Raw genomic sequence first — 57671 nt, 5'->3', positions numbered from 1 at the left:
ATCCGGAGAAAAACCGCTATGCCTACATGCTGGAAGGGTTTAGCAAGAACTGGTTATTTACGGATGGCAACCAGCGTAAGGCTACCTTCACCAACCTGGACCCCGGCGATTATGTATTCAGGGTAAAAGCCTCCAACAACGATGGCATCTGGAACGAAGCCGGTACCTCCTTGCACATACATATCCTCCCTCCTTTCTGGAAAACCTGGCCAGCCTTTCTGTTATATGGCTTACTGATATTAGGTGCGTTATTGCTGGCACGCAGGATCATCCTGGAAAGGGAGCGTTTAAAGTTCCGCATTGAGCAGCAACGCAGGGAAGCCGAAAGGATGCACGAGCTGGACACGCTGAAGATACGTTTCTTCACCAATGTGAGTCACGAGTTCCGTACGCCGCTGAGTCTTATTATTACGCCGCTGGAAAAGCTGATCGGCGCGGGGGAAAACCCCTTAAAAGGGCAGCTGGAGCTAATGCACCGCAATGCCCGGCGCCTGCTGAACCTCGTCAACCAGTTGCTCGACTTCAGGAAAATGGAGGTGGAAGAGATCAAACTCCATGCAGCCGCAGGAGATATAGCCGCCTATGTGAAAGAACTGACCTATTCCTTTTCTGATCTTTCTGAGAAGAAACATATACAACTGAACTTCAGCAGCAACGTGAAATCGTTGAAAATGCTGTATGATGCCGATAAAATCGAAAAAATTCTGTTCAATCTGCTGTCGAACGCCTTTAAATTTACACCTGAAGATGGTCGTATCGATATAGACCTACATTATGATGCAGACCTGGCACAGCTGGAGATTGCTGTAAAAGATAATGGTATTGGTATTCCGCTGGAGAAGCAGGCCCATATCTTTGAAAGGTTCTTCCAGCATGATGTTCCCGGCACCGTAATGAACCAGGGCAGCGGTATCGGTTTGAGTATTACCCGGGAATTCGTGAAGCTTCATGGCGGCAGCATCAGTGTAGACAGTGCGCCGGAAATGGGTAGCTGCTTCCTGGTGTCGTTGCCGGTGCATACCACCGAAGCCCCGGTAACGGGTCAGCTGAGCAGCAGGGTGAGGACATCCGCCAGCAGTGCTGCCCCTGTGCCGGTGGTCAATAAAGACCTGCCAACTATTCTGCTGGTAGAAGATAATGAAGACTTCCGCTTTTACCTGAAAGATAACCTTAGCCAGTATTTTAATATAGAAGAAGCAGAGAATGGCCATGCCGGCTGGAAAAAGCTACAACAGCTGCAACCTGATCTTATCGTGAGCGACATCGCCATGCCTGTCATGGACGGGCTGGAGTTATGCCGTAAGGTGCGGAAAAATGATAAGACCAGTCACCTTCCAATGATTATGCTCACGGCCAGGTCGGAAGAGACGCAGCAGCTGGAGGCGCTGGAAATGGGCGCTACCGATTATATCACCAAGCCATTCAACTTTGAGATGCTGTTGTCCAGGATACGTAATACGATTGCCAGGACGGAATCGCTGCGGGAAACCTTCAAACAGCATTTTGAGGCCAATCCGAGCGAAATAGTAATTTCTTCTGCCGATGAGCTGTTTATACAGCAAGCCATAGATATAGTAGAAAAAAATATATCAAATCCAGACTTCTCGGTAGAGGAATTAAGTCGTGCGCTATATATGAGCCGGGTATCTGCCTATAAAAAGATCCTGGGTATCACCGGTAAATCACCGATAGAATTTATCCGGAGTATCCGGTTGAAGCGGGCGGCCCAGTTACTTGAAAAGAGTCAGCTGACCGTTGCCGAGGTAGCCTATGAAGTAGGATTTAATAACCCGAAATACTTCACCAAGTACTTTAAGATGGAGTTTAACGAGCTACCATCTGTTTACAGCAAGAAAAAAGCCGACATTCCTGAAAACTAGCCATGGTAGCGGAAACATTAACAATCCGCTACCTGAAATTCCTGGCTAAAGACCTTTTTCAGTTAACATTTTGACCCGTAATCCTGAACAGAACCGTACCCTCAGTCTGACATGGTGCCGTTATTTTTGTTTTCATCGTTATGAACGTTGCCAACGCAAAAATTCCACTATTATGATAAAGAGGGCGATTCCGATCGTATTACTTACATGGTTATCTTCCTGGGGGTATGCCCAGCAGGTAGATAAATTAGCCGACGGACTGATTGTCAGACCAGCACATACTGTTGCCAATGGAGCCAGGCAGATCAGGTTACAGGTTGTCAACGATAAAGTCATTCACGTTACCGCTACTCCCGGCGATGCCTTTAGTACCACGCCCAGCATTATGGCCGTACCAGGGGCGGAAAGCAATACACCCTGGGAATATGCCGAAGACCAGCTTAGCTATATCATAAAGACCAGGTCCCTGGAAGTACAGGTAAATAAAACCACCGGCAGAATTATCTATAAACATGCTGGCGGCCCCATTATGCTGACAGACGACATGGATGGCGGGCGCAAATTTGAAGCAATTACCATAGATGGTAAAAAATTATATAAAATACAGCAGATCTTCCAGAACGATACCCGTAGTGGTATTTATGGATTAGGGCAGCACCAGACGGGGCTGATGAACTACAACGGCGAAGATGTAGACCTGACCCAGTACAACTCCATTGCCGTAGTTCCGTTCCTGGTATCTACCGATAAGTATGGTATCCTCTGGGATAACTATTCCATCACTAAGTTCGGTGATCCGCGTACCCGTCAGCAGCTGGGAAGCCTGCACCTGACCGGTACCGATGGCAAAGCAGGCGGATTAACAGCCACCTATGCCGATAAAGCCACCGGTAAAGTATACCTGAAAAGATCCGATGACCATATAGATTATGAATTCCTGGAAGACCTGCCAAGACTTCCGGAGAAATTTCCGATGGAAAAAGGCAAAGTGACCTGGGAAGGTAAGATGAGTGGCGATGAAACAGGTGATTACAAATTTTTCATACAGGCATCCGGTTACCTGACCATTACCATCAACGGTAAAACCGTGCTGAATAAGTGGAGAGAAAGCTGGAACCCGGGACCTTCGCAGTTTAAGATTCCTTTACAGAAAGGCATAGCCGTTCCCGTTAAGATAGAATGGATACCCGAAACCGTGCAGTCATTCCTTTCCATGAAGCTGCTCACCCCTACTCCGGCAGCCTATGCACAAAAGACCGTATTAAGTTCCGAAGCCGCCGAGCAGCTGGACTACTATTTCGTAGGCGGCAATAACATGGACGAGGTTATCAGCGGTTACAGGCAAATCACCGGTAAAGCCACCATGCTGCCACAGTGGGCGATGGGTTTCTGGCAGAGCCGTGAGCGCTACAAAACGCAGGACGAAATTGAGCAGACAGTAGCCACCTTCCGTGAGAAAAAGATTCCTTTAGATAACATCGTGCTCGACTGGAGTTACTGGAAACAGGATGAATGGGGCAGCCAGGAGTTTGACCCTGCACGCTTCCCGGACCCTAAAGGCATGATATCCCGCCTGCATGATAAGTACCATACCCATTTCATGATCAGCGTATGGCCTAAATTTTATGAAGGCATTGCCAATTATAAACGCATGGACGAAAAAGGCTGGCTGTACAAACAGAACATCCTCAACAAACAACGCGACTGGATTGGCCAGGGCTATGTATCTACCTTTTATGACGCCTTCAATCCGGATGCACGCAAAATGTTCTGGGGCTTCATGAACGAGCACCTGTTCAGCAAAGGCGTAGATGCGTGGTGGTTAGATGCTACCGAGCCGGATATCCTGAGCAATACCACCATCGAGAACCGTAAGGCGCTCATGAACCCAACCGCTATCGGTCCATCTACCCAATATTTTAATACCTACTCCGTAGAAAACGCCCGTGGCGTATACGAAGGACAGCGTGCTGCCAATCCAGACCAGCGCGTATTCATCCTCACCCGCTCCATGTACGCCGGCAGTCAGCGTTATGCAGCAGCCTCCTGGAGTGGCGACATTGCCGCAACCTTCGAAGAGCTGCGTCGCCAGATTCCTGCGGGACTGAATTCCAGCATGTCTGGTTTACCATGGTGGACAACCGACATCGGTGGTTTCTTTGTAGAAGATAAATATGACCATCCTAATCCGGTAGGACCTGCACTGGATGAGTGGAGAGAGCTGAACACCAGGTGGTTCCAGTATGGCGCATTCTGCCCGCTGTTCAGGGCCCATGGCCAGTATCCTTACCGGGAGATGTTTAACATCGCACCAGATAGCAGCGAAGCATTTAAGTCGATGTTATACTACGATGAGTTGCGTTACCGACTGTTACCATATATCTATACCCTTGCGGGAGAGACTTACCATAACGACTATACGGTAATGCGTGGTTTGCCAATGGATTTCGGTTTCGATACCAGTGTACGTAAGATCGGCGACCAGTTTATGTTTGGTCCTGCCCTGCTGGTAAACCCCATCACAACATACAAAGCAAGAAGCAGGGAATTATATCTGCCAAAATCTACCGGCTGGTATGATTTCTATACCGGGAAATATGAAGCCGGCGGCCGTAAGATCACTGCAGCAGCGCCATTATCGAGGATGCCCCTGTACGTGAGAGAAGGCAGTATTATTCCGATGGGTCCTGTGATGCAATATACCGCGGAGCGTAAGCCAGATACCTTAAACATCTATGTATATACCGGAAAAGACGCCTCTTTTAGTTTATATGAAGATGAGAATACCAATTACCAGTATGAGAAAGGAGCGTTTAGCAAGATTGGATTCAAATGGAACGAGGCCAGTAAGGAATTACAGATAGCAGCCAGGGAAGGGAGTTTCCCGGGAATGCTGGAAACAAGATATTTCAGGGTCTTTTACGTGAGTAAAGATAAGCCGGTATCACCGGATCAGTACAACACAGGAAGTGAACTGATAACATATAATGGAATAGCAAAAACGATCAGGGCCTTCTGACCCGGATCAAACTTTTCAGCTTCCTGTAAAAGTTCAGTATTTAAAATTATAACCAGGACACATTACCCAGCCTTATAAAACACGTTAAACATGAAAATCTGGTACAATCAAGGCAGTACACTGTTCAGACAGTATTTGCTAGGTACGATGGCCGTGTGCGGATTCACCCTTACTGCACCGACACCGGTACACGCTACCACACTCAACAAAGCTCCTTATAACCTTCGTCAGGCAGTAAGCGGACAAGTGGTGGATGCTAAAGACGGCACTCCCCTCCCCGGTGTCAACGTAGTGATAAAAGGCACTACCAAAGGCGCTACTACCAAAGAGGACGGAACATTTACACTGGATGCACAGCCGGGAGATGTTCTTGTTATTTCGCTGGTAGGTTATACCAAACAGGAAATAAAAATACAGCGTTTAGCCGGCAACGTTATTAAACTTGCCTCCGCTGCTACCGGCCTCAATGAGCTGATAGTAGTAGGTTATGGCGCTCAGAAGAAAAAAGTGGTTACCGGTGCTACTGTCCATCTGGGCAACGGCGACCTGATTCAGAACCACAGCGTAAGTGTGGAATCATCGTTACAGGGCCAGGCGCCGGGCGTGCAGGTAACTTCCAATTCCGGTCAGCCGGGCGATGACCTGAAGATCCAGATCCGTGGTATAGGAACGAATGGCGATAGCCGCCCGTTATATATCGTAGATGGATTTCCGGCAGATGATATCGCTTACCTGAACCCTTCGGATATCGCTTCGCTCGACATCCTGAAAGATGCCGCCAGCACCGCGATCTACGGTACACGTGCGGCCAATGGCGTTGTACTCATCACTACCCGTAAAGGTAAGGAAGGACGCACCAGCGTAACACTGGACGCCTCCTATGGCGTACAGAACCCGGCCCGTAAGATGTCGCTGCTGAATGCACAGCAGTATGGCGTTATCATGAACGAGGCCAGCATCAACTCCGGCAAGGCGCCGATATTCAGCACGGACGCACTCAGCAAACTGGGTACCGGTACCGACTGGCAGGACGCAGCCACCCTGAAAAACGCACCGATTCAGAATTACAGCATTGGCCTGAGCGGCGGTAATGCCAAGTCCGTGTATTCAACCGCGTTATCCTATATGGGACAACAAGGTATCATGGGCCTGCCAGGCAGATCTTTCTTCGAACGCACCTCCTTCCGCATTAATTCAGAGCATAAAGTCTGGGACGACAGGATCAAAGCCGGTGAGAACCTGAACTATGCACATATCCGCCAGTCCGGCATCGGTACTGGTAATATCTATAACAACTCCATCAGAGGTTTACTCAACGCCAGCCCTGTTATGCCGCTGAGAGATACTGCCGGCAACTACGGCGTATCGCCGATGGCTGCTGATGAAGTGAACCCGATCGGATTAATTGATTATACGCAGAACAGCAAAAGCATTACAGACCGTTTGATCGGTGATGTTTATGTAGATGCAACCATTATCAAAGGACTCGTATTCCGTTCTGATTTCGGTATCGATCTCTCCTATGTATATAACAACAGCTTTGTACCTGTATACAGTCTGGCTACCAACAACAGCAACACGCACAGTACTGCCAGTCAGGGTATGTACCGCAACCTCAAATGGAACTGGGATAATACCCTGGCTTACCAGCGTCAGTTTGGCAAATCCAACCTGAACGTAATGGCCGGTATGACTGCCTTATCTTTTGATGGTTACAATGTGGGCGGCTCTGCCAGCGACCTTATCATCAGCGACCTGGCTCATGCCCTGCTGAGCAATGGTACCAATGATTCGCTCCGTAAGGTGTTTGGTATGCAAGCCGGTAACAGACTGGCTTCTTACTTCGGTCGAGTGCTGTACAACTTCGATGAGAAGTATATGCTGACCGCCACCATCCGCCGTGACGGTTCTACCAGATTTGGCGCCAACAACAGGTATGGTGTATTCCCTGGCTTCTCACTGGGCTGGGTAGCTACCAACGAATCCTTCATGAAATCTGCCGATAAGTGGCTGAACTTCCTGAAAATCCGTGGTGGCTGGGGTCAGAACGGTAACGACCGTATCCGCGATTACGCATACCTGGCTACCGTTTCCAATCTCTACAAATCTTACTATTTCAATAATGCAAAAGCCGTGGGGGCCTCTCCCGATATTATCGCCAATCCTGACCTGAAATGGGAAAGATCAGAGCAGACCGATATCGGATTTGACGCGACCGTATTCAAGGACTTCAACGTTACCTTTGACTGGTACAGGAAACTTACCCGCGACTGGCTCGTTACCGCTCCAATTCCACAGCTGGCAGGTACCGGCGCACCAACCATCAACGGGGGCAGTGTACTTAACAGAGGTGTGGAACTGGCCATCAACTATTCTCACTCTTTCGGTGAACTGCGTATAGGCGTAGGCGGAAATATCACCTTCAACCACAACGAAGTACTCAGCATTCCTAACCAGGAAGGCGTATTGCATCCTTCCTATAATGGCGTGCTGTCTTCCAACATGGACGAATACTACAGAGCACAGAATGGTATGCCAATGGGCTATTTCTATGGGCTGAAAACAGCTGGCATCTTCCAGAACCAGGCTGAAATTGATGCCTATACCGATAAAAACGGTAATAAGATCCAGCCTAACGCACAACCTGGCGACGTTAAATTCGTAGACCTGAACCACGACGGCGTTATTGACGCTAACGATAAAACCAAAGTGGGCAGTCCGCTACCAACCAATACCTATGGTATTTCGCTGAATGCCAGCTACAAAGGTTTTGACCTCTCCGTATTGCTGAGTGGTGTTGGTGGTAACCAGATCGTGGATGGTACCAGATCATACGACCGTTTCTACAATAATTATTCTACAGATATTTTCAGCCGCTGGCATGGTGAAGGTACGAGCAACAGTACCCCTCGTGTAACCCTGGGTGATGAACCTAACGGTAACTATACGAAGTTCTCTGACCTGTATATACGCAATGGTGCGTTTATGCGTATCAAGAGCGTAAACCTGGGCTACGATTTCAAACATAGTCTGCTTAAACACAGCTCCCTCCAACAGTTCCGCCTGTATGTTTCCGGCATGAACCTGTTCACTTTCACACATTACCACGGATTGGATCCGGAAGTAGGTTATGGTATCGATACCTGGTCATCTGGTACAGATCTGGGTTATTACCCTCAGCCAAGGACCGTGTTGGTAGGACTTAATGTTAAATTCTAATCGCAGCAATTATGAAAAAACTACTCTTCTTATTTATAGCAGGCAGTATGTTAGCCTCCTGCGGCAAAAAGTTTCTGGAAACAAGTCCGCTGGACAGAAAGACCATAGACGCATTTTATAAAACACCGGCAGATGCCTATCAGGGGTTGGTTTCAGCATACAGTATGTTGGACCAGGACGGATACGGCAATATCCTGCTGACCTCCGAAATTGCCTCTGACGATGCATTTGGTGGTGGTGGTAATGCTGACCAGGGTTTGAACCAATGGGATAAGTTCATCAACATGAACGACATTAATGCAGCCGCCTGGAGCAAGTATTATACAGGTATTTACCGTTGTAATATTTTATTACAGAATATCAACGGGGTAGATTTCAAAGCCGATTCTACCACTAAGCACAGGTATATCGCGGAGGCGAAGTTCCTTCGTGCTTACTACTATTTCGACCTGGTGAGAATGTTTGGCAATGTGCCACTGATTACGGTGCCACTGGAGCCGGGCAACTACTTCATTCCGCAGTCCACTCCAGACAGCGTGTATGCGCAGATAGCCACCGATCTGAAAGATGCCGCCAGCAATATGCCTGCTACCGCATTCGGATCTATTCCAAGTGGGGAGTATGGCCGCGCTACCAAATGGGCAGCGGAATCTTTACTGGGCCGTGTATTCCTCTACTACACCGGTTACTATGGCAAACAGAGTATAGGCAGTGTAGTTAGTAAGACAGATGCTACTGCTGCCATTGAAGACGTGATCCAGAACAGTGGTTATTCGCTGGTACCTAAATTCAACAACCTTTTCCGTGCTTCCTCCGATGCCAATGGCTTTGCCGGCCAGAACAACCAGGAAGGGGTGTTCGTGATACAGTATACCTACCTGGGTTTGGGTGATGCCAACCAGAACAATGGTAACAGGGTACAGGTGATGATCGGTATCAGGAGCCAGGTGCTGGGTCCTTACTATAAAGGCTGGGGCGCTGCTACCGTAAACCCTGCATTATACAGGGCTTTCCAGAATGGCGATACCCGCAGAACATCTTCCATCATCTCTATTGATGACGAAGGATATAGTGCAGATTATACCCTGGGTGATCAGGCCCAGTATACAGGATATTTCATCAAGAAATATACGCCGATCAACGACAAGAAGCCGGAAGACCTGGGAGGTAATTTCCAGTGGGATAACTACGATAACTATCCTGTTATCCGATTTGCAGATGTGCTGCTGATGGGTGCAGAGCTGAACCTCACCACCAACCCCGGAAAGGCACAGGGTTACCTGGACCAGGTAAGGGACCGTGCATTCCAGGACCAGGCACACCGTGTAACCCTGAATAATGTGCAGCAGATTATGGATGAGCGCAGGTTTGAGCTGGCACTGGAAGGACATCGTTACTGGGATTTGCTCCGTCAGGGCGTTAGCGTTGCTAAATCAGCGATCGACAACACCGGCGCCACAGCGGCTTTCAACGTAACATTCCGTCCGGAAACCAAAGGACTGTTTTCTATTCCTGAAACACAGATCAATCTTTCCAACGGTACACTGAAACAGAATACCGGCTGGTAATTGCTGATCCAAAAACTTACAACAATGAAACGTATTCATATATATAGTTTAATACTGCTCGCAGCAACGGTGTATGCCTGCAAGCCATATGAAAAGGATATTAAACCTGAGAGTAACGCCAGTATCAAGCTTGACTTCACCGTTACGCAGACACCGGGCTATGATAACCAGGTTACCCTGAAAAGTGATACCAAGGGCGCCATTCCTTACTGGGATTATGTATTTGGTGGCACCAATCAGAAAGATGCCGTGGTGGTGATGCCATTTGCCGGCGACTGGTATATCAAGTTCTTTGCCTATGGAGCAGCCACCCCTAAGTATGATTCCGTGAAGGTAACGGTATCACAAAATGACCCATATTACTTTTCCAGCAAATACTGGAACCTGCTGACCAACGGTGCAGCCGGCAAAACCTGGGTTTGGGCGATGGATGCACCGGATAACAGCTACTATGGCGTGGGCCCGGGCGACTCCCCTACACCTACCTGGTGGGTACCCAGTGTGTCAGAGTTTACCGGTTATGGTGTGGTGAATGATGAGATGACCTTTGACCTCGACAAGGGGCTGAACTATCGCTTATTACATGCCGGCGCTACGACCAAGGCTAACTTTGCCCTGGATACGCTTAACATGACTTTAAAAATCAGTGGTGCTGATATCTCCCAGGGAGAAAAAGTTACCTATAACATATTAAAGCTGACAAGTGACGAACTGTCTTTAGTACAGCAGGGAGATGGCTGGCGTAAGTTCTGGCACTTCAAGCGTAAAGGATTTATATTTTAAAATTCCGCTTATGGCCCCCGTCTCTAGTCTGTAGAGACGGGCTTTTATCAAAAGATATTACAGTATACAATATGCTGTTTTGGTTGTTACCTGTTGCCGGTGCTTTTCAGCACCGGCTATTTTTTTTAGGTGAGATATTTACTATCTTTCCTTAATAACCTCGTTACGCACATGGAAATTAGCGTTCTGACAGCCCCAGGGCTGGGTAGTTCCGGTCCGGAACATTGGCAGACTATCTGGGAACAGATCATTCCCGGTACTAAACGCATAGAACAAAATTCCTGGGATGCACCGGTATGTGCGGCCTGGGTGGCACATATAGAGCGGGAAGTGGCTGCTGCGGGCCCCAAGGTGGTGATTGCCGCGCATAGCCTTGCCTGTCTGGCCGTAGCGCACTGGGCACAGCAAACAAAGCGGACCATTGCCGGCGCTTTGCTGGTAGCTCCGCCTGATGCCAACCGGCCTGATTTTCCGCCAGCAGCTACCGGCTTCAAACCGATTCCTTCTTCCCGACTTCCTTTTAAAAGCATCGTGGTAGCCAGTACCAACGATGAATATTGCAGCATAGACCGGGCAACCTATTTCGCTGCCACCTGGGGCAGCAGGTTTGTAAACCTGGGTGCCAAAGGCCATATCAATGCCGCATCCGGATTGGGAGAATGGCTGGAAGGCCAGCGGCTGCTGAAGGAGCTGGTGATGAACTGGGCTACCCTCTGACAGGGTATATTATTTCAATAGTGCCAGCACAGCCGGATCGTTATAGTCGTCGATGAAGGCAATAATATTATCATAGGCTTCAAACTCATCACGTGTGTGCATGGTAGTGAGTACTACCGCCTGCATGCCTGCATTGGCAGCAGCTTCTACGCCTTTGGGTGCATCTTCGAACACGATACATTGGGCAGGAGCCACTTCTACTTCGGCAGCAGCCTTGAGAAATACTTCCGGGTCAGGTTTGCTGGAGGTAACGTCTTCCGCACTGATCACTGCTTTGAAATAGTGGCGGATATTCAGGTTATCCAGCACATAGCCGATATTAAACTGGTTGGCCGCCGTGCCTATGGCCATCGGGATGTTCAGCGCCGCAGCCTTTTCCAGGAAGGCAGGTAATCCGGCTATCAGCTGGAGGTGCGGGCGGAAAGCCTCCTGGTATAACTCTTCCTTTTCCTGGGCAATGGAAGCCATTTGTTCAGCGGTAAAATGGTCTTTTCCGAAGATACGCTCCAGTAGTTCTTCATTCTTGCCGTACATATGTCCCCTCACCTGCTCACGGTCCAGGTTTGCCCCGAGTTTGTTAAGCATATTATACCATCCTTCCAGGTGATATTCCATGTCGTTGATCATGGTGCCGTTCATGTCGAAAATAAAAGCCATGTTTCTGGTTCTTTTGATGAAGTTCTACGATAAAAAAATGTATATTAGGACTGATTTTAGTGTTAACTAAATGCATACAAGCAATTGTATGGTCCATTTGGCCGTGTCTGCTGCAACAGGCGCGGTTTTTTTTTGCAAAGTACGGAGTTTCACGCAAAGGTGCTGCTTCGTAGCAGCTGATAAGCAACCATTAAGCGCTTCCATATTTACAGGTGCAGTGAAAAAAATGTTATATTTGGTTCTGACCTCTTTGAAAACCCGATAAAATAATCATCGCGATGGATATAAACCAGCGTAATAATATTCATATCATAGGAAAACCGGATGCTGCAGCTACCTTGATTTTTGGCCATGGTTTCGGTCTGGACCAGACAACCTTCCGACAGGTAATTCCTGCATTCGAAAATAATTACAAAATTGTATTATATGACAATGTGGGTGGTGGAAAGTCGGACATAGCTGCGTTTAGCTTTAACCGTTATGCTACCACAGAAGGTTATGTGAAAGATCTGGCAGATATCGTTCATGGGTTAGATCTGAAGAACGTCACTTATATCGGGCATTCTGTAAGTGGAATGATAGGCCTGATGACGAGTTTACAGTATCAGGGAATTTTTGATAAGCTCATCATGATTGGTAGCAGCCCGCGCTATGAAAATGATCCGGTAAATGGTTATGTCGGAGGATTTGACAAAACAGCGCTCAGCGATCTATATGAATCGATGGAAACGAATTATTACGCCTGGACGAGTGGTTTCTCCATGGCAGTAATGAATCAGCCGGAGCGCCCGGACCTGGCGCAGGATTTTGCACGTTCTTTGCAGCAGATCCGCGCAGATATAGCCGTTAGCGTAGCCCGTTCTATTTTTCAGATGGATATTCGCAGGCTATTGCCGCAGGTAAAAATACCAGTGCTGATATTAGAGACGGCAGAAGATATTGCCGTCCCTTCGGTTGTAAGTCAGTATATGGAGGCCAATATTCCCGGAAGTAAACGTTACAAAGTAAATACCACTGGCCATTTCCCTCATATCAGCGCGCCTGGGGAAGTTATCGCCGGCATCAAAACATTTCTATAATTTTTTCATCGATTTAACACATTAGCGTGACAAGTTGGGAAAGTAAAGCGCTTAGTTTTATTAATCAGACAAGCCGCTGGGATAAAGACAAACACATAGCTTCCTTTCTTGCCTTCAGTATAGATTTATTGAAAACCTTGCTGCAGGCCAATATTATATTGCAGATAGCATTTGAAGATGAGGCTACCGCTAAAATAAAAAATGCCACACCGTCTTACCTGGAAGATATGGTGCTGAACCCTGAGCCTATAAAAAAACTCATCTATAGCAATGGTTTCAAAACTATTTACTGGCAGACGATGCCGCCGGATAACCAGAACGTTTTGCGGGAGGTACTCCAGGCCTTTTCTTCTGCTGCGCTGATACCATTATATACAGAACCTGCCAGCAGCCTCATACTCCTGGGATGGAGCGAGCCCAAAACGTTTAATAACTCTTTCCAGGAATGTATGGAAACGATACGCCTGCGCCTGAAGGAAATTATTACGTATACACAGCAGCATGTGCATTATCAGCGTGTGGCAGCCAGGTTTTCGGCTATTATGCATACCATTCCGCATGCCCTGATCTTCATCAATAACGATGGCTATTCCGGGTGGGTCAATCATGCAGCGGCAGAAATGCTGAACCTTTCCGGGCCCGGAGAACAGCTGCCCGCCATCCTATCAGATGCCATGATGCAGCTGCGCAATAAAACCAGTAACGCCTCTGAAATCTATCAGGAAGCCATGCGCCTGTTCAGTAGTCCTAATAAAGCTATTACCGACTGGGAATGGATTTTTCCTGCACCAGAAGAAAAAACCTATCTGGTGCAGTGTCTGCCGGTATCTACCCAGCAAGTAAGCGGCAGACTATGGATTTTTGAAGAGAAGAAATTATAAGGTATACATCACAGTTTATACCAGAGGAAATAGAATTTACTACCTTTTCCCGGATCGGATTCTACCCATACTTTCCCACCCTGTTCTTCTACCAGCATTTTAAAAATATTCAACCCGATACCGCTGCCACTGGCCTTTTCACTATCACCTCTTTCAAACAGTTTAAATATACGGTCTGTATCCCGTCTGGCTATTCCCGGGCCATTATCCTGTACATAAAACTCGTAGTAATCATCTTTATCCTGTCCGCCAATATGAATCTCGGTTTCTTCTTTGTCGTTATACTTGATGGCATTGGCGACCAGGTTCTGAAATACCTGCTGTAATTTTAATTTATTGGTAAAAACGACCGGCAGTTCATTATCAATATGAATGTGTACATTTTTCGGCAGGAACAACATTTTTATCAGCTGGTTGAGTAGCTGTTCAACCTTCACCTCTTCCTTAGGCTGGTCGTCATCATTTTTCAGCGTATAATCGAGTACGCTGGTGATCATTTGGGTGAGATGATTGGTGGCTGTCAGCACGATCTGCATATATTCGTTGAGGTCCGGTTCCTGTGTGATACGGGGATCTTCGCTGATGATGTTCAGTAGCCCGATAGCGCCGTTCAGCGGTGATTTCAGGTCGTGGGCTACTACAAACATAAATCGCTCCAGCTGTTTATTAACTTTCTCTTTATCAGCCAGTGCTTTTTTGAGTTCGTTCTGATAAAAATATAGTTTTTCAAAAACATTCACTTTGGCACGGGTGAGGTCGATATCCAGTGGCTTGGAGAGGTAGTCTACTGCGCCTTCTTTAAAGCCTTTGAGCACATACTGTTCTTCCTTGTTGATCGCTGTAACAAAAATGATGGAGATATCTTTTGTTTTAGGATTGGATTTGAGCAGGCGTGCTACTTCATATCCGTCCATGTCTCCCATTTGCACATCCAGCATAATCAGGCCGATATCGCTGTGTTTAAGGGCCATTTTCAGCGCTTCATTTCCTGAGTTCGCCTTCAGGAAGGTACGATTAGGGGCCTGTAGCATCTCTTCCAGTGATAACAAATTTTCAGGTCTGTCATCAACCAGCAGGATCGTAATGGTATTGGATGCATCGGTCATCGTCATATTATTTACTTGGTACGGTGTATTTTAGGATATATGATATTATTTCATCTTCATGCAGCACCTTTATAGCTGCAGATAAGTCGATGGCAGCCTGCGGCATGACCCCGAATTCTGCTTCGGCCGGGTCCTGAACGATACCGGTACCGCCAGCCCTGACGATACTCAGCAGTCCTGCGGCGCCATCATTGTTGGCACCACTCAGCAGTATACCCAATGCGCGGGAACCATATTTATCGGCAATACTGAAAAAACTTTCATCGATGGAGGGCCTGCTGAAATTAACAGGTTCCGAATAATCCAGCGAAAAGGTATTGTCTGCTTCTATCAGCAAATGATAATTCTGCGGCGCCAGGTAGATCTGATTTTGCTGTACCGGTTCTTTATCTTCCGGCTCAATGATCGTCTTATCTCCTGCCAGCAATCTGCCTAATTCACTATTAACATTCTTCAGCCGGTGAATGATCAGCACTACAGGCACTTCCGGCACGGCAGGCAACTGCCTGATGATACGTCCTATGACAGGTAAGCTGCCGGCAGAGCCGCCGATGGCAATGATATCGATTCCGGTTGCTGTTTGCAATTGTTTATAATTTACGTCTGAAAATTTTATTTACAGCGTCTATTACCTCAAAATTTTTTCTTTGTTTACTAAAAAGTAATGATTCCTTAATGCCTAAAGCCAGGTAGCCTCTGGGGGCCAGACTATCATAAAACAGCGATACCACCCGCTCCTGGAGCACTTTATTAAAATAGATAAATACATTCCTGCAGCATATCAGTTGAAATTCGTTGAAGGCATGGTCTGTGACCAGGTTATGCTGAAAGAAAATAATATTTTTCCGCAGGCCGGGATTGATGATGGCGCTGTCGTATCTCGCGGTATAATAGTCCGAGAAATCGTGGCGGCCGCCGGCCTGAATATAGTTATGCGTATAGTCTTTCATCCATCGGCTCGGCACTATGCCGGCATTGGCTCTTTCCAGGTTGGCAGCGTTCATGTCTGTTGCGTAGAGGCGGCTACGTTCCAGCAGGCCTGCTTCCTGGAGCAGGATGGCCATGGAAAACACTTCTTCGCCGGTGGCACAGCCTGCATGCCATATTTTTATAATCGGATAGGTTGCCAGTCTTGGTAAAACATCTTCTCTCAATTTCCGATAAAACGCGGGATCACGGAACATCTCCGTAACATTGACCGTTATAAATTCTATCATCTTCCTGAAAAATTCCTGGTCGATCATCAGCATCAATTTCAGTTCATCTAAACTATTTAAGCGCATATGGCCGATAAAACGAATAAAGCGCCGCTTCAGTGAGGCGGTCGCATAATTCTGGAAGTCGTAGCCATACTGTTGCTGAATGATAAGGATCAATTCACTTAGATCTTTATTGCTAATATCATCTATCATAACGGCATAAAAATACTAAGACAACCATACCCGGATCAATGATAACAGTTTGTTTCCATCTACAGGTTTGGTAATATAATCAGAAGCGCCCGCATCAATGGAGTGTTGTCTGTCTTCCGCCATAGCTTTGGCTGTCAGTGCTATGATTGGTAATTGCGTAAAACGTTTATCTGTACGGATTTTTTTCATGGCTTCATACCCGTTCATTCCCGGCATCATGATATCCATCAGTACAAGGTCTGTCAGTGGATGCTGTTCCAGGAGGGCCAGTGCCTCTTCGCCGTCGGCGGCGGTGAGTACATTGGCGCCTTGTTCTTCCAGCAGGGCACTGATAGAAAATACATTACGCATGTCATCATCTGCCAAAAGTATGGTTTTACCGCTGATAATATTCTCTGTATCCCTTATTATCTGTACGGTTTCCAGTTTCTTCGGGTCTATTTTCTGCAGCTTATAGAAGAAAAGTTCCAACTCGTCGAGCAGGCGATCTGTTGCCAGGGCGGAGCTCCGGACGATGGCCGTGGTATATTTTTTCAGCTGCCCTTCTTCGGTGGTGCTGATGTCTTTGTCGAGATAGGCGATGATGGGCGTATCTGTCACATGTGTTTTTTCGTATAACCGTTGAAGATCGCCCAATGATTCCGGTATTTCTGCGCCCAGCTCAAAGATAACGGCATCATATTTCTTTTCCTCCAGGAAGTTGATGGCTTCACTGATGCCGGTTACCTGATCATATTGGGTAGGGAGTTTTCGTGCGGTACTTTTATTCCTGATGTCGCTATCATCGCGGAAGCTGCCGTAAGCTACGAGCAGCACCTGTTTCAGCCTGGCATTCAGTTGTGTGCCGATGTCCAGGAAGAGGTTGTCCAGGTCTACCGGCTGCAAAGGTTTCTGCGTGTATCCATTAACGTTATCCGCGGTATTCGAAGAAATTTCGTTGGCAGAAACCACATGTACGAGAATATCTTTCAGGTCGTCGGAGCTGCGTAATATTTTCAGAATGCTTTCTCCGTCGATTACGGGGAGGTTCATATCCAGTACAATGGCTACCGGCTTGTATTGGCGGGCCATGGTAAGTCCTTCCTGGCCATTGTGCGCGATAATGGTTTTAAAAGATTTGCTATGGGCCACATCGCTGAGCATGGAAGCAAACCAGGGATCGTCTTCCACGATGAGGATGAGTTTATCGGAAGCATTGATATTATCGCGGTCGTCCTGTGTAACGCTCACAGGGATGACTGCTTCGGGCACCGGCTGGCGCACCGTCTTCTGCGGGGTGGATATATTTATTTCCACCGGGAAAACGATGGTGAAGGTACTACCGGCCGGACTGCTGCTATCCAGGCGGATTTCGCCCTGCAGCAATTGCATTAGTTCCCTGCTGATGGAGAGGCCCAGGCCTGTGCCACCAAACTTCCTGCTGGTAGAGCCATCTGCCTGCTGGAAAGCCTCAAATATAAGCTGCTGCTTATCTTCAGGAATCCCCATACCTGTATCGGTAACGGATACATGTACTTTACCGTCGGCCATGTACCAGGCAATGGTAATGGTCCCTTTCTCCGGCGTAAATTTAAATGCATTCGACAACAGGTTTCTCAGCACCTGTTCCAGGCGTTGTTTGTCTGTGGTAATATATGATGGTACATCAGGGGCAATCTTCCTGATAAACCGGATATTTTTCTGCTGGGCTACAATTACAAAAAGGTCTTCAATATCCTGTTGTATGTTTTCTACCTGTTCTTCTTCCAGGTGAAGGTCGATCTTACCGGCTTCTATTTTGGAAAGGTCCAGGATATCATTGATGAGGGTGAGCAGGTCGGTACCTGATTTGTGGATGATACCGGCGTATTCTATCTGTCGTGGTGTAAGATTTTTATCTCTGTCTTCTTCCAGTATTTTAGCGAGGATAAGCACGCTGTTGAGTGGTGTACGTAGTTCGTGCGACATATTGGCCAGGAAGTCGGACTTATAACGGCTGCTGGCTTCCAGTTCGGCAGCTTTGGCGGCGAGTGCCTGGCGGGCAGCTTCCAGTGCGTGATTTTTCACGGTCATTTCCGCGTTGACCTGCCGGAGTTCTTCTTCCTGTACGCGTAATTCTTCTTCGGAGGTTTGGAGTACTTCCGACTGGCGACTCAGTTCTTCGTTCGACTGGCGGAGTTCTTCCTGCTGGTTGAGCAGCACTTCCCTTTGTTCCTGTACCTGTTGCAGGAGTTCCATCACTTTTTCGCGGCTGTAGGCAGCATTTAAGGCAACGGCAATATCTTTTGACTGTGTTTCCAGTAATTCTACCTGAACGGGGCTCACTTCATGGAAGGCCGCCAGTTCTATCACACCTATGATTTCACTGTCGAGCCACAGTGGAATAAGCACCAGTTGTCTGGGGGAGGCGGTACCGGAGGCTGCCGTCACTTTCCAGAAATCGGGCGGAAGATCTGTAATTACACGTATGGTTTTGGATTTCAATGTTTGTCCGAGGATACCTTCGCCTGGGGCCAGTATATCCGGCACATTGGCGGGCATCCCAACTTTGGCGGTTAAACGCAGTTTCTGCTGGCTTTCGTAGTAGACATAAAATGCGCCGGCCACGAATCGGCCATAACTGACCAGTTCTGTCAGACTTTTCTCGCCCAGTGTCTGCACGTTCAGGATTCCCTGCAGGCTGCTGTTGAGCTGGTCCATGCCTACCAGTTTCCAGTTGCGTTGGTTGGCCTGGTTATTCAGTTCCACTACTTCATCGAGGTTGGCGTTGAGATATTCCTGAATTTTGAGGCGTCTTTTAAACTCGCGGTAGGTAACGGCGATCAAAACAAAGCCTACGAGCAGAATGAAGCCGTTATTCCATAGTAAGCCGAAGAATGCATTGTTGACAGACCTTTCATTTTCTGTTTCCCTTTGCATCAGCATCCTGTTTTCTTCTGATCGTATCACCACGAAGGTGTTGCGGATCTGGTCCATCAGGCCTGCTTCCTTTGTTGTAATTTCAGTATTCTCTTCGAATGTTTGTTTATAGATGTGATGGTCGAGTTCGTTCCAGAAGCTGAGAATGGCATTGATATTATTCTCCAGCGTATCCATATTGCGGTTTTCTCCCAGGTCATCGGCGAGAACGGCTCTCAGGGTGAGTAATGCCGGCGCCATTTTTGGCAGGTTGATCTCATAGGCCTGGAGGAATTTTTTTTCGAAGGTAGCGCGATAGCCGCGGCGGGACGCTTCCATGTCCAACAGCAGGCGATTAACGCGTTCCAGCTGGTTCAGCCCTTTATAAGTGCGCTGTACCCAGACGGATTCCGCACGTTGTCTTTCGAATGTCCGCCAGGTAAGGAATCCTCCCAGCAGCACCAGTAAAACAACCAATGCAAATCCTACATACAATCTATTCACTAAAGAAATCTTCATGCTATCTAATGAGAATACAAATATGAAAATAATAAAGTTGGGACTTAGCTCATCGGAGAATAAAAAATTTTATAATTTTGCTAAAAATATCAAAACTTACTCATATTCAATCTTTTTAACAATTCAAATGCATAGTTAGAAAGACTAATATTTTCAAGGGAAACCAAATCCATCCGATAATTTTCTCAGTATATATTATATATACGTAATAAGTTTTAACCGCCGATCTTTTGGAAAATCGATCTCGATTTGACTTATCCTGGAAAGCCCGTGAACGTTTGAAAGAATTTATGAACTATTGTCGTTTACAACCGTTAATAACGAGTTGTTAACGCGGTTAAAAAAAGCGCCACAAAAATGAGTAAGAAGATTCTCTTAGTCGAAGATGATGAAGTTATGCCAAAAATCATTGCCCGCATTTTACCGGAACCGGATTTCGTGGTAGATGTAGCGGTAAATGGAAAAGAAGCCATGGAAAAATTAGAAGGCAGTAACTACAATTACGACCTGATCATCACTGATATTATGATGCCATATGCCAACGGGTTCGAGATTTTAAGTAAAGTAAAGAGTCATAATCCGGGCAATCCGATTCCGGTAATTATCGTATCCAACGCGGGCAATGAAGATATGATCATGGAAGGGTTTAAACTGGGTGTGGATGATTTTCTGAAGAAGCCCATCATTCCTGCAGAGCTGATCCTTCGCGTGAAACGCTTATTAATGAAGAAGTAAACCTCCTTATATTTTGACAACGACTATATCCGACTGCTGGCAGGAGATACGTTATGTATACAGTAACGCCCCCCTGGCCATACAGGTTGCCATGATATTTATTGCGATAGCGGTTTTTTCCACCGTTATGGCATATCTGACTATCCTGAGAAGCAGGTATAAAGCCTATATGAAGCGGAAGCGGCTCAATAAGCTGCTTCCCCGCATTGATGAGTTGCTGATCGATGAGGTGATGACGAATCCGGACATCCCGCATGATGTTGACCCTGCAAAAGTACAGCTGAACCTGGCACCTTTTGAAGCGTTACCGCTGCATAAGCGTTGGGCAAGGGAAACCCTCACCGCCCGTATTATCCATTTCCGCCAGAACGTAAAAGGAAATATGGGTGTGCTGCTCCGAAACCTGTATACACAGCTGGACCTCGACAAAGACGCCTACCGCAAACTGAAATCCCGCAAATGGAACAGGAAAGTGGCTGCCCTGGTGGAGTTTACCAGTATGGACCTTTCTATTTCCGATGTAACGATCCTGCCGCTGGCCAATAGCCGTAACCGTGAGTTGCGCGCCGCCGCCCGACAGGCTTATATTAAGATCAGTAAGAACGAGCCGTTCAAATTCTTCGATTCTGTAACGGACCCGCTCCTCCCCTGGGACCAGGTGGAGCTTTTCCGTATTATCACGACCACAGAAGATATTGCCATTCCCAATTTCGCCAGATGGATCACCTACTCTTCCAATAAGAGTGTGGTGTCTTTCTGTATGAAACTGGTGGTGCATTATAACCAGTTGCCTGCTGTGCCCGCTATTATTAAACTGCTGGACAACAGGGACCACTATACGAGAGCAGATGCAATCGAATGTCTGGGCCGTCTTAAAGTAGAAGAAGTAGAAGATAAGCTGGTGCAGCTGTACACGAGCCAGCCATTGTTCTGTCAGATAGAAATACTGCGGGCTTTGGGACGCATCAGCAGTGGAAAGCATATTGATTTTCTGCGGAATGAATTTCTACATGCTACCGATTTCGACCTGAAAAAAGCTGCGGCGCGTGCCATTGTAAAAAATGAATGGATTGCCCGTGAAGTACTGGATGAACTGCTGGCTACAACTACCGGACAGAACCTCCTGATATTAAAGCATTGTATGAACCCGTTAATTAAGTATTGATGGATAGTATTACAGAAACGCTCAGGAAGATTTATGAATCCTCAATTTTCGTATATGGGCTGACGTTATTGCTTGTATATGCCATGCTGGCTATATTGTCCATCATTGCTATCAGGCGGTATTTGTCGCGCACCAAACAGCCACAGCTGGACACCCTCGCCTCTTCTCCGCTGGCGCCGGGCATCACCATCCTCGCGCCCGCTTACAATGAAGGCCTGACCATCATTGCCAACGTTCGCTCCCTCCTTACCCTGAACTATCCCAAGTTTGAAATAGTGCTGATCAACGATGGCAGTACAGACAACAGTATGGAGCAACTGATCCGTGAATTTGAGATGGTAGCAGTGGATTTCGCCTACAACGAAAAAATCAGGACACAACCGGTAAAAAATATCTATAAATCTAAAAATCTGGCTTACTCCAACCTGATCGTCATTGATAAAGTAAATGGCAAGAGTAAGGCAGATGCCTCCAACGCAGGTATTAACGTAGCATCTTTCGATTATTTTGTTTGTACAGATGTTGATTGTGTACTGCACAAAGATACTTTGCTGGAACTGATCAAACCTGTGATGCAGGAAGAAGGCCGCCGCGTCATTGCGGTAGGCGCTACCCTCCGCATCGCCAACAGCAGCGAGTTCGACGAAGGCGTACTCACGCGTATGCGCCCGCCCCGACAGCTGCTGCCACGCTTCCAGGAAGTGGAATATATCCGCTCTTTTGTACTGGGAAAAATGGGATGGAGCGCACTGAACTGCGTACCAAACGTATCCGGCGGATTAGGATTATTTGATAAGGAAGTGGCGATACGCAGCGGCGGATATGATCACCGCTCCTTCGGAGAAGATATGGAACTGCTGTTTCGCATGTGCCGGTATTGTGATGATAACAAAATGAAATATTCTGTCCGCTATATTCCAAGAACACTCTGCTGGACAGAAGGCCCTTCCACACTCAAAATCTTCGGCAGGCAGCGCACCCGCTGGGCAAGGGGACTGGCACAGCTCATGCTGGCGCATTCCAGTATGTTCCTCAATCCCCGCTATGGCAGGATGGGGTTTGTTGTGATACCTTATAACTTCTTCTTTGAACTGCTGGCGCCCATCGTGGAGCTCAGCGGTATCATTGCATACATCTATCTTGCCGTCACCGGACAGGTCAACTGGCCATACGCCATTCTGCTGCTCCTTTTCGTGTATACGTACGCGGTAATGATCAGCACCCTGTCCATACTCTGGGACCAGCTCAGTTTTCATTACTATAAAACAATGAAAGAAGTATTGTCTTTGCTGATCGTTCCTTTTCTCGAATTCCTGTTATATCACCCGCTGATCGTTTTCTTTTCCATCAGGGGATATTTCTATTTCCTTACAGGAAAAAGAAGTACATGGGGAGCTATGCAGCGACAGGGTTTCCAGAAGGCAAAGACAAACTAATATCCAAACATTTAACACATGGTCGGTACTATATTTCAGAATTGTGTTTTTATCTACGGCATCGTTATGCTGCTCACGTATGCCCTCCTGGCCATACTGAGTAACTATGGTGTACGCAGGTTCAAAAAACGGCAGCCGTTTACCGACTATTCCCTGTTGCTGGATTCTCCACTAACGCCCGGGATATCGGTGATTGCGCCCGCCTTTAATGAAGGCGTGACCATCATCTCCAATGTGCGCTCCCTCCTGACGCTGAACTATACAAAGTTTGAAGTTATTATTGTAAACGATGGAAGCACAGATGATACATTAGAAAAACTTATTAATGAGTTTGAACTGGTAGAAGTAGATTTCGCCTATAACGAACGCATTATCACCAGGCCGGTACGAAGGATGTTTAAATCTACCAATATCGCCTACGACAAACTGCTGGTGATCGATAAGGTGAATGGTAAGTCCAAGGCAGATGCCTCCAATGCCGGCATCAACGCTGCCGCGTTCGACTATTTCCTCTGTACGGACGTAGACTGTATCCTGGACAGGGATACATTGCTGCGCATGGTACATCCCTTCATGAATGAGGAACATAAGAAGATCAAAGAAATCGGAGAACCTTGTCCGGAATGTGGTTATGTACACGTAGAAGAAGATAGTATGCGTGTGATAGCCACCGGCGCCACGCTTCGCCTGGTAAACTCCTGCGAAGTAGACGAAGGCGTGATGGTGCGTGTAAAGCCGCCACGGAAATATCTTCCCAGATTCCAGGAAATGGAATATATCCGTGCCTATGTATTGGGTAAGATGGGATGGAGCGCTATCAACAGCGTACCGAATGTTTCCGGCGGATTAGGTTTGTTTGACAAGGAAATCGCCATCAAAGCCGGCGGGTACGACCATCAGTCATTCGCAGAAGATATGGATATCGTTACGCGTATGGCCAGTTATATGGTAGATAACAAACTCAAATATGCCATCCGTTATATTCCTACCAGCCAGTGCTGGACAGAAGGACCGGCAACCATGAAGGTATTCAGCCGCCAGCGCACCCGCTGGGGCCGCGGACTCGCGGAGATCATGACCATTCACCGGCACATCATTTTAAACCCCCGCTATAAGAAACTCGGACTGATTGTATTACCCTACAACCTGCTCTTCGAATTTCTCGCACCTATTATCGAATTTGCGGGTATTATTTTTTACATCTACCTGATATTTACACACCAGGTAAACTGGCCCTACGCCAAAATATTGTTACTATTTGTATACCTGTTCTCCATCACCATCACCACATTGGCGATGTGCTGGGACCAGCTCACCTATCCACATTACAAAACCTGGAAAGAGGTAATCGGCCTTACTTTCATGGCCTTCCTCGAACCAATATTATATCACCCGCTGATCGTATTTTTTGCTTTGAGAGGTTACTGGTTCTTCCTGATCGGGAAGAAAACTTCCTGGGGAAATATGCAGCGTCAGGGCTTTGCTCCGAAGAAGCCGAATTAAATTATATGATTTTGAGGATAAAGATGAACAAGTATATAACACTTATTTTGCTGCTATGCTTCACATTTGAGGCACAGGCGCAGTTTCTTAAAAAGAAAAAAAATCAGGCGGAAGCATTTTATGATCAGGCCGTTCAGGAAACAAAACAGCAGCATTATGAAAAGGCCATCGACCTTTCCCTAAAAGCGCTGAAAGAACAGCCCGACTTTATTGACCAGGAACTCCTGCTGGCCAAACTGTACATGCTCACACACAAGTATGACCTGGCCAGAAAATATACCAAAAGCGTGCTGGAGAAAGATCCGAAGTATAGAGATGCCTACTACATAGGCATTAATATAGAGATGACCACCGGGAATTATACAGAGGCAGAATGTTATGCAGATGAAGCCCTGGTGGTGTTTCCGGGCAGTAAAGACTTCATGGTGAAGAAGCTGGAGATATTGGGCATACAGAAAAAATTATATCGTGGTGATCAGTGGGCAGAAAATATACTGGAACATTATCCGGACGACTCTACTGTAAAAAGAGCTTATGTAGATCATTACCTGATGGCTGGCCTATATCATCAGCAGCAGGGAAATTTCAACATGGCACGACAGAGCTTTGATAAAGTACTGGCCGTAGACCCGCAGAACAAGGAAGCCCGTGAAGCCGGACTGGGTACGGAATTACGAGGTGGTAACCTGCCACACGCCCTGGATGTAGTCAATAATTTACTCACCGGCCAGCCCGATAATTATGATCTGTTGATGAAGAAGCTCGGCATTTTGCAGGAAATGCATGCTTATGCAGATGCCCTGAGCGTATTACAACAGATTTACAGAAGATATCCCAATGATGCAAAGGCACATAGCCTGGAAACCGCGCTGCGCATGGAAGCTGCAGCATATTATACTAACACCGATCCCTACTCGCTATACCTCTCTGTACTGGAAAAAAATCCTGGTAACAGAGAAGCACTGGACAAAGTAATCGGCTACAGCATGGCCAGAGGTGCCTATATGGAAGCACTTGCATGGATCAACAAAGGATTGCGTAGCAATCCTAACGATCAGCGTTTATTGAACTTAAAGATGGACGTTCTTGAAGGGGACCACCGCTACGGCGCCGCAGCTGCTATCGCTGAAGTGCTGTACCAGCGCGCGCCTAACAACGACCTCCGCGACAGGCTCGTGAACCTGGAAACGCAATCCGGCCGCCAGTACATGGCAGAAGAACAATACGATCTGGCACTGGCTAATTTCCAGACAGGGCTTAAAGTGAGTCCACGCGACACTACCCTGCTCGGACTCGTGATTAATACCTACGCATCATTAAAGGATAACAAAGCCGCGCTGAAAGCCACAGACAACGCATTATCCTTCTACCCCGACAATGAAAAATTCCTGCTGCGTAAAGCGGGCCTGCTTGAAACAGCCGGGGATTTTGATGGCGCCGCTGCCATACTGAATAACCTCAGCAGCCGCCATCCGGGTAATGAGAATTATAAGGGCAGTCTGGCTGAACTCAGGCTGGCAGCAGCCCGTAACCTGATGCGTGCAGAAGAATATGATCTTGCCAAACAACAGATATACAGCGTACTGGAAGTACAGCCCGACAACAGGGATGCGCTGGATTATATGATCAACCTGCAAAGTGCCACCCAGCAGCTGGACAGTGCCCTGCTTTACAGCGATAAAGCACTCAGCTACTACCCTAACGATAAGGATTTACTGCTGAAGAAAGCAAGTGTATTACAGGATGCAGGCCGCTACAATGAAGCAGCTGCTATCACCAGCGACCTGATGGCACGTTATCCTTATACCGCTAAATTCAAAACAGCCTATGTGAGCAGCCTGATGTCCGCTGGTACTGCCTATCAGCGCAACCAGCAGCCAGACAGTGCACTGACGGCCTTTGGAAAAGTATTGGAAATAAATCCCAAAGACTCACTGGCATTACTGTACAGCATTAACCAGCTGAACGGAGAAAAACGATATGACAGCGCGATGGTATACGTTAACCAGGCATTGAAGTATTATCCTGACAATGAAAACTTCCTGCTGAAACGTGTAAATACACTCGAAAATAAAAAGGATTATGCTGCCGCATCGCTGGCTGCAGATACGCTGGCAAAGCGTTTCCCGACTACGACCAATAAAGATTACTACGACCTGCTGGCGGTAAAGACCATGAAAAACCAGTTTGGGCTTTACTATCTCAACAGTACCTATGACTATACCGATAACCGGTATAATATCGCGACCGTTGAATACAGAAGGTTCATCAAAAAGGGCTCTTATGCTTTCCGGCTGGATTATGCCGGCAGGCAGAATGGTAACGGATTACAGGGAGAAGCAGAAATGTACTATGTGCATAATCCTAAGCTCTACAGTTATGGATTGATTACCTACTCCAACAAGGTAGTTTTCCCACAGATAAGGGCTGCCTACTCTATATTCAAGACCTTCAAACACGACATAGAGCTGGAGCTCGGTGCGAGATACCTGAATTTGGATAGTCTGACCAGCGTTTCCGGCGTGGTTTCTGTGGCAAAACCATTCGGGGATTTCTGGGTAAACCTTCGTGCCTACGTGATTAGTGAATCGCCAAAAACGACGACCTCATTCAATCTGACCACCAGGTATTACACAACACCGGCGCATACCGATTTCATATCGTTAATTGCAGGACTGGGAACTTCCCCGGATGACCGCAGCCGACTGATCAACTACGAACAGTTGTCGGGTCTGCTGACACATAGTGTGGCAGCTGGTTACCAGAAAGTATTTAAATACCGTACAACGCTGGGACTGTATGGTACATGGATCAATTCAAAATTAGCGGCTAATCAATATGGAAACCAGTATGACATCTATGTGGTGCTCATGCGCAAATTTTAGTAACCAATAATGATTCGAACAATGAGCAATATCCTTTTAACCATGTTACTGATCTGGAATAGTAGCTGTGGCACGGCCAACGGGGATATTAGTGTGGTCAGCAACGGACATAGTGAATACAGCATCGTAACACCGGCAGCCCCTTCCAAAGCTGAAAGCAAGGCAGCCACCGTGTTACAGGATTATATACAAAAGATCAGCGGCGTTAAACTGCCGGTAGTTAAAGAGAATAATTTTTCTGGCAGCACCGCCATTTTCGTAGGAAATACAGACCATACCAGTGGCCCGGAGAAGGTTTATGGAGATGGCTATTATATCGGTACCACCGGAAAAGCGGTGTATGTACGTGGTGGAAGCGGTAAAGGCGTTTTGTATGGCGCCTATCACCTGTTGGATACGTATATGCATTGCCGTAAGACATCCGGCGAAGCAGCCTTTGTTCCCACCGCAAAAACCATTACGCTGCCCGATGGCCTGAAGGATTTACAGGAGCCTGTATTTGTGTACCGGGAAAGCTACTATCCGATGAGTACAGACCCGGAATACCTGGACTGGCATGGATTGCAGCGCTTCGAAGATTTGTGGGGTTTATGGGGACATTCCTTCTTTAAGATCCTTCCACCCGACCAACACTTCGCGGCACATCCTGAATATTATTCCTTAGTAAATGGAAAACGTCAGGCATTGCAGTTATGCCTGAGTAATGAACAGGTATACAACCTTACCGTGGCCTATTTCAGAAAAGCAATAGCCACACACCCTGATGCCGTTTACTGGTCTATCTCTCCGGAAGATGGCCCAGGTTATTGTACCTGCGATCAGTGTAGGAAAGCCGATGAAGAAGAAGGCAGTCATGCCGGTGCGTTGATACGTTTCGTCAACCGTGTCGCTGCAGCGTTTCCCGAGCAGCAGTTTACTACGCTGGCCTATGGCTACAGCGCCAAGGCGCCTGCAAAGACCAGGCCCGCACATAATGTATTCATCTTCCTGAGTACCATAGATGCTTACCGACAGCAGCCATTGCAGACAATCGCCTCTGCGGCCGATTTCAGAAAGAATCTGACATCCTGGTCGCAGATGACCAATAATCTGTTTATCTGGGATTATACCACACAGTTCACCAATTACCTCTGCCCTTTCCCGGATTATGCGAACCTGCAGCCTAATATGGCGTATTTTAAGGCTAATCATGTAAAAGGGGTGTTTTCACAAGGCAGTGGTGAAACTTACGGCGATATGGCCGAATACAACAGTTACGTACAGGCGGCACTGTTATGGAACCAGGATGCAGATATCAAGGCGGTTACAGCCGATTTCATGCAAAGCCACTATAAAGCGGCAGCGCCTTATATCCAGCAATATGTGCAGGCACTCACCAATGCCGTGCAGCAGACGCATGCCGTACTGGATATTTACGGCAGCCCGGTTTACAGCGCAAAAGATTACTTATCGCCGGCAAAGATAGACCAGTACAGTAGTTTGCTGGACAAGGCCGAAGCGGCCGTGGAGCAGGACCCTGTGGCATTAAAGCATGTATATAAGGCGAGGTTATCACTGGAATATGCAGTATTGCAGCAATCCCGGACATATGGAACAGAGAAATATGGATACCTCATGCCATCCGGAAATACTTATGTTGTAAATCCGCGGTGGCCGCAGCGTGTGCAGCAGTTTGTGACCAACAGCAAAGCCGCAGGTGTCACTGAATTAGCTGAGGGCGGTTTGTCTCCCGATGCTTATCAGCAGGAATGGGCTAAGTTGCTGGCGCAGCAGTTTATAGGTGGCCTGGCATTCAGGGCGCCCGTGACGCTGGTAAATCCATATACGCCGGAATACAGTCCCATGAAGGAGAAAACCCTGACAGACGGTTTATTTGGCACGACAGACTTCAGCTATAACTGGCTATTTACCTATGGTAAAGACATGGTTGCAACGATAGACCTGGGTAGCAGCAAGCCGGTGAAGTCGGTCAGTATGAATTTCCTGGAAGATGCGCGGCATTACATTTTTGTGCCGGTGAGTATAAAGGTGGAGACTTCCGATGATGGCAGCAATTACAAAGTCTTTGGCACCAAACAGATTCCTGTGCCCGGTGAGGACTTTACAGCCAGTATTTCGCACTATCTCTTCACAGGTGCGGTTAACTCCCGTTATATCCGGGTTACGGCCGTTTGTGCGCCTCATTTGCCGGAATGGCGGGCTGTCAGTAGCAAACAGGCTAGCCTGTGTTGTGATGAGATTGTGGTACAATAAGTAAATTTATAAAGATAAAACGCTGACTGACAAGTTCTTACAGAGAACAACTGTCAGTCAGCGTTTTTTTATTTTCAAAAAACATTGAAAGATATTTGGAAATAATAAACACTGTTCAGTATATTTGCACTGTAAATATTTTCAATGGGCATAACAGAACGCAAAGAGAGAGAGAAAGCAGAGATGCGGCGGCGTATCGTGGATGCGGCAATAGAAATGTTTGTGGCTGAAGGATATGAAAAAGTATCGATCAGAAATATTGCCGACAAAATAGAATACAGTCCCGCGACTATCTATCTGTACTACAAAGATAAGGATGAACTTCTTTACGACGTACAGAGTGAGGCATTTCATAAACTGGCCGCCTGGTTTAAGGAGCGGATTATTGATGAAAATCCGCTGGTACGGCTGGAGCAGCTAATGCTTGCTTATGTTTCCTTTGCGCAGGCACATCCGGAATTGTATGACCTGATGTTCATCATTAAAGCACCGATGAATTCGGTAGAAGATGAAGAATGGGATAATGGACTGGAAGCTTTCAGCTATCTCACCGGTACTGCAAAAGCCTGTGTAGACCAAAAGCTGATCCGCTTTGATGACCCTATGGTAGCAGGATTGAGCGTCTGGGCCTTTGCCCATGGCTTTGTGAGTCTGAATTTACGCTGCCGCATCAAAATATCCGAGCTTCCGGATGATGTTTTAGAGCAGCTGATCGTCAATGCTGCAAAGATTTACATCTCGCAAATCACCGCTTAAAATATAGTAAAAAGCCTTCGGGCTTTTTTTAACAAGTTGTATTAAACACCGTTCAGTATATCAACATTGATTACAAGTATAGCCATTGGCTATTTTTTTAAATCCATTAATAAACACTGTTTATTATGTCAACATCAATAACAAAAGGAGCATTGTTAATATTAGCATTGGCACTAGGTTTCAGCGCCAAAGCGCAGCAGCAGGCTTTGGACAATTACATCCAGCAGGCTTTTAGCTCCAACAAAGGCCTGAAAGATCAAAATATTCAGTTAGACCAGGCACTTTATGCGTTGAAAGAAGCCAAAAGTCTGTTTGGCCCGGACGTTACCTTTCTGGGCAGCTATGTAAAATCAGGCGGCGGCCGTACCATTGACTTCCCTGTGGGTGATATGCTGAACCCTGCTTACAGCACCTTAAACCAGCTTACCGGCACCCATAATTTCCCTACCCTGGAGAACATGAAATTCCAGCTGACCCCCGACAACTTCTTAGATGCCAAAGTGCGGACAAGTATGCCATTGATCAATGCGGAAATTTATTACAACCAGCAGATAAAAAAAGAGCAACTGAGCAGGCAGCAGGCAGCTGTCAATGTATACAAAAGACAGCTGGTACAGGATGTAAAAACTGCCTATTACCGCTACTATCAGGCAGTACAGGCAGTAGCCATTTACCGCAGTGCCGATGGCCTGATCAGCGAAAACATCCGCATCAACGAAAGCATGGTCAGAAACGGTGTTAGAAATAATACAGCGCTGTACCGCTCCAAAACAGAGAAAGAAAAAAACGAGGCCTCCATTAATCAGGCGGAGAACAACAGGGACAACGCCAGGGCGTATTTCAACTTTCTACTCAACAGACCACTGACAGACAGCATTGTGTTAGACAGCAGCACCATTGAAATTCCTGCTGCCATGGCAGGCGGTGATGATGTGAGCCAGCGGGAAGAACTGCAGGAGTACAAACACGCCATCGGCGCTTATCAGTACAACAATAAATTGCAACGCTCCTACCTCATTCCCAAGCTGAATACCTTCCTCGACCTGGGTTCCCAGGGATTACCCAACAAATTCGACAACACTACCCGTTATTATTTCTTCGGTGTAAACATGGAATGGAACCTTTTCAGTTTTCACAAAAACAAGTATAAAATCAAACAATCAGAAACAGCGCTGAATGCTGTCAGCATGGCCGCTTCGCAAACGGAAGACCAGCTGAAGCTACAGCTCTTTCAGGCAAAGAACGATTATATCAGCGCAGTTAAAAATTATAATACCGCCAGGGCACAGCTCGACTTCGCGGAGCGCTATTACCGAGATCAGCTGAAGGTTTACAAGGAAGGGCAGCTGCTTTACCTCGAGCTCGTGGATGCACAGAACCAACTTACACAGGCAAGGCTGCAAACAAGTGTAACACAGGCAAACGTGCAAAGCACCATTGCTGCTGTAGAACGTGCGCAGGCCAGCTATCCGCTGGAAAATAAATAATCGCTTATATCATCTTTATACAACCACTCCCGACTCATAAAACAAGACTCATGAAACAATATGCTTTGCTCATAGTATTATCCGCTGCACTGGTTTCCTGTGGCAGTAAACCTGAGGCTGCAAAAACAGACAATTCAGGCATCATTCCTGTAAAAACAATGGCCATAGCGGCTCACAGCGGTGCACAGGTAGTACATGCATCCGGGCAATTCACTACAGATGATGAAGTATACCTCTCCTTCAAAACCGGTGGTATCATCAGCAGTATCCTTGTGAAGGAAGGAGACCCTGTTCATAAAGGGCAGCTGCTGGCCACGCTTAACCTGACAGAAATCAATGCACAGGTGCAACAGGCCACCCTGGCCTATGAGAAGGCTGCCAGAGATTTCCAGCGTACGCAGAACCTCTTCAACGACAGCGTAGCAACACTGGAACAATTACAAAACAGCAAAACAGCGCGTGAGCTGGCAAAGCAACAATTGTCATCCGCACAATTTAATCTCGCCTATTCTGCCATACATGCCACTCAGGATGGTTATGTTTTACATAAACTCGCCAATACCGGCCAGCAGATCGCGCCTGGCACCCCTGTTTTGCAGACCAATGGCGCCAAAAGCGCACACTGGATTTTACGTGTAGGCGTAAGTGACAGAGAATGGGCTGGCATTAAAACCGGCGATGGCGCAGAGATAGAAACACAATCTGAAAGCGTAGGCAAACTAACAGGAAAGGTTACACGCAAATCAGAAGGTATTGACCCTGCCAGCGGCACCTTTATCATTGATGTGCAGGTTACAGGCAACAAGCCCGCAGCCCTTGCTGCCGGCATGTTTGGCCGCTGTCATATTTCCACCACTGCTGCCGATACCTCCGGTACCTGGCGTATCCCCTACTCCGCTTTATTGGACGGTAACGGCAGCAGCGGATATGTTTTTGTTACAGAAGATGGTAAGACCGCACATCGTGTGCCCGTTACCGTAGCCGGTATGGAGAAAGACCAGGTCCTTATCAGTGGCGGCGTTAACGGCCAGCTGATCATATCCGGCAGTGCTTACCTGAAAGATCAATCTCCTATCCGTATCATCCAATAACTACTGCTCCCATGAAGATTTCAAAATATGCTGTAAAAAATTACCAGTTTACCCTGGTGATATTCATCATGATTATCGTACTGGGCGTCAGTACTATCATGAACATGCCCCGGTCTGAAGACCCGGAGATGAAAGCGCCGCAATACACGGTGGTAGTGGTTTACCCGGGTACCAGTCCTAAAGACATGGAAGACCTCGTGGTAGACCCATTGGAAAAAGAGATTTATAGTCTGGCAGATATAAAACGCCTCCGCACTACCATCAGTGACGGCGTAGCGGTGATGCGGGTGGAATATAAATACAGCTCTAATGTAGAAGAGAAATACCAGGAGCTGGTACGTGAAGTTAATAACAAGCGAAAAGACTTACCCGCAGACATTTTCAGCATGGAAGTACGCAAGTCGGAGCCCAGTGATGTTAATGTTTTGCAGACGGCGCTGATATCTGAAAATGCCTCCCGCGACCAGCTCAGGTTTTATGCAGAAAAATTACAGGAGAGCCTGGAAAAAGTGCCGCAGCTGAAGAATGTAAAAATGCATGGCCTGCCAGACCAGCAGGTACGTGTAGAGTTACAGCTGGATAAAATGGCGCAGTTACATATTCCTGTCAATGCCGTAATGGGCGCCATGCAGAGTGAGATGGCCAATATCCCAGGTGGTAGCATAGACGCAGGCGATAAAAGCTTCAACATCAAAACCAGCGGCAATTACCAGGATATCGCGGAGATAGGTAATACCATTATATCATCTGCCAACAATAAAAATATATTCCTGAAAGATATTGCCAAAGTATACTACGGATTTGATGATGAGAAATATTTTGTGCGCCTGAACGGACACCGTAGCGTAGTCGTTTCTGCTGCACAGAAAGCTGGTGAGAATATCAGCAAAACACAGGAATCTTACCTACCTGTAATCAATTCCTTTAAGAAAACATTACCGGCAAACATAGACCTGGTATTGTATTTCAACCAGGCGGAAGCGGTTAACTCCCGACTGGCAGGACTCGGAAAAGACTTCCTTATAGCGATTTTACTGGTAGCCATTACCTTGCTGCCATTGGGTCAGCGTCCGGCCATTATTGTGATGATCTCTATCCCGTTGTCGTTATCTATTGGTATCGTTTTATTACAGTTGTTTGGTTACAACCTGAACCAGTTGAGTATAGTAGGATTGGTAGTAGCATTGGGTTTATTGGTAGATGACAGCATTGTAGTAATTGAGAATATAGAGCGGTGGATGCTTGAGGGACACAGCCGGATGGAAGCCACGCTCAAAGCCACTTCACAGATAGGGCTCGCAGTAGTGGGATGCACGGCTGCACTGATCATTGCTTTCATGCCGATCGTGTTTATGCCGGAAGGTGCCGGTGATTTCATACGTGGGTTACCGTTAGCTGTTATCTTCAGTGTACTGGCCTCTATGGCTGTTTCGCTGACCATCATTCCTTTCCTGGCCAGCAGATTACTGAAAGAACATACCAACCATAAAGGCAACATCTTCATGCGTGGACTGAAAAGACTGATCCATGGCAGTTATGCGCGTTTGTTAGATAAAGCATTACATCGTCCGGTACTCACTATCATTGTTTCATTAATAATTTTTGGTGCTTCCATCGTAGTTTTCAAGGCAGTGGGCTTCAGTTTGTTCCCGGCCTCTGAAAAGCCGCAGTTCCTGGTAAATGTAATTGCGCCGCCGCAGTCGAACCTGGGTTATACCGATCAGATTGTGAAGCAGCTGGAAGCGGAACTATTAAAAGAAAAAGAAGTAAAGTATGTTGCCAGTAACATTGGTAAAGGTAATCCTCGTATCTACTATAACGAGATCCCTGAAAACGAGCACAGTGATTATGCGCAGCTTTTTATACAGCTAGATCCGCATACGAGTCCGGCTGCCAAGCTGGCTTTGATTGAAAAGTTACGTAGCCGCTGGACACCTTATCCGGGCGCTAAAATAGAAGTAAAGAATTTCGAGCAGGGCCCGCCTATGGCAGCACCGGTAGAAGTCAGATTATTTGGCGACAACCTGGATTCATTACGTAGTCTGGCTGGTAATGTAGAGAAGATGCTGGAGAAAACCACCGGCACTATCTATATTTCTAATCCGGTGAGTAATCTGAAGTCGGACATACGCGTAAAGATAGACCGTGAAAAAGCGCAGCAGCTGGGTATTCCCACAGCCAACATCGACAGGGTGGTACGTTTAGCCGTGAGCGGTATCAACCTCGGCAAGTATAATGACACCAACGACAACGACTATGATATTTTGCTGACCAAGCAGAAAGCAGGCAGGCCTACGTTAGATGTATTCAACGATTTATATGTGAATAACAGCCAGGGTGTGGCGGTTCCGCTGAAGCAGATAGCGACGCTGGAGCTGGAAACATCACCGCTGAGTATCCGTCACCAGGAGAAAAACAGGATGGTAGCAGTGACAGCCTTTGTGCAGAAAGGGTTTCTGGCCGACAAGGTGATCAATGATGTCATCAGACAGATGGATGCCATGAAGCTACCGGCAGGCTATAGTTATGAGATGGGTGGAGAGGTAGAAAGCAGGAAGGACTCCTTCGGAGGTTTCATGACGATCATCATTGTGACCGTGTTCATGTTTATTGCGGTGCTGATATTGGAGTTCAAGACCTTCAAGAGTACGTTGATCGTGTTGTCAGTAATTCCGTTGGGCATTGTGGGAGCCGCGCTGGCATTGTGGATGACGGGGAATTCACTTTCCTTTGTGGCGATTATCGGATTGATTGCATTGGCGGGTATTGAGGTAAAGAATACGATTCTGCTGGTAGATTTTACGAACCAGTTACGTATGCAGGGACATAGCCTGGAAGATGCAATCAGAGAGGCCGGAGAGGTGCGTTTTTTACCGATTGTACTGACCTCACTTACAGCAATTGGCGGGTTAATTCCTATTGCGATATCTACGAATCCGTTGATAGCACCGCTGGCGATAGTACTAATAGGCGGTTTGATCAGTTCCACCCTGTTATCACGTATAGTCACACCGGTTGTATACAAGCTGATACCGCCTAAAATAGACGTGGTTGCAAAAGCGCCGGTTCCGGCCCGTGAGGAAGACCTGGTAGCACTGGAGGAAGCATAAGTAGTTGGAAATTATAAAGGAATCTGTACATTTACAGATAATTGGCAATCACCAAATCCTTTTTGAAAATTAGATCTTATGAAAAAAATCTTCCAGGCAGTAGCTGCCTTGCTGTTGTTGATAGGTGTAACTGCACAATCATCGCAGGCGCAGTTAAAGCGATTCAGTATTGGTCCGTTTGTAGAAGCCGGTTTTCCTACCGGAGATTTCAGCAAAACAAATAAAACAGGTTATGGTATCGGACTTGGTGCTGATATTAAGCTGGTAGCGGGTCTTACTGCAGTTGGCTCTGTAAGTTATATGTATTTCGGCGGTAAGTCGTTCAATCTGGGAAACAACATTACCGGTGACTATGCAGATGTAAAAGCGATTCCTATCCGACTGGGTCTGCGTTATAAAGTATTCTCCATTCTGTATGCTAAGCTGGAAGGTGGTACTATTCAGTTTGCCGGTGGTGATTATACTGGTGTTGGTGGCCTGGTGGCTCCTGGTATTGGTATCCGTTTACTTGGCCTCGATGTGGAAGGTAAATATGAAGCCTGGTTTAAAGATGGTACCAGAGGATTCTGGGGTCTGAAAGCAGGTTATAATTTCTAATAATACTATTAATATTTTTACAGCTGTCTCTACTTAGTAGAGGCAGCTTTTTTTATGCCTATAAACATGGTATAATCTGCGGAAAGATATGCCCGCCTATCATCTCATCAGTATATATTTCTACTCTACTTATCTACATAAAAAATTGTTTTAAAAAATAGTGCAGCAATTAAAATAGTTGCTACTTTCGTTATACCATCCATTAGCCGGGATGCTGAAATTTTGTTTGTTGCCAGTATAAACTGTCATGAAAATGATGAAATTTTATTTTTAAATTATTTAAATGGCTAAACCTATGAATTTCACCTATAATTATTACCCGCTGACTGGATTACCCACAGTAGATATCTCCCTCTTTTCGGAACCATAAATACTTTTATTATTTAAACAAAAACAAATGAAGAAAACCTTATCTGCTGTCCTTGGATCATTGGTCCTGGCAACAGCTTTCTATGCCTGTACCAAAAGCGATTCGCCTTCAGGTCCTCAGCCAGTGGGCTCCTCCTGGAAGGGCGAAACCCAGGTTGTTAAACTGGCTTTAAACGGCGACCTTGTTATAACAGATTCTCCTTTAGGCAGAGCGGCTGTAAGTGGTAATGCGCGTGCTACTGCAGACAGTGTACTGTATGCTGTTGATATCCGCGTGGGCAACTATGAGCCATTTGCCCAGGGTATTGTAAAAAGACTGGACACCCTGAAGTTTGAAGTCCCTAAAGGCACTTACTACAGTGTTTATGTTGCAGCTATCCGCAAAGGAAGTGGCAATGGTCTGTTTCAGACTGATAGTCTTGGTTTAACCTATTTCGATGCGCCTATCCGTAGTTTCACCAACTTCACGATGACCAGGGATAACAACAAATTGCAGCGTCAGTTTATGGACACCTTGCAATATTTCAGTCTGGCAAATGGTCCGGTAAATAAAACCATTAATAAATATTCTGAGCTGGATGTATATTATGGTTCTTATAATGGAACTGCTGCTGATTCATCCAAAAATTCTATTGCTATTAGCATGCGCAGGCTGACTTTCGGATTAAAATATAAGGCAATTAACTTTAGCGGAGGAATCTTAGAGGTTAGTTACGGTGGATTGATGGCTAACAAGGAGGTTAATACTTACTCTAGTGACTCTCTGGCAGGTTTGTACGTTGCGGATTACTTCAGAACCAGGGACGTTCTTGACTATGGTATTCCTGTGTCTATTAAATGGGCTCGTGTAGATGGTACTATACAGGATTTAGGATCACGTACGATTTATCCTAAACGCAATGTATTAACGACGCTGCAGATTACCGCGCCAAGCAATACTGGCAATCTGCCTATTAAGCTTGATGTTTCTGAGCAAACCTGGAAACAGGATACCATCATTGTGTGGTAATGTTCAACATCGAAGTAGCATAAATATTAAAAAAGAGGTACATCATGTGTACCTCTTTTTTTGTTTATGGGCGATTCAATCACTCAATGCCATATGATGTTACGTATTCCTGATTGTTAGGAATGGATGGAGGCAATGCAAAAAATCAGGTATAAACAGGAAGTTTCTATATAAGTTTTAAAAAATATTCTATAAAATAAATATATATACTATTTTCGTGCAATCCTTAATGTGAATGCTCAGTTAAACGGAGCATAAAAGATTTTCCCATATCTGCAAACCCTGAATCCATTCGCTGTTATCTGTTTTATTTATTGTCACACGAGGAAGCCATTATACACTAATGGGAGATCGTTGGTTAATTGTGCATAGTGCATGCGCTATGCTTTTGTAGATAAAATCCCTAATACCAAATGAAACGAATGCGACACGCCTTCCAGGTACTTGTGTGCCTGTTATTTAGCTATCATATGGCAACTGCTGCTCCCCCCGGCGAAAAAGAAGGTGAAAAAAACAAATCTATAGAGGCCTCCAGGCCGCTGGCACCATTAACGGGCAGCGTTCAGGCATCTACATCAGTTGCCTGTAAGGATGGTAACACGGGCTCCATTACGGTGAGGGCCAGTGGCGGAACCGGTAACTACTATTATAGCTGGTCTCCGTATGGGGGATCTTCCAACACCGCCTCGAATCTGACGGCGGGCACATATGTTTGTCATATCACCGATGACGGCGGTAACACTAAAGATGTAACAGCAACTATAACTCAGCCAGCGACGGCGATGACAGCAATCCCGGCAAAAAACAATATCCTGTGTTATGGTTCAAATACAGGCAGTGCAGCTGTCATCCCTAGTGGGGGCGTACCGCCATACACCTATGCGTGGACGTCATCAGTTTCCAGTACCAGTAATGCTACCGGGCTGCAAGCTGGTTCATATACCTGCATAATTACTGACGATTTTGGATGTACGCTATCCAAAACCTTCGATATCACGCAGCCCAATGCACCATTAAGTGCAACTGCCACTGCAACAGCAAACGTTACTTGCAATGGCGGCAGCAATGGTATCGCTGATGTAACGGTATCCGGCGGGACACCAAATTACACTTATTCATGGACCCCTTCAGGCGGAACAGCTGCAAGAGCCAGCGGCCTGGCAGCGGGTGACTATACCTGTACCATTACAGATGAAAATAACTGCCAAACTACCGCCAAAGTAAAAATTTCACAGCCATCTGCCATGTCTGTAATCATGGTCCAGACAGATGTTCTCTGCGCCGGTGGAAACAATGGTTCGGCGACAGCAGTACCTTCAGGAGGAAATGGTGGTCCTTACACCTACCAATGGTCTAACGGTTCAACATCTAATAATGCAACAGACCTTATTGCAGGAACATATACCTGTAAAGTTTCAGATGCAAAAACATGTTTTACAACACCTGCTGTTACCATTTATGAGCCTCGTCCAATAACTGTAACACTTTCTTATACAAACACCGGCTGCTATGGCAGCCATGATGGCACAGCTGAAGTATTAGCCGCAGGCGGCTCAGGCACCTACTCTTTTTTATGGTCCAACGGGGCTACTACCCGCTCCATCACTGGCCTGGCCGCAGGCACATACACCTGTACTGTTACCGATGGGAATCAGTGTACTTTCACCACTTCAGTGAATATCACACAATCAGATGCTATTATTTCAACTATGAGGGGTACACCTATCAGTTGTAATGGAAGAAGCGATGGTACTGCGCAGGTTATTACTTCAGGTAACTCCGGTAATTATACTTACTTATGGTCTAACGGTTTAACTACCCCAGTGATCCCCTTGCTGCCTGCGGGAGATTATACCTGCATTGTTACAGATGGAAACGGCTGCTCACAAGCAGGCACCTATACCGTCACAGAGCCAGACCCTTTAACATCAACGATAACCGGAACAATGGTTTCCTGTAATGGCGGAAGTGATGGTACCGCTACCATCACTGCTAGCGGAGGTACCACACCATATACCTATATCTGGACACCTTTAGGCGGAACAGCGGCTACTGCCACAGGACTTGAAGTGGGCACCTATACCTGCATCGTTACTGACGCTAATTTTTGTCCGACCTCTGCCAGTTTCACAGTAGCCCAGCCACTGCCATTAATTGTAAGTGCTACTTCTACCGATGTTTCCTGTAATGGTGGAGCCAATGGTACGGCCACCGTTTCAGCGGGAGGTGGCGCAGGTAACTATACCTACTCATGGGCGCCTTCCGGCGGAACAGCAGCTACAGCCACCGGACTCACTGCAGGCGATTATACCTGTACGATTACGGATGGCAATACATGCTCTAAAACCGTGAGGGTTTTAGTTTCACAACCTACTGCTTTAACCGGCACCGCTTCCAGAACGTTGGTTTCCTGCCATGGAGGCAGCAATGGCGCTATTACATTAGCCATCAGCGGCGGAACACCGGGATATACTTATTCCTGGAATCCGGCAGTATCAACAGATGCCGCTGCCTCCGGACTCCCTGCCGGTATCTACAATTGTACCGTTACTGACGCAAAGGGATGTCCGAAATTAATGAGTGCCCAAATTGATGAGCCAGATGCGCTTATTGTTTCCGTAACAGGAACGCAACCATCTGCAGGCCTTTCCAACGGTACCGCCACAGCAATGGTTAGCGGAGGTACTCCACCTTACAGCTATTCCTGGTTACCTTCAGGAAGCGTCACCTCTACTATCACAGGACTGAGCGGAGGCCAGTATACCTGCACCGTTACAGATGCCAATACTTGTCAGACACAGGGTGCTGCTCAACTGGGTCTCCCTGTTACCTTAAGCGGCTTCAATAATTTCTCTGCTACCTACGGTGATGCTGCTTTCCAACTGGCTACGCCGGTAAGTACCAGCAATGGCGCCTTTACCTATACCAGCAGCGATGCTTCCGTAGCATCTGTTGCCGGAAATATGATCACGGTGCACAAACCCGGTAATGCAATCATTACTGTATCACAGGCAGCTACCGGCACTTATCTCGCCGCCAGTACCACTGCTACCCTGACAGTATCTCCAAAAGATATCACCGTAATGCCACTCCTGGTACCAGCTATCATGAAGGTATACGATGGTACTACTGCGGCTCCATTCTCCGGAAGTAATTATAGCATTATCGGTCTCATACCGGGTGATCGCATTACCGTTAATGGTATCGCCGATTTTGATTCGAAGAATGTTGGCATTCAAAACATTACTATTAGTAATCTTAGGTTAAACGGGGTGGATGCAGCGAAGTATAACCTGCAGACATCTGTAATGACAACTACGGGTAATATTCTATCCAGACAGATCCAGGCGACTGCAATACCAGTTACAAAAATATATGATGGTAATACCACTGCTGCCGTTTCATTCCTTCCGCTGACGAATACAAGCGGATTGGCTGGAAATGATGATGTTACCTTAACTACTGCCAATGGTAACTACGACGATAAAAATGCAGGAACAGGAAAATCAGTTACTGTTACAACAGCATTTTTATCTGGTCAGGATGCCGGCAACTATCAGCTGATGCTTCCAATTACCACTACTGGTATTATTCAACCTAAAACACTGGATATAACACCTGCATCTGCCAGTAAAATTTATGGAGAAAAAGATCAGCAGATTAATTACACCACAGGAAATGGTCAGCTGGCAGCTGGGGATCAGCTCAGTGGTAGTCTTTCCCGTATTAGCGGTGAAAACGCCGGCAATTACAACATAACTATTGGTAACCTGAGCGGAAATGGCAACTACACCCTGCAATTGGCTGCTGCCACCTTTGAAATTAAAAAAGCAGCGCTGGTAATTACCGCCGATAACAAGGAGATATATCGTGGTCAGCCTATCCCTTCATTGACTTATACCAGCAATGGATTTGTAAATAATGAATCGGAACAGGTACTGACAACCCAACCAAATATTTCCACCCTGGCCACTTCAGGTAGTACTCCGGGTAACTATCCGATAACTGCCGCCGGCGCTACAGCTGCCAACTACGAAATTACCTTCGTAAACGGTAACCTGAAAATTAATGCGACCACACCAACTGATATCTCGCTTAATTCATCAACAGTATATGAAAATGTACCTGTTAACAGCCTGATATCCGCATTCAACACAAGCACACCTTTACCAACAACCATCACCTATTCATTGGTAACTGGTGCCGGAGACAACGACAACAAAGCTTTCAGCATCACTGGCGACAAACTCTATACAGCTACGGCAATAGATTATGAAACAAAGGCCAGCTATAGTATCAGGGTTCGTGCTACTAATTCCATGAATGAATACTTTGAGAAAGTTTTCACGATTCAGGTATTGGATGTAAATGAAGCGCCAACTGTTGATCCGGTGGCTCCGGTAAATATTTGCTACAGCAAAGACCAGGGAACGATCGCTGTTACAGGCATTAGTGCAGGTCCGGAAACTAACCAGCAGGTGACGCTGGCAGTGTCTGCGAGTGAAGATATCTTCTCTCAGCTGAAGATTGTTGCAACCAGCAACAGTACTGCAGAAATCAGGTATATACTGAAAGATAATATTGCGGTAAATACCAATATTATTATTACCGTAAAAGATAACGGTGGTACAGCAAATGGAGGCATTGACCTCACCACGGTGAGCTTTGCATTTACCGCAGCCAGACAACCAGCCATCACGGCTACCAGCGATAAAGGATTATCCATTATCAGCGGTGAGTCGGTGGTACTGACAGCTACCGGTGATGCAGCTTCCTATACCTGGTCAATGGATGGCAGCACCGTTGGAAATCAAAGCACCTATACCGCAAAAGTAACACAGACAACCACCTTTACGGTAACCGGTACGCTGGAGCATTGCACCACCAAACAGGACCTGACCATCACCACATCTGCTGCACAGACAGATATGTTGAAAGCTACCAATGTCATCACCCCTGATGGCGATGGATACAACGATAAATGGGTGGTAAAAAATATCGAACTATTTCCTGGCAGCGAAGTGAAAATATTTGACAGGGCAGGACGTATGATCTTTAGTCGTAAGGACTATCGCAATGAATGGGATGGAACACTGAATGGCAGTCCATTACAGGAAGGTGTATACTTATATGTCATCGACCTGAAGAACGGTTCTCCAATCCAGAAAGGTTATATCACTATTGTCAGGAAAAAATAAGTTCAACTAATTTATTCCAGTAAAATGAAAATTAAACAAAATCATAAATTCTTTTACCAGGTAGCGATGTTTGCATTGCTATCTGGTACTACCCTCAAGGTTCAGGCACAACGGGTATACCAGCCGGCACAATTCTTCTTTAACCAGTACATCAGCAACGCAGCAATGGCCGGACATGATTCCGCGCTGACTGTAATGGCCGGCTATACCAAACAAATGGATAATATCCAGGGATCACCACAATACCTGAACTTCACAGCAGACTATTACGCAGGAAAACATGTTGGTCTTGGTATTAATATTGCCACTCAGAAAGCGGGCATTCTAAACCAGACCAGGGCAGTTATTTCCTATGCTTATCAGCTGCCTGTCGGGAAAGATGGTCAACGCCTGAGTTTTGGTATTTCCGGTGGCATCACCAGCAACCGCATTGATTATAATTCAGTAGAGGGACAACATGAAGACCCTACCTTACTTGGCTATAACAGTGGCACTGTTAAAATGGATGGAGATATCGGTATAGCCTATACGGATAATCACCTGAACATCCAGGCTGCGCTGCCTTCACTGCGGGATAATATCGACAAACAGACCAATAGCAACGTAAATAGAACTGCGCTATACGGAAGTGTATCCTACCTGTTTGATCTGGGTACACAAATCACCAGTATTACTCCTAAAGTAGCATTTACACAGATTAAAGGCTATAAAAACATACTGGATGCAGGCGCCGAAGTGAAATTTCTTGAGGTAGCCAATATTCAGGCTATTTATCATTCTACCTCAAATTTCACTGCAGGATTCGGTGTACAGGTCTTGTCAGGACTGGGAATACAGGCATTCTATACCTCACAACCTAAGGAGATCACCGCCTATACCAATGGCATGTTCTCTGTTAATGCCAAAGTAGCCTTATTTGATAAGCGGGTACATTAATCATTTATTTTATGTCAATAAAAAAGCTGCCTGAATATTTCGGGCAGCTTTTTTTTTATAGACATTATTTTTTTAGAAAAATGTTGCAGACCAGGACCTGTCGAACAGCTGCCCCGGATGCAAAACATTGATTCCTTCTTTTTCAGTAAGGTCGCCGGTGGCAGTTTCACTGTCTGCAATACCACACCATGGCTCTATACATACGAAGTCTGCGTCCTTTGCAGACCAGATTCCCATATAAGGGAATCCTTCGTAGTGCACACTTATGCCATAGACAGTGTTGTCGCTCTTAATAGCGATGGTATGCGATGCCAGGTTTTTAAATACGAGGGCATCTTCATAAAACAATGATTTCTGTAATGGCAGTTTATTGGTATTGTTGAGGAATGGTACGGAGAAGGCTGCAATCTGCCCTTCCGTGGTAAGTGGCCATCGGCCTGCATTTTCTATTTTTTCAAATTCCAGGTAGTAATCGGTAAAAGCAGAGCCTTCTGCCAGTGGCACACGAAATGCAGGGTGTGCTCCTACGGAGAAGTACATTAATTCGTCACCTGTATTTTTCACGTGGTAAGTCACTTTCAGCACATCATCGGTGAGCTCGTAGCGGACGCTGAAAATAAATTTGAATGGATAGACTTTATGCGTTGCTTCATTATCGATCAGTGAAAAGAGGACACTGTCGGGGCCCTGTTCCCTGACAACGAAGTTCATATCTCTGGCGAAGCCGTGGCGGCCAAGCGTATAGTAATGGTTGTTATATTGATAGGTATTATGTTTCAGACCACCTACGATTGGGAAGAGTACCGGGCTTTTCTTACCCCAGAAATCAGGGTCGCCGCTCCACATATATTCGAGGCTGTTATCATTGCGAATAATACTTTGGAGTTCTGCGCCTTTTTCTGCGATCGTTACCGTGAGTTTTTCATTGGAGAGCCGTACCATGATACAGTTGTTTTGATTTCTAAAGCGAAGATAATCTGTAAATTGCAAAAGATAAGGGGTAAATCTGATCCAATTAAAAACACAAAACGCAGTATATGGAAACATTAAAAGGAAAAAAGGCACTGATAACAGGCGCTGGCAAAGGAATAGGACGAGCGCTGGCATTGGCGCTGGCGGCAGAAGGAGTGGATGTAGCACTGATGGGCCGTACATTGGAGCCACTGGAAGCCGTAGCTGCTGAAGTTCGTGCACATGGCGTGAAAGCGGCTGTTGCAACCGGTAATGTGGCCAGTATCACAGAAGTAAACACTGCTGTAGCCAAATTAACCGCTGAGCTGGGGCCTATAGACATACTGATCAATAATGCCGGTATTTCTACTTTTGGCGGCTTTATGGAACTCACGCCGGAGCGCTGGGAAGAAATCATCCAGGTAAACCTGCTGGGCGCTTACTATGTAACCCGTGCGGTGTTACCTTCCATGATAGACCGTAAAACCGGGGATATCATCAATATTTCCTCTACTGCCGGACAACGTGGTGCACCATTGACCAGTGCCTACAGCGCCAGCAAATTTGGCCTGCTGGGCATGACAGAATCGCTGATGCTGGAAGTGCGCAAACATAATATCCGTGTGAGTGCACTGACACCAAGTACCATTGCTACAGATATGGCAAAAGAATTAAAACTGACAGATGGCAACCCGGAAAAGGTATTACAGCCGGAAGACCTCGCAGAGTTTGTAGTAGCACAGTTGAAGCTGAACCGTCGTGTGACGATCAAATCCGCAGGATTATGGTCTACTAATCCGTAATTTTTCGCTGCATCATATTTTTTTTAAGAGCATATCTCAACATGTCTGATAGAATTGCAACCGATACCTTCGGTATCGGTTGGTGGGTTTCGCGCTGCGCGCGGGAGCTACCGCCAATCAAACAACGCTTGAGATATTCTCTTTTTTTGTCTCTTTTTCAGTTTCAATAACCTACCTTTAACAGATAAATCTGATACAAAACACTATGAAACTCCAGAGAATTCCCCTAATGCTGGCTACAGCATTGCTGCTTGGCGTAGGCGCCAAAGCACAGCAAATAGATCTTGGTGCAAGAGCCGGTATCAGTATCCCAAAACTCTCCGCCGGCGGTAGTTCCACCAATCCACTTAACGAAGGTTACAGCAGCAGGCTGGGACCAGATTTCGCCGTATTTGCAGAGTTTCACTTCAGTAAGCTGTTCTCTATTCAGCCGATGATTGAATATTCAGCGCAGGGTGGACAGAAAAACGGATTCCAGGCATTTCCTACACCGGATAAGGTAGTCCCTGTTTTTACCGCACAAGGACTAACACCACCAACTTATCTTTATGCAGACTTCAAAAGTACTGCTAAGATAAACTACCTGATGGTGCCTATTCTGGCTAAATTTGGCTGGAACCTTGGTAAGTCACCATTACGTTTATACGTTGATGCAGGTCCGTTCGTGGGCTTCCTTTTATCAGCAAAACAGGAAGTACGTGGTACCAGCGTTTGGTATCTGGACCCAGGAAAGACTCAACCACTGATCCTTGATCCATCACACCCAACAACTCCTACTCCTGTAAATATGGATTCAGACAATGATATCAAAGACCAGCTGAATAAAGTCAACTTTGGTATCAGCGGTAACGTAGGACTGGCTTACCTCTTCGGCAAAAGCAAAATCTTTATCGAAGGTGGTGGCAACTATGGTTTCCTGAACATCCAGAAAGGAGAAGCGAACGGTAAAAACAATATCGGAGCAGGTACAGTAGCCCTCGGCTATGCATACCGCATCAAATAACGCTGCTTTGCAGTAAAGCGCTGGCGCCTTCCAATGGATTCCGGAGGGCGCCGGTTTAGCTATCCCAGCTGGCGGGTTAGCCACTGGTATACAAAAAGCAGTACATCACTGCTGTTATCTTCATTATGCATTTCGTGGTAACTTCCCGGCCACTCCTTATAGGTAACCATGCCTGCCGGCGCTCTTTCGGCAAACAGGCGGGAACCTTCTACCGCCGTCAATTCATCGGCATTACCGTGTATCAGCAAAGAAGGCACTTTCAATAAATCTGCATGATGCAGGCACCATAATCCATTTCTCACCATATCATTTGCCAGGCGCAGACTCATTCTGTCGTGCCGCAAAGGATCATCCCTGAATTTCTCCACTGCGGCCCTGTTATGGGAGATTTTATTAATATCCAGGCCCTGGCTGACACGAAGATTAGGCAGCAGGCGGGCACCAATGTTCAGGACAGTACGTAAAAAAGCGCCGGGACGGCGGGCAACAATCAGCGCCGGCGCAGAAATCACGGCTGCGGCTATATGGGGCTGTTTTCTCAGCAAAAAGCCTGTCAGCGCTCCCCCACCCATGCTATGACCATACATCACTACCGGTTTACCATATTGTTCTTTGGTATGCTGGAGGAAGTCCCACAGGTAAGCCATCGTAAAACGCATACCCCGGGAAGCTCCCCTGGCGCCATCGCTAAGGCCGTGGCCATAATGATCGATACCGGTAACTGCATATCCTCTTTCTGCAAAATAGCTGGCTACATGGTCATATCTGCCTATATGCTCACCTATACCATGGACGATGATCATCACATGGGTAAACTCAGCAGGAACCCATTGAATACCGTGAAAGCGGCTGTTATTGGACGACCAGTAAAAATCGTTTCCAGTCATAGTGAAGTTTTTTAAAAACAGGGGATCGGGTGCAAAACGAAGATAAAGAATATCTTTAAGCCCAAAATCTGTAATTCAACCAACATGAGTAAAGAAAAGAGCGGTTCACCGGTATATAGCATACCGCTTAATTACCGGAAGATGGAAAACCTGCATATTGTATTCTGGCTGCTGAAAGATATAGGCTGGTGTATGATCTGGAAGCCTCTGGGCATTGCCATGATTTTCCCGACACTGATAATTTCCATTGTAATTGCATGGCGTACCCGCCAGTATATGGCCGAATTATGCCATAATGTGGCCATTACGCTGTGGATCACCGCCAACTCCTACTGGATGATCAGTGAGTTTCTACATTTCGATATGCTGCCTCTTTTTGGGGAATTTACGTATAAGCACCTGGCGTTAATACCATTTTTCAGCGGGGTGCTGATATTGGCTTTCTATTATTTGTATTATCAGCCGAGGCATAAGGAGGAGGAATCTGAGGAGATTGTAGAGGCTTAAAAAGTTTAACCGGCAGCTTCGCTGCCGGTTTTTTTTGTTGCGCCCCTCCTGCCGGAGGGGCGCAACGCTTATTATCGTGAATAATCAATTAAATAGCGTCAGAAAGTGACGTAAAGGTAAAGTCACGGATTTTCATTGGCGGTATCAGGTAGCTTCTGTAGGATTCGATACTGATACTTCTTTCTACCTTACCGAGCGCCTCTACGTTATTCAGCATAATCACAGGGCTTTCGTTGAAGCGGAAATTTTTCACCGGGTATTTGATTTCACCGTTTTCGATATAGAAAGTTCCGTCGCGGGTAAGACCTGTCAGTAACAGGGTTTGCGCATCTACGAGGCGGATGTACCAGAGGCGTGATACCAGGATACCTTTCTCTGTGCTTTTGATCAGCTCTTCCAGGGAGGCATCGCCGCCATCCATGATGATATTGGAAGGCATAGGCATCGGTTTTACGCCTTTCTTATCGGCCCAGAACTGGGAATAGGCCAGGTTTTTCACCACGCCTTTATCGATCCAGCTTGTTTTCTCCTGCGGGAAACCTTCCCTGTTCCAGGTAGAAGCCGGCAGCATAGGATGGAAAGGATCAGAATAGATATTTACCTTTTCATCCATCAGCTGTTCACCGATGCGGTTGCCGCCGCCTTTTTTGCTCATAAAGCTACGTCCTTCGTCGGCACTGCGGGCATCGAGTCCGCGGAACATATTTTCCAGCATATAGGTAGCTGCTACCGGCTCGAGGATAACGGTATATTTACCAGGTTCGAGTGCTTTAGCGCCTGCGCTGCTGTTGGCTTTCTGAGCTGCTATTTTGGTGGCAGCCAGGGTATCCAGTTTGGAAATATCATTGAAGCCACGGCCGGCGAAACCGGAGCCGGTACCAGCACTGTTACGGGTAGTGATGGTAAAGATGACGTTGGTATCCTTTTCGTAGGCGAAGAGGCCTTTGGAATTGAGGATCGCATTGAAGCCGGTCGTATTTTCGATAAAGCCGGCAGCTTCCAGCTGTGCATCTTTGGCGGCGTTGATACTTTTTGCTACGGCTTCCGCACGGTCATCGGGCGTCATTTTAGCGGTAGCTTCCACGTAACCGTCAGACTCCTTAAAAGTAGCAGGACCGCGCAGCGGCGTATATTCCGGATTTTCCGGCGCCAGTTTGGCCAGTTCTTCTGCACGGGCCACCACACGTTTGAGCGCCGCATCATCGAATTCGTTGATAGTAGCAGTACCGGCGCGTTTTCCGAAACCGGAGGTAACGCTGAGGGTAATGGTACTGATATCTCCTGCAGTGGATATATTGTTGCGGGCATAGCGGATATTACCGCCTTCGGTACCACGCAGACTAATTTCGCATTCATCTGCTTTGGAGTACGACAGCACTTTTTGCATCAGTGCCTGAGCTTCTTCTCTATTTAAAATTGCCATTGTAGTAGTTATCAGATGTTACGAGCGGTGTTGATTACGTTTACTCCGTTAAAGCGGGTGGTGGAGCTACCGTGAGAAACAGCGTTTGACTGTCCGGGTTGTCCTTTACCATCGTTGAAGGCGCCACCGAGGCGGTAATCGCTTTTATCGGCGATTGCCGTGCAGCTATTCCAGAATTCCTGGGTATTAGCCTGGTAGGCCACATCTTTAAGCATACCTACGATCTGGCCGTTTTTGATTTCGTAGAATGTTTGTCCGCCGAACTGGAAGTTATAACGTTGCTGATCGATACTGAAAGAGCCATCACCGATAATGTAGATACCTTTTTCCACGTTTTTGATCATATCGTTTACGCTGAGCGGCGACTTACCTGGTTGCAGGGAAACGTTTGGCATACGCTGGAACTGAACATCTGACCAGCTTTGTGCATAGCAGCAGCCTTGAGATTGTTTAAGGCCGATGATATGTGCCTGGTCTCTGATAGCCTGGTAGTTGACGAGGGTACCGTTTTTGATGAGATCCCACTGGCCGCATTTCACGCCTTCATCATCGTAGCCAACGGCGCCGAGGGAGCCTGGCTGTAATTTATCGGCTACTACGTTTACCAGTTTACTACCGAAGTTGAAGTTGCCGGATTTCCATTTGTCCAGGGTCAGGAAGCTGGTGCCGGCGTAGTTGGCTTCATAGCCCAGCACGCGGTCCAGTTCTGTAGGGTGTGCCACTGATTCGTGGATGGTCAGCCAGAGGTGAGAAGGATCGAGAACGAGGTCGTATTTACCTGGTTGTACGGAGGTAGCCTTCAATTTCTGGTTTACATCTGTGGTGGCGTTTTTCACGTCTTCGAGCATATCGTACCTGTTACGGTAACGGGTAACGATGCCCTGTACTTTATCTTCCGGACGGGCGGTCAGGTATTCGTAACCCATTCCCATCGGGGAACTGAGTGATTTACGCGTTTCGAATTTACCGATGCTACGGTCAATTTTAGTAACGGTAAAGGTCGGGAAGATGCGGTGAACGTCCTGATCGATGTAGGAACCGTCAGTAGAGGCAAAATATTTCTGCTCATTTACCGCGAGTATGGCGGAGTTAACGAAACTGGCGCCACCTTTGAGGGCGATGTCGTTTACGTTCAGCAGCAGGTCTACTTTGTCTTTCACCGGTACGGCAAAGGTGTTTTGCAGAACAGGCGTTTTCCAGCTCACTTCACCATAACCCTGCTGGGGAGCCAGCTGTACAGGTTCTGTGTTGACGCGGCTGTTTGCTTTGGCAACGGCAACGGCTCTTTCGGCCGCTTTGGCGATACCCTCGCGGGTTACTTCGTTGGTGGCAGCAAAGCCCCAGGCGCCGTTGGCAATCACGCGGATGCCTACACCGAAAGATTCTGTGTTGGCAATGTTCTGTACCCTTGTTTCACGGGTGGTAATGAACTGGTTCAGATAGCGGCCTATACGAACATCCGCATAGGAAGCACCTTTCGACTTCGCTGTGTTGAGTGCAACATCAGCCAGTTCTTTTTTTACTCTTACGTCGATACCATCATTTAAAAAAGCAGATGGATCAACAGGAGTGCCGAAGGCAAACTTCGGGAGGACGAGCGCTCCCAGCCCCATGGCTGACAGCTGGATAAAGTCTTTACGTTTCAAAACTGTTGATTTGGTTAGATTTGGTTAGACTTAGATTTCGTTGGCTCACAGGGTAATATAAGTCAGCAATAGCACAAACAATCGTGTTATTCTCATCAGCTATAAAACCACTATATTTCTATTCTTCTCTAAACTAATTTTTTTTCTTGTCTTTTTATAACCGCTGGTCATAATTTCTTTTCCAGCCACAGGAAAATCATGGCCAGGAGCAGTGGCACCAGCCACCACCACGCCAGCTGGCGGACATTTTCTATTGTCTCATTGCTTTCCTGCGAATGTACCGCAGGCCGCAACCCCTTCCAGTCATCTTCTCCATAAACATATATTTCAAATACATGCTGATCAATACTGATAGCGTGCCACCCTTTTTGCAATGGCCACCAGGAAGCATTCCAGGTATCCGGTAGCATAGGTTGCCCTGCGAGCGGCAGGTTCAAATCATCTGCCAGCAGACTCCCATCATGCAGCGGCTGCCGGCTGTTAAGCTTCAGCGTTATTTCATTGCTGACCAGCGGAAAATCAGGTGCTACAGAAAGCTCCATTTCCGGCTTACTTTTGCGCGCTGCCCTGCTGATAATATTTGCCCAATAACGGCTGTAGGCAAGCGTATCGCCCGACAGCTGCCAGCTGTAGGTGTCGTTGCGACCCAGGGTTACTACCTGCGCAGCCCCCTGTTGATGAAACACCGGCGAAAGCCTGGCGGCATTACTATCCGGCTTCAACAACATACCAATATCCTGTTGCTGCATATAGGCATAGAGGCCATTCATTTCAGCGGTGGTCAGTGTATGTTTGTCTGTTACGATCAGGTCGAAATCATTCAGCAGTGCTGGATTTAACAGATCCAGGCGGCGCTCCTGCATATTGGAGAACCGGGTAGCATACTGCGTTGCTGCCACCCTGGACCGCATGGCTACCGCCGCGCCCCGCTGTGAGAGCCAATCGGCCAGGAAGCGGTTTTCAAAATCCGGGTTCGCTGCCAGGAAAAGCACGCGTAGGTCAAGCATAGGCTTCACTATTACCGGTACCAGCTCAGCGGCAAGTGTATCCCTGCCAGCGAGCGCCAGCAGCTGCAATACGCCGGGCCCCAGGAAAGGTGGCACAGTACTGAGCTTGAACGTACTATCCCTTCCGGCAGCTATCAGGGCACTGTCTCTTGTCTGCCCGGCGAAAGTTAGTTTCAGCGCGACATTACTGGCAGTGGTATTTCTGAACCTACCCTGGAGGTGTAATGGCTGGAGGTAAGGCAGCTGCCGTTGCCAGCCGGCAGCGGTAAATGCCGGTGGTAATTTATCGGGGTCCTTTGACAACCTATTTTCCGGTTTTTCCGGGGCGGGATAATATCGAAAATTGCCTAAGAAAAACAGGCTCAGTAAAGCTATCACCGTGGCGGCAAGGCGCCATGGCAGCCTTCGGCGGTCGGGCCGAAGGTATTCCTTCCTTAGCAATACCACCAGCAGTAACAGTAGCAGGACAGGAAATATATAGTGCCAATGCTGTGTCATCTGATATGGCTGTTTTTGAGTTGTCTTAAATAAATCTCCTGCAACCTGTTGAAACTGGAAACATCCGGCTGTGGCAGTATTTCAGGTGGCAGCAGCTGCACCAGACTTTGCTGTGCTGCACGTATATGCGCTGCCGTTATATCTCCTTTGATGATCTGTTGCAATGCCTGCATACTGCGGAGATATTTTGCCGGCTCAGCTGCCGCGGCTGCATTAAGTTTCAGCAATGCCTGCCGCAATACCTGCAAAGCAGTATCGTTCATTTTCGTTTGTGCACCGACGTTATCCAGTACTGCAATAGCCACCCTGATAGTGATATTGGGATCATCTCTCTTTAAAACCTGTTTAATAATTGCAGGGTTTATTTTGTCCTGATCACCGGCTAAACGCTTCTCTGGCTTGAGGGGAGTTGTTTTCACCCCTGTTTTGGGCACAAAGGCCCTTGATTTCTGTTGCAAATCCTTGAGCAGGCGCAGCGCCTTATATTCATAAGGAAGTGCCTCCTGCGGCTTATAAAGGCGTAATTGCAATTCTGCCTTCCACATTTCATTGAGGGTTGCTTTTAATTGCTGTTTTATTTCCGGGTCAAAGAAGGTAGCATCTTCCGCATTATCATGCTTGTCGGTGTAGGCGTCTATGATTTTTGCCGCATTGCCAAAGTCGGCAGCACTTTCTGCTTCGTGGTGCTCATGGCCATCATGGTCGTGGTCATCCCCTACCCTGCTATCGCCGATATTTGATTCCGCCTCTTCTCCCAAAAACTTACCATACCGCAGGCGCAATATTTTCTGATCGGCTGCCAGGTCATTGCTGCGCGTATTGAAGCGTGTGGTGCCTAAACTATCTTTTGCACTGATCAGCGCTTCTGTTTCGATAATAATCTGCCGCTGGCTACGGAAGTATTCAGGTTTGATATTCACCGCATTGGCAAGGCCTTCCATACTGAAAAGCGCCGCAGTATCAGGAAGCGTAACGATCATCACATCCGACAACGTTTGCTGATTACGTGTATCCGTCGCAGTTATACTAAAATACAATTCATCGCCCGACTTCATACCTAAGCTACTGAGATCCAGCTGACGGCTGCCGTTAAAGGATGCCGGCTGCCCGTTCAGTGATTCCCCGAAGGTCAGGTTCACTTCCCTGAACTTCACGGCTTCTCCACTGCCACTGGCAATGGTTCCATTAATACCGGCCTTGCTGATCCCATAATCATCTGTGATAACCGTATTGATCTGCAATACGGGCTTTTGTCCGAATGCGATACTGGTATTAGGTTGTGGCTGCACTACCTTTATCAGTGGCGGATGATCGGGGATGATCTGTAACTGATAATAGGCCGAGAGCAAGGTATCTAGCTGCACCTGGTAGAATCCCTGGTGTGTGATACACCGGGAAGCAGTCCAGTGGCTACTATCCGTATCCGGCGTCATCATTATTCGTGTACTGTCGCTGAAAAGGAGTGTCACCGTTGCCGGAGCATGTGTGGTAGTAATTTTCCACGTGACCATTGTACTATCAGGAACCAGCAGATCGTACTGTTGCTGCTGCCGCGAAGGCAGTCTGGTATAGGCCGGTGGCTGAATGCTAATTTCTACACCATTCGTGCCCGGTATTTTCTCAGTAGTAGTCACCTTATTAATTTCAGCCTTCGGCAGATGATTTCCGCGTATACCGACAACAAAACACAGTCCCGCTACAATCAGCCAGCAGCCTATCGTTGCAGGTATTGCCCGGTAAAATCTTCGCGGGAGTTTTAGTTGAGCCAGCAAAGGAGTCATCTTTGCCAGCTGCATTTTCTCTGGCAGGGTCAATTCAGCTGTATCCCGTAAACATAAGCCGGCACTGTCTTCCAGCTCAGGAAACTGCTGATTGAGATAGGTAGCAATTTCAGTAAGTCCAGGTACATGTCTGTAGAAATTGAGCAGAAAAACCGCTGCATATACGAGACCTGCAATGATGCCACCACGGCCAAGAAGAAAGTAGCCCAGCACACCTACGGCCACGGCCTGCAACAGGATGGTGCTTATCCGTAAGGCAATCCATTGCTTACGAATCCGTAATAAGATTGGATTATACATCGGCTACCTCCTTTTTCCTTTGTAATGACAGGAGTCTCTCCACTGCTATTATTAGCAGCAATAGTAACAGCAATGTATCGCGCAGGTCAATTGTTTTAACCGGTGCATTGCGTTTATTCTTTTCAGGTACTTTAGCCGGCAGCAATTGTTTTGCATCTATGGCACGAAGATCATGCATACCTGGGGCTGGCACCGGAACAAGTACATCCAGCAAATATAATGGCAGCTGACCAGTTATTACTGCATCGTTCCATTCAGGATGCAGATGCGTATACAACGTATATTGGTTGCCGTTCTTTCCTACCAGCGGATAACCGCCATTATCGCGGTAAAGAATCGTGTCAGTTTTTTCCGGAACAGCAAATCTTTTATAAATATTACAATTGCCGGCAGCCATGGTATCTGTAATAACAGCCCCGGATGCCGCATATTTCAAAATATACCGGGCACTCACATTCGTCGGCAGCGGCTTCTCGGACAACCAGCATAACCAGTCGGGGCTTTGATTTGCCGATAGCTCCCTGAAAATAATTTTCCTGCCGGAATAGTCCTGCACGGCCATAATAGCGGCACGCAGGTAGCGACTATCAGCGACCTGGTCATCTGCATACAAACAAACCGATAGCGGCGAAAGCGGCGTACCTGCTACCCTGGAAACCTGCTGATAAGTTATACCATTCCAGGCAGCAGTACCATTCACTTCTCTTACACTATCCTTATCCAAGGCAAACGTATAGGCATTCCAGTTACCGACCGTATCTTTATTAGTATAGGTATACCAATGCAGCATGAGGTCCGTAGCGATTCTAGTGCCATGAAAACGGCGTTGCTGGTTTCCTGAAAAGACATACAACGGAAAATCGGCCGGCACCAGCGTTTCCAACCGTTTGAGCAAAGACCAGTACGATTCAGTAGCAGTATCGTTTACAGGCAGATGTTTGATATTGATACGCGTAAATGCGGTATCGAAGCGGCGCAGCTCACAACCAGACTCGATGAGCGAATCTATCGTCTTTTTAAAATGCGGATAGGCGCGATCTTCCAGGATGATCCATCCACGATGCTCTTTAGAGAACGGAGATTTCCACTGTAGCTGGGACAGGAGCAGCGCCAGTAACAGCAGGAATATACACCGTAATAGCAGCAAAAGTAATTCTGATAAGCCCAGGCTCCTGGAGTGCCTGACAGTAGCCGGCTTCAGCAGCTGAATACTCCCAATCCGCAGTATACGGCCGGGTTTGCGATGCCACATATGTATCAGTACCGGAACAATGATGCCGGCAGACAAAAACATCCATATCGGTTGCAGCAGGTGTAGCAAGGTTATCTTCTTATTTTATTGTATTGCAGCAGGAAATCTCTCAATGCTATATCCAGTGGCGATTGCACAGACATCTGCTGATACAGGATTCCTTTTTCTGTTAAATGCTGTTGCAGCCGGGCCGTAAACCTGGCCCATAGCTGCGCATAAGCCGTTGCGTCTATTGCACCGTCCAGCTGGAGTATTTCTCCCGTTTCCAGGTCTTCAACGGCCTGATAGCCCTTAAAACTGCCCTGGCGTTCATTTTCTCCCACAAGATGAAATGCCAGCACCTGGTGTTGCATGGCCGACAGGGTATCCATCAGCTGCATGATTTCAGATTGCTGTTCATAGAAATCGGAGACAAAAACAAATAGCTGTCGCTTATGAGGCCCAGTGAATAATTGTTTCAGTGCGGCGGGGTGCTGAAAGTTGCCTCCAGGCTGTATTTGCTCCAGCTGATAATAGAATCGCGCCATATGCTGTGTTTCCCGCCTCGCAGCGAGGGAAAACACCTGTGCAGACTGCATCACCGAAAGTCCGGTAGCATCACCCTGCTGGTGCGACAGGTAGCCTATTGCAGCTGCCAGGTAGCGGGCATAATCGATTTTGGTAATGCCCTGATCTTCGTGCAGCATAGAATTACTGGCATCAATGATCAGCTGTATATCGATACTGGTTTCAATTTCTGATTGCCGTATATAATATCTGTCTGACCGTGCATACATTTTCCAGTCGAGCCAGCGCAGGTCGTCGCTGGGCTGATAGCTTCTGTACTGGCTGAATTCCAGTCCGGCACCTTTCATGCGGCTGGCGTGCATACCCGACAGGAGTCCGTCTGCCACTGTTTTAGCAGCCAGTTGCAAATCCTTTATTGCCAGTACCGTTTTTGGATGCAGCAGTGTTGTCATGCTTTTCAGGATAAGCTGGTTGCGATTCTGGTAATTTTTTGCAGGAGGATATTGGTAACATCATCCGTTTGGAGACCTTCTGCTTCCGCTTTGAAGTTTAGCAGTATTCTATGTCGGAGCACTGGTAGCGCCATGGTTTTAATATCCGCCATGGTTACAGCAAAGCGGCCATGGAGGAGTGCCAGTGCCTTAGCAGTAAGGATGAGTGCCTGTCCGGCACGGGGGCCGGCACCCCAGCGTACCAGTTCCCTGATTTCCGTTACTTCCGTAGTGGCGGGCCTGGTGGCGCGTATGAGGCGGCTGACATAATGTATCAGTTCCGGATCTATGGCAACCTCCCTTACAAACTGCTGTAGTTGCAGGATATCGGCGGCATTGAGCACAGGAGTTACCTGTACTTTTTTGCT

Annotated in this window: 39 protein-coding genes (2 of these 39 only partly in view); 25 read left to right on the top strand and 14 right to left on the bottom strand. The window is 47.0% G+C overall.

Features of this window, described 5'->3' with window-relative positions:
- From F3J22_RS12185 to F3J22_RS12160, 6 genes are all read left to right on the top strand, one after another.
- Nucleotides 1-1880, top strand: the 3' end of a protein-coding gene (locus tag F3J22_RS12185; RefSeq protein WP_167017480.1) for a hybrid sensor histidine kinase/response regulator transcription factor. Its footprint begins 2260 nt before the window's first position; the window shows 1880 of its 4140 coding nt (coding positions 2261-4140); the start codon falls outside the window, past its left edge; it ends in the stop codon at nt 1878-1880.
- A 172-nt stretch (nt 1881-2052) separates the two neighbouring features.
- Nucleotides 2053-4899, top strand: coding sequence for a TIM-barrel domain-containing protein (locus F3J22_RS12180; RefSeq protein ID WP_167017478.1), 2847 nt, complete (start codon nt 2053-2055; stop codon nt 4897-4899).
- A gap of 90 nt (nt 4900-4989) precedes the next feature.
- Entirely contained in the window at nt 4990-8118 is a 3129-nt protein-coding gene (locus F3J22_RS12175) for a TonB-dependent receptor (RefSeq protein ID WP_167017476.1), read from the top strand.
- Nucleotides 8119-8129: 11 nt separating this feature from the next.
- Nucleotides 8130-9686 (top strand): RagB/SusD family nutrient uptake outer membrane protein, encoded by a 1557-nt coding sequence (locus F3J22_RS12170; protein WP_167017474.1) that lies wholly within the window; start codon nt 8130-8132, stop codon nt 9684-9686.
- Nucleotides 9687-9710: 24 nt separating this feature from the next.
- Nucleotides 9711-10469, top strand: coding sequence for a hypothetical protein (locus tag F3J22_RS12165; protein ID WP_167017472.1), 759 nt, complete (start codon nt 9711-9713; stop codon nt 10467-10469).
- Between the two features lie 171 nt (nt 10470-10640).
- Nucleotides 10641-11186: an alpha/beta hydrolase gene (locus F3J22_RS12160; protein ID WP_167017470.1), complete on the top strand. Its 546-nt coding sequence runs from the start codon at nt 10641-10643 to the stop codon at nt 11184-11186.
- 9 nt (nt 11187-11195) lie between these two features.
- Here F3J22_RS12160 and F3J22_RS12155 read toward each other — a convergent pair whose 3' ends face one another.
- Entirely contained in the window at nt 11196-11843 is a 648-nt protein-coding gene (locus F3J22_RS12155; protein WP_167017468.1) for an HAD family phosphatase, read from the bottom strand.
- A gap of 278 nt (nt 11844-12121) precedes the next feature.
- Between F3J22_RS12155 and F3J22_RS12150 the strand changes: the two genes are divergently transcribed.
- On the top strand, nt 12122-12922 hold the full coding sequence (locus F3J22_RS12150; protein WP_167017466.1) for an alpha/beta fold hydrolase: 801 nt from the start codon (nt 12122-12124) through the stop codon (nt 12920-12922).
- Nucleotides 12923-12948: 26 nt separating this feature from the next.
- Nucleotides 12949-13803, top strand: a complete 855-nt coding sequence (locus F3J22_RS12145; protein ID WP_167017464.1) for a hypothetical protein — start codon at nt 12949-12951, stop codon at nt 13801-13803.
- Nucleotides 13804-13811: 8 nt separating this feature from the next.
- On the opposite strand, the gene F3J22_RS12140 is transcribed toward F3J22_RS12145, so the two are convergent.
- The 4 genes from F3J22_RS12140 to F3J22_RS12125 are packed head-to-tail and all read right to left on the bottom strand — an operon-like array spanning nt 13812 to nt 19717.
- Nucleotides 13812-14909 carry an ATP-binding protein gene (locus tag F3J22_RS12140; RefSeq protein WP_205195193.1) on the bottom strand — a complete coding sequence of 366 codons (1098 nt, stop codon included), beginning with the start codon at nt 14907-14909 and terminating at the stop codon, nt 13812-13814.
- Nucleotides 14910-14916: 7 nt separating this feature from the next.
- Entirely contained in the window at nt 14917-15495 is a 579-nt protein-coding gene (locus tag F3J22_RS12135) for a chemotaxis protein CheB (RefSeq protein WP_205195192.1), read from the bottom strand.
- 4 nt (nt 15496-15499) lie between these two features.
- On the bottom strand, nt 15500-16321 hold the full coding sequence (locus tag F3J22_RS12130; RefSeq protein WP_167017460.1) for a protein-glutamate O-methyltransferase CheR: 822 nt from the start codon (nt 16319-16321) through the stop codon (nt 15500-15502).
- A gap of 15 nt (nt 16322-16336) precedes the next feature.
- On the bottom strand, nt 16337-19717 hold the full coding sequence (locus F3J22_RS12125; protein WP_167017458.1) for a response regulator: 3381 nt from the start codon (nt 19715-19717) through the stop codon (nt 16337-16339).
- 357 nt (nt 19718-20074) lie between these two features.
- Between F3J22_RS12125 and F3J22_RS12120 the strand changes: the two genes are divergently transcribed.
- From F3J22_RS12120 to F3J22_RS12055, 14 genes are all read left to right on the top strand, one after another.
- A complete protein-coding gene (locus tag F3J22_RS12120) occupies nt 20075-20452 on the top strand; it encodes a response regulator transcription factor (protein WP_167017456.1) in 378 nt (125 codons plus the stop codon).
- A 13-nt stretch (nt 20453-20465) separates the two neighbouring features.
- Nucleotides 20466-21617 (top strand): HEAT repeat domain-containing protein, encoded by a 1152-nt coding sequence (locus F3J22_RS12115; protein WP_167017454.1) that lies wholly within the window; start codon nt 20466-20468, stop codon nt 21615-21617.
- Nucleotides 21617-23053: a glycosyltransferase family 2 protein gene (locus tag F3J22_RS12110; RefSeq protein WP_167017452.1), complete on the top strand. Its 1437-nt coding sequence runs from the start codon at nt 21617-21619 to the stop codon at nt 23051-23053. The genes F3J22_RS12115 and F3J22_RS12110 overlap by 1 nt, the downstream gene beginning before the upstream one ends.
- An 18-nt stretch (nt 23054-23071) precedes the next feature.
- Nucleotides 23072-24556 (top strand): glycosyltransferase family 2 protein, encoded by a 1485-nt coding sequence (locus F3J22_RS12105; RefSeq protein ID WP_167017450.1) that lies wholly within the window; start codon nt 23072-23074, stop codon nt 24554-24556.
- Between the two features lie 23 nt (nt 24557-24579).
- Entirely contained in the window at nt 24580-27441 is a 2862-nt protein-coding gene (locus F3J22_RS12100; RefSeq protein ID WP_167017448.1) for a tetratricopeptide repeat protein, read from the top strand.
- 21 nt (nt 27442-27462) lie between these two features.
- A complete protein-coding gene (locus tag F3J22_RS12095; protein WP_167017446.1) occupies nt 27463-29694 on the top strand; it encodes a DUF4838 domain-containing protein in 2232 nt (743 codons plus the stop codon).
- Between the two features lie 144 nt (nt 29695-29838).
- Nucleotides 29839-30450 (top strand): TetR/AcrR family transcriptional regulator, encoded by a 612-nt coding sequence (locus F3J22_RS12090; protein ID WP_167017444.1) that lies wholly within the window; start codon nt 29839-29841, stop codon nt 30448-30450.
- A 125-nt stretch (nt 30451-30575) separates the two neighbouring features.
- A complete protein-coding gene (locus F3J22_RS12085) occupies nt 30576-31937 on the top strand; it encodes a TolC family protein (protein WP_167017442.1) in 1362 nt (453 codons plus the stop codon).
- A 50-nt stretch (nt 31938-31987) separates the two neighbouring features.
- Entirely contained in the window at nt 31988-33028 is a 1041-nt protein-coding gene (locus F3J22_RS12080; protein ID WP_167017440.1) for an efflux RND transporter periplasmic adaptor subunit, read from the top strand.
- A gap of 11 nt (nt 33029-33039) precedes the next feature.
- Nucleotides 33040-36138: an efflux RND transporter permease subunit gene (locus tag F3J22_RS12075; RefSeq protein WP_167017438.1), complete on the top strand. Its 3099-nt coding sequence runs from the start codon at nt 33040-33042 to the stop codon at nt 36136-36138.
- A 78-nt stretch (nt 36139-36216) separates the two neighbouring features.
- The gene (locus F3J22_RS12070; RefSeq protein WP_167017436.1) at nt 36217-36735 is read left to right on the top strand and encodes a hypothetical protein; all 519 of its coding nucleotides are present in this window, start codon (nt 36217-36219) and stop codon (nt 36733-36735) included.
- Between the two features lie 397 nt (nt 36736-37132).
- A complete protein-coding gene (locus F3J22_RS12065; protein WP_167017434.1) occupies nt 37133-38113 on the top strand; it encodes a hypothetical protein in 981 nt (326 codons plus the stop codon).
- Between the two features lie 413 nt (nt 38114-38526).
- On the top strand, nt 38527-43311 hold the full coding sequence (locus F3J22_RS12060; protein ID WP_167017432.1) for a YDG domain-containing protein: 4785 nt from the start codon (nt 38527-38529) through the stop codon (nt 43309-43311).
- A gap of 24 nt (nt 43312-43335) precedes the next feature.
- Nucleotides 43336-44247 (top strand): PorP/SprF family type IX secretion system membrane protein, encoded by a 912-nt coding sequence (locus F3J22_RS12055; protein ID WP_167017430.1) that lies wholly within the window; start codon nt 43336-43338, stop codon nt 44245-44247.
- Between the two features lie 72 nt (nt 44248-44319).
- Here the strand turns inward: F3J22_RS12055 and F3J22_RS12050 are convergent, their stop codons facing one another.
- Nucleotides 44320-45189 (bottom strand): aldose 1-epimerase family protein, encoded by an 870-nt coding sequence (locus tag F3J22_RS12050; protein ID WP_167017428.1) that lies wholly within the window; start codon nt 45187-45189, stop codon nt 44320-44322.
- Between the two features lie 95 nt (nt 45190-45284).
- Between F3J22_RS12050 and F3J22_RS12045 the strand changes: the two genes are divergently transcribed.
- Both F3J22_RS12045 and F3J22_RS12040 read left to right on the top strand, forming a co-directional pair.
- Nucleotides 45285-46001, top strand: a complete 717-nt coding sequence (locus tag F3J22_RS12045) for a 3-ketoacyl-ACP reductase (protein WP_167017426.1) — start codon at nt 45285-45287, stop codon at nt 45999-46001.
- Between the two features lie 205 nt (nt 46002-46206).
- Nucleotides 46207-47004: a porin family protein gene (locus F3J22_RS12040; RefSeq protein ID WP_167017424.1), complete on the top strand. Its 798-nt coding sequence runs from the start codon at nt 46207-46209 to the stop codon at nt 47002-47004.
- Nucleotides 47005-47063: 59 nt separating this feature from the next.
- On the opposite strand, the gene F3J22_RS12035 is transcribed toward F3J22_RS12040, so the two are convergent.
- Nucleotides 47064-47891, bottom strand: coding sequence for an alpha/beta hydrolase (locus F3J22_RS12035; protein WP_167017422.1), 828 nt, complete (start codon nt 47889-47891; stop codon nt 47064-47066).
- 84 nt (nt 47892-47975) lie between these two features.
- Between F3J22_RS12035 and F3J22_RS12030 the strand changes: the two genes are divergently transcribed.
- Nucleotides 47976-48398: a hypothetical protein gene (locus F3J22_RS12030; protein WP_240155038.1), complete on the top strand. Its 423-nt coding sequence runs from the start codon at nt 47976-47978 to the stop codon at nt 48396-48398.
- An 88-nt stretch (nt 48399-48486) separates the two neighbouring features.
- Here F3J22_RS12030 and F3J22_RS12025 read toward each other — a convergent pair whose 3' ends face one another.
- From F3J22_RS12025 to F3J22_RS11995, 7 genes are all read right to left on the bottom strand, one after another.
- On the bottom strand, nt 48487-49821 hold the full coding sequence (locus F3J22_RS12025; protein WP_167017420.1) for a TldD/PmbA family protein: 1335 nt from the start codon (nt 49819-49821) through the stop codon (nt 48487-48489).
- A gap of 11 nt (nt 49822-49832) precedes the next feature.
- A complete protein-coding gene (locus tag F3J22_RS12020; protein ID WP_167017418.1) occupies nt 49833-51467 on the bottom strand; it encodes a TldD/PmbA family protein in 1635 nt (544 codons plus the stop codon).
- Between the two features lie 167 nt (nt 51468-51634).
- Nucleotides 51635-52972 (bottom strand): hypothetical protein, encoded by a 1338-nt coding sequence (locus tag F3J22_RS12015; protein ID WP_167017416.1) that lies wholly within the window; start codon nt 52970-52972, stop codon nt 51635-51637.
- Entirely contained in the window at nt 52969-55053 is a 2085-nt protein-coding gene (locus F3J22_RS12010) for a DUF4175 family protein (protein WP_167017414.1), read from the bottom strand. Before F3J22_RS12010 ends, F3J22_RS12015 begins: the two co-directional genes overlap by 4 nt.
- The gene (locus F3J22_RS12005) at nt 55046-56374 is read right to left on the bottom strand and encodes a BatA domain-containing protein (protein ID WP_167017412.1); all 1329 of its coding nucleotides are present in this window, start codon (nt 56372-56374) and stop codon (nt 55046-55048) included. The genes F3J22_RS12010 and F3J22_RS12005 overlap by 8 nt, the downstream gene beginning before the upstream one ends.
- A 2-nt stretch (nt 56375-56376) precedes the next feature.
- The gene (locus F3J22_RS12000; RefSeq protein ID WP_205195190.1) at nt 56377-57264 is read right to left on the bottom strand and encodes a DUF58 domain-containing protein; all 888 of its coding nucleotides are present in this window, start codon (nt 57262-57264) and stop codon (nt 56377-56379) included.
- Between the two features lie 5 nt (nt 57265-57269).
- Nucleotides 57270-57671 carry the 3' portion of a MoxR family ATPase gene (locus tag F3J22_RS11995; protein WP_167017410.1) on the bottom strand. Its footprint extends 600 nt past the window's final position, so only the last 402 of its 1002 coding nucleotides appear in the window; its start codon lies beyond the right edge, outside the window; the stop codon is at nt 57270-57272.

It is taken from the genome of Chitinophaga sp. Cy-1792 (assembly GCF_011752935.1).
GTDB lineage: Bacteria > Bacteroidota > Bacteroidia > Chitinophagales > Chitinophagaceae > Chitinophaga.
This window is presented reverse-complemented; position numbering and strand designations above follow the sequence as displayed.

Excerpts from the sequence above, each read along its gene's own strand:
- F3J22_RS12110 (WP_167017452.1), top strand. The coding sequence starts at position 21,617 with ATGGATAGTATTACAGAAACGCTCAGGAAGATTTATGAATCCTCAATT.
- F3J22_RS12105 (WP_167017450.1), top strand. The coding sequence starts at position 23,072 with ATGGTCGGTACTATATTTCAGAATTGTGTTTTTATCTACGGCATCGTT.
- F3J22_RS12050 (WP_167017428.1), bottom strand. The coding sequence starts at position 45,189 with ATGGTACGGCTCTCCAATGAAAAACTCACGGTAACGATCGCAGAAAAA.
- F3J22_RS12040 (WP_167017424.1), top strand. The coding sequence starts at position 46,207 with ATGAAACTCCAGAGAATTCCCCTAATGCTGGCTACAGCATTGCTGCTT.
- F3J22_RS12150 (WP_167017466.1), top strand. The coding sequence starts at position 12,122 with ATGGATATAAACCAGCGTAATAATATTCATATCATAGGAAAACCGGAT.
- F3J22_RS12170 (WP_167017474.1), top strand. The coding sequence starts at position 8,130 with ATGAAAAAACTACTCTTCTTATTTATAGCAGGCAGTATGTTAGCCTCC.
- F3J22_RS12180 (WP_167017478.1), top strand. The coding sequence starts at position 2,053 with ATGATAAAGAGGGCGATTCCGATCGTATTACTTACATGGTTATCTTCC.
- F3J22_RS12165 (WP_167017472.1), top strand. The coding sequence starts at position 9,711 with ATGAAACGTATTCATATATATAGTTTAATACTGCTCGCAGCAACGGTG.
- F3J22_RS12140 (WP_205195193.1), bottom strand. The coding sequence starts at position 14,909 with ATGACCGATGCATCCAATACCATTACGATCCTGCTGGTTGATGACAGA.
- F3J22_RS12055 (WP_167017430.1), top strand. The coding sequence starts at position 43,336 with ATGAAAATTAAACAAAATCATAAATTCTTTTACCAGGTAGCGATGTTT.
- F3J22_RS12065 (WP_167017434.1), top strand. The coding sequence starts at position 37,133 with ATGAAGAAAACCTTATCTGCTGTCCTTGGATCATTGGTCCTGGCAACA.
- F3J22_RS12035 (WP_167017422.1), bottom strand. The coding sequence starts at position 47,891 with ATGACTGGAAACGATTTTTACTGGTCGTCCAATAACAGCCGCTTTCAC.
- F3J22_RS12100 (WP_167017448.1), top strand. The coding sequence starts at position 24,580 with ATGAACAAGTATATAACACTTATTTTGCTGCTATGCTTCACATTTGAG.
- F3J22_RS12090 (WP_167017444.1), top strand. The coding sequence starts at position 29,839 with ATGGGCATAACAGAACGCAAAGAGAGAGAGAAAGCAGAGATGCGGCGG.
- F3J22_RS12075 (WP_167017438.1), top strand. The coding sequence starts at position 33,040 with ATGAAGATTTCAAAATATGCTGTAAAAAATTACCAGTTTACCCTGGTG.
- F3J22_RS12015 (WP_167017416.1), bottom strand. The coding sequence starts at position 52,972 with ATGACACAGCATTGGCACTATATATTTCCTGTCCTGCTACTGTTACTG.
- F3J22_RS12120 (WP_167017456.1), top strand. The coding sequence starts at position 20,075 with ATGAGTAAGAAGATTCTCTTAGTCGAAGATGATGAAGTTATGCCAAAA.
- F3J22_RS12010 (WP_167017414.1), bottom strand. The coding sequence starts at position 55,053 with ATGTATAATCCAATCTTATTACGGATTCGTAAGCAATGGATTGCCTTA.
- F3J22_RS12080 (WP_167017440.1), top strand. The coding sequence starts at position 31,988 with ATGAAACAATATGCTTTGCTCATAGTATTATCCGCTGCACTGGTTTCC.
- F3J22_RS12095 (WP_167017446.1), top strand. The coding sequence starts at position 27,463 with ATGAGCAATATCCTTTTAACCATGTTACTGATCTGGAATAGTAGCTGT.
- F3J22_RS12175 (WP_167017476.1), top strand. The coding sequence starts at position 4,990 with ATGAAAATCTGGTACAATCAAGGCAGTACACTGTTCAGACAGTATTTG.
- F3J22_RS12000 (WP_205195190.1), bottom strand. The coding sequence starts at position 57,264 with ATGACAACACTGCTGCATCCAAAAACGGTACTGGCAATAAAGGATTTG.
- F3J22_RS12060 (WP_167017432.1), top strand. The coding sequence starts at position 38,527 with ATGAAACGAATGCGACACGCCTTCCAGGTACTTGTGTGCCTGTTATTT.
- F3J22_RS12085 (WP_167017442.1), top strand. The coding sequence starts at position 30,576 with ATGTCAACATCAATAACAAAAGGAGCATTGTTAATATTAGCATTGGCA.
- F3J22_RS12130 (WP_167017460.1), bottom strand. The coding sequence starts at position 16,321 with ATGATAGATGATATTAGCAATAAAGATCTAAGTGAATTGATCCTTATC.
- F3J22_RS12125 (WP_167017458.1), bottom strand. The coding sequence starts at position 19,717 with ATGAAGATTTCTTTAGTGAATAGATTGTATGTAGGATTTGCATTGGTT.
- F3J22_RS12160 (WP_167017470.1), top strand. The coding sequence starts at position 10,641 with ATGGAAATTAGCGTTCTGACAGCCCCAGGGCTGGGTAGTTCCGGTCCG.
- F3J22_RS12155 (WP_167017468.1), bottom strand. The coding sequence starts at position 11,843 with ATGGCTTTTATTTTCGACATGAACGGCACCATGATCAACGACATGGAA.
- F3J22_RS12045 (WP_167017426.1), top strand. The coding sequence starts at position 45,285 with ATGGAAACATTAAAAGGAAAAAAGGCACTGATAACAGGCGCTGGCAAA.
- F3J22_RS12025 (WP_167017420.1), bottom strand. The coding sequence starts at position 49,821 with ATGGCAATTTTAAATAGAGAAGAAGCTCAGGCACTGATGCAAAAAGTG.
- F3J22_RS12030 (WP_240155038.1), top strand. The coding sequence starts at position 47,976 with ATGAGTAAAGAAAAGAGCGGTTCACCGGTATATAGCATACCGCTTAAT.
- F3J22_RS12070 (WP_167017436.1), top strand. The coding sequence starts at position 36,217 with ATGAAAAAAATCTTCCAGGCAGTAGCTGCCTTGCTGTTGTTGATAGGT.